Genomic DNA, 44,234 nt, shown 5'->3' with positions numbered 1-44,234 from the left:
CGATCGCCGCGTTGCCAGAGATCTATTCGATCGAAACTCCGGTGCGTCGACCGAAGATCACACTGCCGATCGCGGCAATCCCCGAAACGTATTGGATCGAGCCACCAATAGAGCAAGCGGTGCTGCCGCTTCCGATCGTTGCATCGCCTGAGTTCTATTCAATCGAGTTGCCTGCTCGTCGATCTGTCGTCGCACTACCGATCGTTGCTTTCCCAGCGGTCTACCAAATTGATTTGCCATCGGGTGATCAACACGCAGAAGAACAAGAGGCGGTGGATCTGGTCGCTGAGGATTCAGATCAATTCACCGTAGCTTGCCCTGGATGTAAAAACGAGTACACGGTTCCGCGAGACGCGATCGGCGAATCAGCGGAATGTGAATGTGGCTTTGTGTTCCAAATCAAAGACAACGTCGATGCGATCGACACGGCATTGTCATTCGATTTGGTTCCCTTCCCGCCGATCGTCAAAGATCGGACGGGGGAACGGGCCAATCAGCCTTCGCCAAACGCCAAAGAATCCACTCCGGTCGAGCTTGCTGAGACGGTTCGAAATCGGGACCAAGGCAGCGATTCGGAAGAACCATCGTGGTTGTGGGTGCGATACATGGCATCGACACTGGCCGTGATCCCGATTGCCGTTTTGATTTTCTGGGGTGTACTTCAGCCTCGGGCCTATCGGGTCGCATGGGAGGCGGCGCTCGAGCGATTTGCGGCACAGGAATCGACAGAGGTGATACCGACGGTCGCTCCAGTTGTGCCAAGTAGCTCGGCTAATGTAGTGCCTGCGGAGGAAATCGAATTGGCAAGTGCCGAATCAAGGGAGCAAACCCAGCGTGAACTCTCCGAGTTTTTATTGCCAGTCGCCAAGATCGCGATCGAACTTCGCGACCAGCCGCGGCTTGATCGGCCAGCATTGAAACGGTTCTCTGGTGTGATTGAATCGTTGCGAGATCGGCACCAAGACCTAACCGAGCGAGACTTGTTGTGGCTTGGTGAACAGTGGTCGTCTTTGGGCGAGCGAGCAATGAATGCAGATCTTGCATCACGTTGCTATTACCAAGCGTCGAGCGCCTATTCGTTGTTGCTGACCGTTGATCAAACAGACGTCTCGAAAGCGTTTGCCGAAGAGCAGCACCAGCTATTGTTCGAACGCTCACGTGAGCAGCAGCGGATCGCGTTAATCGAGTCAGGACGCCAGATCCGGTAGCCGACATCATCTGAAAGCCGTCTGTGCGGATCTCGTTTACGCGGCAGTGGTGTGTAAGACTTTGCTAGACTGTCATGCTCTTTCAATCGAGATGACAGAGGTGAATGATGCGACGTCGAAAAGCCCATTGGTATTCCAGTTTTGCTTTGGCTCTCTGTTGGCTTCACGCTTTGCAAGGCGTTGCCAACGGCGGAGAACAACTGCAGCAGCTTTCCAGGCAAGTCGCGGCAGCACAGCAAGTCTTCTGGGCACGTTTCTATCAGGAGCGGACGGGGACTTTTGCGGACTACCTGAGCAGCTATGCGCCGGGGAAAGAGTTGGCTCATTTGCCTACTGCCGAAGAGGTTTCGCGGCAATATCCCAATCCTTGCGGATACGGCACGGGGATGGAGGACGGTCTGATTCTCGGTGGCGCAATGTTAAGTCTGTTGGTCGATCAGTACGCGGTCACGCAAGACAGGAGTCTTCACGACCAAGCGAAGTCAGTCTTTGAAGGGATTCAAAAATGTGCCACGGTCCATGGAGTGCCGGGCTTTCTGGCTCGCAATGTTTGCGCCGAAGATCAGCGAAGCGTGTATATCAATTCGTCTCGTGACCAGTACACACATGCGGTGCATGGTTTATGGCGGTATTATCGCAGCCCACTTGCCGACGAATCGACGAAGCAATCAATCGCAAATCAGTTGGCAGCTGTGGCCGATCGCATGATCGAATTCGTGAGACCGGAAAACGGATACGATTTCTGCCGGGCTGACGGTGAACGTTGTCCGCTTGGCATCTGTCGAATGTGGAATGTTCAGCCACATGAGGCGGCGCGATTGCCGATGATTTATGCTGCGGCATGGGATGCGACGGGCGATGAAACCTATCGGGCCCTATGGCGAAAGTACCTGCCCGATGCGGTGGTGCAGTCCGCGAATCCGGATCGCAATATGCCTGCTTATGCGATGTTGCAAATGCAATGTTCGTTGGAGCTATTGTACGAACTCGAACCCGATGAAAACCAAAAGCAAAAGCTGTTGCAGATCATGCAGTCTGTCGCGGAACTAGCTGATCGGCGCGCCATTCGGATCAGTGGTCAACTTGCGAGTAAGTCTGACGAAGAGATGTCAATGTTGGGACCTGACTGGAGAGCCGCGAAAGTTTGGATCAACCAAGGCGGCTATCTCAATCCGCAGTGGGGGCCTTATCGAGAGATCTGGAGTTTGACTCGCGAAGTTGGGGAAGCGGCCTTGGTCCCTTTGATGGTCAAAGGATCGGATCTGACTGATGCTCAGCGCGACCGACTGCAAACACTGATCGCCGAAACCAACTATTTGCATCGTTCCAGTTGCGGGATTGTCTATCACCTTGCTGCCTACTGGAAAGCGCTGTTTCGTGCGCAAGTCAGTGAATAGTCCATCGCAATCAGTTTCTTGGCAGAGAACGGCAAGTACATCGCTGCCGATCGGTGCGTTCTCAGCAGACTGGTTGGCCGCAAGCCGGTGACGGCTTGCGATTGGATTCTCGCGCGGATCAATTCGAACAAACCGCAGTTTCGATCGATCTCCCACCCATCCGTGCGGTGGTAAATGCCAATTCTCGCTTGGTTTCGATCGGGAATTCAATCAGAGTGCTAAGTATTGAGCCCTGTCGCACATCAACTGATTGACACCGCATGTCGAACTCGCTGGACCTGACTAGATTTTATCGCGATTGGCTTGAGATTCCGGCTGATCGTTTGCCACCGAACCATTACGCGTTGCTCGGGGTAAAGGATTTCGAAGCCGATATCGAGGTGATTGAAGCGGCCGCGAAGGCTCGCGGCGCTTATCTTCATCAGCTAGCTTCCGGCCCAGAACGGAAAACCGTACAGGAATTGCTCAATCAAGTAGCCGTTGCCAAACGCACGCTGCTGTCACCCGAGCAACGTGCGTCGTACGATCGATCCATCGTTTCACCAACCATCGTCCAAACAAGTGACGCCCAACCCGCGAACGGTGAAACGGAACCCGAGGCGTTAAACGGCCCAGCGTCTCGTCGCTCGGAGTCGAAAACTTCTTCCAAGCCGAAATCGTCTGGCGCTCGGAACTTGCAAGTTATCGGGATCTCGGCGCTTTCTTTGATTTTGGTTGGGGGGTATTGGTTGACCCGCGATCGCGGCGTAAGACGTGCCGCAGAAGCACGAAAATTGAGCGATGATTCGGTGGGCTCATCAAGCGAATCGATTCCACGAAAGTCAGCTTCGGCGGCAAAGTCTGGGGCTGTTTCGGCGCCACGCGAAAGTCCGGTCGTCGCCAGGAAACGCACCGGAAGTGGACTGGGATCGGGAATGGATTCGAAGTTTGGCGACATGTTTAGTGACATCGAATCGCAATCATCGAAGGTTGCCAGTGAGCTGAAATCTAAGCAGCAAGGTTTTCGACCGCTCGCGGGAATTTCGATCGGGCCCGTCGAAACTGAAGGCGGTCCGGGTGATTGGCCGGATCGTTTAGACGTCATCGAGGCCTTTCCTAATTCGCTCGAAGACCGCTTTCGCATCGACGGCGAAGCGGAGCGATACGCTGTGGAGCTGACTGGAATTCGAATCGAACCAGACGAATCGGGCGACTCTTTCCAGCTAATTGATCAGAAACGAGGCGTGCTAGCCGGCGACGCGGTCGCGATTACAGCAACGATGCCGGTCCAAGAGGGCGTTTCACCAGCAATCGCGATTTCGATTGCCGGAATCCAAATCGGATTGAAATCCTTCGGAGAAGGCGTCGAAGTGTTTGCCAAGGACCATATCGAAGGTGCAAAGCCCAACGGCATTTTGAAGCTGGTCTATGAAGGTGGCGAGATATCGCTCTTGGTTGGTCGAGATCCTTCGGTGCAAGACCGTCTGTTTTGGAAGACGAGAGTTGGGGATCAGGTTCACTTCGGGACGGTTGATGGTACCATCCTGGACGAAGAGGCCAGCGTCGCGGTGGTGATCACGGCCCCCGAGAAATCGGTGGATCCGCCCCTGTCGCTTCATTCCATCGCCAGGACCGCCCTGCTGTCGGAGTGATTGGGCCAGTCCCCTACTTCGGCGCTATGGATCGATGGGAAACGATTTTGGAGAACACGGAATGCATGGGTTGATCATGATCGCTTCGGCGGCGGCGATCATTTTGTTGGTCAAGTATGGTTTGCTTCGTGGCATCGACCACGTTGCCGGCGCGATGAACTGGAGCGTTAAGGCTCGTGGCAAATTGACCGGATTTGCGACCTCGGTTCCCGAGTTGGTTTGTCTCGTCGCGGCGGGGTTGTCTGGCGTTTGGGAAGCCGGGCTGTGGAACATCGCCAGTTCGAACATTATCAACTGCGTGTTGATGCTGTCGGCGGTGCTCGTCTATCGACAGTTCGGTGATCTGATGAACCGGCGGTTCATCGACGAGATTGCGTTCGCAGGCTTAGCGATCATGGTGCCAATCACCCTGATGTACTGGGGGATGGACACAGAGTGGTACTTAGTACCGTCACTGCTGTGCTTCTTTGGTTTCTATCAATTCGTCGACCAAAAGGTAAATCCGCCAAGCGAGACTGAGTCGACTAGTGAAGAAGCTGTCGGGAATCTTCCGTTTGGAATCATCGTGGCAAGCACGGCATTGATTGCCATCGCGATCGCAGGAATGTTTCTCGGCGACTCGACCGCGAAAGTGGTCCTGCAGCTTGGCATCCATCCGATCGTTGCCGGTTGGATTTTAGGATTCGTCACCAGCATTCCCGAGATGGTGACGTTCTTTGCCGTTTACGCGACCGCCAAGAGAGAAGGTAAACTGCATCACCTGGATGACACACAGGAGGCGCTCGATAATCTGACTGGATCAAACATGTCCAATGTCGGGATCATCTATCCCATCGGGCTCGCGGCGTACCTGCTGGGTGCGCTATTGATCGGCGGTTAACGCATTTGACGCATGCGAAAAAAAGCCTGACGTGACGGATGATACCGGCACGCCAGGCAAAATAACAACGCCGCGGCCGGTATCTACTCGGCAGCCTTCTCGAATTCGCCGGCGACCGAACGAACGAGTCGATCCCAGTGAATGTATTTCACGATCGCCGCGTTTACCGAATCGACCGTTGCGGCCTTGATTTGCTCGGCATGCTTCGCGGCATGTTCCATCGTGCGTTCCATGAACATGGTTTCGAGCAGTTCGCCCACAAGATTGGCATCATCGGTGCGGCGGACCACTTGGCTTTGAAGATACGCTTGTTGTGCCTTTTCAAGCTCCTCTGCGGTGACGCCGTCTTTGCGAAGACGTTCGACTTCTTCACGAATGACTTCGATCAGTCGGTCTTTGTTCTCTGGGTTCGTGATCGCGTAGATGGTGAAATCAACACGGTTATCTTTTGGCCGAGAAGTCAGCCCACTGCGAACGCCATACGACAGGCCTTCTTGCTGTCGAACGCGATCTGCCAAGCGGCTGCTAAGGCCGCCACCACCTAGGATATAGTTGCCCAAGACGAGTGCCGCGTACTCGTCGCTGCTGTCTTCGAGTTGCATTTGCGACTGCGAAAAATAAAACGCGTTCGCTTTATCAGGCGTATTGAACTCCGTCAGGCCGCCTTCGATGTTATCGTTGGCGGGGCGATCAATGCGGACGTATTCAATGTCGCTGGACCAGTCGCCCAGAATCGTCGTGATCTGTTCGCGGATTTCGCTGCTATCGAAATCACCGACAACAGCCAATTCGCCACGGTTGCCGCCGACCAGGTCTTGGTACGCTTTATTGATCTCGTCAATTGAAACGTTTTCATACATCGCGATCTCTTCCTGGACCGTTTGCACGTAACGAATGTCGTCGGTGCCGTAAGGCGACAAGCGACGGCGAACGTCTCGAGGTGCGATCGATTCAGGCATCGTACTGCCCTGACGCAAGTTGGTGACGATCTGGCGGCGTAGCACTTCCAGTTCGCTTCCATCGAGTCGCGGCGAGCGGAGCACTTGTCCGAGCAGTTCGATGACTTCGGGAAGGTACTCGCGTTTGGTTTTCAAGCTGACTTTCAACAAACCAGGAACGGTGTTGATCGACAGTTCGGCACGCAATCGCGTGAGTTCGTCTTGAAACGCTTGGTAATCGAGTTTTTCAGTACCGCGGGTCATCATGATGCCCATCAGTTCGATCGCACCCAAGCGGTTGATCATCGCGTCCGCGGTGCCAAAGCGTAGGGTGAGCGATAGATTGACTGAACCGCCACGAGTTTGCTTGGGAAGCAATGCGAATTCGATTCCGTTGTCCAGCTTGCCGCGTTCGGTTCGGCTTTCAATATTGGCGGGCGAAGGGTCAAACTGCTCGCCTTGTTGGATCGCTTCGCGGCCTTTGTAGTCTTCTAGACGCGCGATCAAGTTGGGCGATTCTGGGATGGTGATTCGCTCTGACGTTTCCGTCGGAATGAACAGGCCCACGGTACGGTTGTTGCGCACCAGGTAGCGTTTCGCGAATTGTTGAACCTGTTCCGCGGTCAAGCTTTCGACGACATCGCGGAACAAGAAATACAAACGCCAGTCGCCTTGCGCGGCCCACTCACTCAGCGAGATGGCAAGGCGATCGGTTTCGCCGGCTTCAAGTTCTCGTTGCTTTAGGATTTGTTGTTTCGCCCGCTCGACTTCTTGTTCGGTGATCGGGGTTTGTGTCAGTTCGTCTTCGAGGATCGAAATCAGTTTCGCTCGTGCATCTTCGATCGATTTATCTTCGGGAACCTCGGTCAGAGTCATCAGCACGCCCGGATCGGCAAACGCATAGGCAAGTGCAAAAACATTGCTGGCCATTTCGCTTTCAACCAAGCCCTGGTACAGGCGACCGCTGGGTTCATCACCCAAGACGATTGAGAGAGCTTTCGCGGCGGCAAATTCTGGGTGGCTGCCGGACGGAATGTGGTAGGTCGTGCCGACCAATTGGACATCGCCGACGCGTCGCAAAACCACGGTGCGTTCACCATCTTGCGCCGGTTCCGTGGTGTAGGTGGGATCGATCGGCGTATCGGGGCTTTCCAAACTGCCGAAGATCTCGCCGATCATCGTCGTCGCGGTCTCGGGGTTAAACTTGCCGGCGACGATCACCATGATGTTATCGGGGCGGTAATACTTGCGATAAAACTGACGCAAGTTGACCACTGGCACACGCTCGATGTCGCTTCGGTTACCGATGGTCGATTTACCGTAGTTGTGCCAATCGAATGCGACCGACTGCATACGCTGCATCAGGATTCGGAACGGCGAGTTTTCACCGCGTTCGAATTCGTTGCGAACGACGGTCATTTCGCTTTCCAGGTCTTCGCCGCGGATGAAGCTGTTAAGCAAGCGATCTGCTTCCAATTTCAACGCGAACTCGAGGTTTTCGTCCGAAGCTGGCAGCGTTTCGTAATAGTTCGTGCGGTCAACCCACGTCGTGCCGTTGAAGCGTGCGCCGCGGTCTTGCAGTACCTTGGGGACGTTCGGATTGTCTGGCGTTCCCTTGAACAGCATGTGTTCGAGAAGGTGTGCCATCCCGGCTTCGCCATAGCCTTCGTGTCGCGAGCCGACGAAGACAGTCATGTTGACGGTGACGACTTCTTTGCTGTCGTCGGGGAACAGCAGCACGCGGACACCATTGTCCAGTTTGTATTCCGAAATACCTTCGATTTCAGTGATTTTCATTAGTGCGGGGGTCGCCGCGTCGCTTTTGGCAACCGGCTTTGCGGGGGTGGTGTCCTCGGACTGGCCCCAGACCGGATGGGCAATCATGCATCCGAGGAGTACCAAGGGGGATATCGAATTGCGGAGGCGACGCTTCACTTTCAAACTCCATCTAGTCGTCACTGGCACGCCGGCGGCATCGCTTAGCCGACCGGCGTATTGGGAAACGCGGTATTGTCTGGCGTCACATTGTATCGAAGGTCACAACCGCGACACAGGCAGGTATCTATCCGGTGTTTCCTTAGCGGGATAACTTGACGGCAACCGAGCCTCGGCGTTCTGGGCTTCGGTGATGTCCGGATGACTTTTTAAGAACACTTGCGACGATGGAAGAAAATAACGGAACACAGTGGATTGACGTCGCGTCCGTCGAAGATCTTGCGGAGGGGCAAGCGATGGAGGTAGTCGCTCAAGGCGAGGTCATCGCGATTTTTCGGAATGGCGACCAGTACTATGCGCTCGATGGTCTGTGTGCCCATCAAGGGGGACCGATCGCGAAGGGAAGCTGCTCGACCACCGACAAAGGCGAGCCCTGTGTGACTTGTCCGTGGCACGGATGGCAGTACGAATTGGCCACCGGGATCCAAACGATCAATCGTCAGCCGTTGCAGCGTACGTTTCCTGTTCGTGAAAACGGCGGACGGATCGAAGTGTCTCTGGGCTAACCGTCGTGCGCAGTCGTGGTGTTGATTGGTGATGGCTTGATAAATAGCAAGCTAATCCATGCGGCGATCCAGGCCAGTCCACCCAGCGGCGTGATCGCACCAAGCCAACTGGTATCGGTAAGGACCAGCACGTACAGGCTGCCGCTAAATAGCAGGATCCCAATGACGAACAGTGCGACGGCGATTCGCGTGCACTTTCCGCACGGAAGCATGGTCATCGCCAGGATCGCGACAGCGTGCACGAGGTGGTAACGTGCGCCGACATCAAATTGGTCGAGGCGTTTTTGGAGATGGTCCGGGTCATCGGTGTAGCCCGCGATTAGATCGGGTAGTCCGTGTGCCCCGAACGCGCCGATGATCACACCGAGCGCGCCTGCGATTGCCGCTGTCGATAGAACGCTGCGGTTCATGCGGAAGCAAGCTGCGTATCGACGGCACGAATCAGCTTGTCCATTTGGAATGGTTTGCGGATGTAATCGCTGACGCCCAGCAGTTCAGCATAGGCTTTGTGTCGGCTACCTTCGTTGCCCGTGATCATGATCACAGGGACCATTGTTTCATTCATCCGGCGAAGTTTTTCGAGCACCAGGAACCCGCTCCGTTTCGGCATCATCATGTCGAGGATGATCAGGTTGGGTGACTCCTTTTCGGCGAGTGCCAAGCCTTGATTGCCGTCTCGGGCGATGATGACTTGGTAGCCTTCATTTTCGAGTGCGTAGCGGACGCTCTCGATGATTTCGATGTCGTCATCAACGATCAGGATTTTGGCCGTCTTGCTGGCGTCGTTTACGGGGGGCAAAGCTTCTTCTTCGGCCATCAGAGTTTCTGGAATCAGGGGGCGCTAGCGGTGGGATGAAACGCAGCTGCGGGGAGTTTACCCGGCCGTTGTTGGTTGGGCCGTTGCTTGTCGCGTCGAATCGTTTCGAGTGGACTTGCGGTGGGTAGGTTCGCTGCGTGGGGAGGGGGTTAGTTGTCCGAGAACCGTACAGGGCTCGAATCCCAGTCCGACATTTTACCGATCGGCGCCGAGCAAACCACATGTTCCATGACCCAGCGATCCAAATCGGACAAAACAACTGTGTCCATTTCGTCATCGTTGACGTACTGACGCACTTCCAGTTGTGCGTCGATGCTAGCCGCGTTGTTGATTTGCTTCGCAATCACGTCGTAGCAGTAGCCGTCGCGCTGAACGGCATGTTGCCAGAGCATCGCGACGCGTTGCTGTTTCAGTTGTTGCAGTTCTGCGTTGCTGAATTCGGGCATGCAGAATTCGCCACCAAGTGAGATCGCGGCGGCAAATAGGCTTGGGTAGCTGAGGGCCATTTTGAGGGCCATCGATCCACCTTCGCGGTATCCGGCAAGCACAATGCGTCCTGCGTGCACGTTGTATCGTTCACGGGCTTGGCTGACAGCCGCGATGACCGAATGACGAACCTGCTCGACAGTCGCTTCGCTGTTTCCCCATGCGTAACGATGGCCAGAGGCGTCGGCGGCGCGTGGGGCTCGGATCCCGGTCGCGAGGTAGTTCCGCGTGCTGATGTGTGGCATCACGTGGTTGACTTGGTTTTCATTGAAACCGTCACTGTGCAACCAGACAATCAGCGGGTACTGGTAGTTCGCTTCGTAATGCAGTGGGACGAAATAGGATTGTGGTTTGGGGACGCTGACCCACGCCCCAGTGTCCTCGCCCGAAAGATGCTTGTCGCTCTCGGAAAGCAGTTCGCTGAGCTCGTCAAACGACTGGCCCGCTGCCAGTTCCTCCGCGAATTCCTGTGTGTTGGCGCTCCCAAGGACGGATGCATCAAAACGGTTCATCGCAGACCGGAATCTAGCTAGAGAAGGAAGTTCCAACCACCGAAGTGGTTCGCCTACAAACGTAGGGTGAGCAACATTCGCATGTCAACGCTGAAGCGAAGTTCCAGATCGCGAAACCGCCTTTTTGATCAGAACTGCTCAAGTCGTTGGCGCAATCCTAGGACAAACTTTGCAATTCCAGCAAGAAGAGTTTCTCAACGTCTTGGGCTATGGGTGAAACCAGCCCCTTAGGAAACGTCGGCCCGTCATTGCCCTGGTGATGCAGCGTTTGGGCGTCGTATCGGGTGCTTCAAAGTCGCACGTCGCTAGCATTTGAAAATGCGCCCGCCATCGGATTACACTTCCGCCCGCAAAGTAAGTCAGCAGCGCATTCCGAAGGGGCTTAACGCTTCAGCATCGATGCAAGTTCGACCAAGTGGCGGAGGCTATCGCAGTACGCGGTGTAGCGAAGTTTCGGACGCAGCACATCGTCCAAAGCACGGCCGCCAACAATCATCGACATGTTGTCGTCCAATGCATTTGCCAAGCGATTTTCCTCGCGGATAAATTCCTGCGGATCGGCAACCGAAGTGACGCTCAGCCAGACCAGTGTTGGGCTGTATTCTTGCACCGCTTCGATACACGAATCCAGCGGAACATTGTTTCCTAAGTTGATCGCGTTCCAGCCGTTCTCGCGGAGCGCCAGTTCGACCATTGCCGTCGGCAGTTGGTAAGGATCGGTCGCAGGGGCCGCGCCAATCGCTATCGGCGCATTAGCCGGAAGCGTGGGCAATCCATCGCGTAGTTTTTCGATCAGTCGCTGGCAGATCAGGCAGCTGCGACGCTCTTGGTAGACCTTTAGCTCACCGCAATCCCATGCCTGGCCTATGCCACGCATGGCGTCGGTGATCAAGTCCTCAGCTGCTTCGGCACGCCCCCAGCCCTGGGACACGCGTTCCAGCAAAAGTTTCATGCAGTGTCCTTCATCGCCAGCCGCCAAAGCAGACCGAAAATCGTGTTGCGTCGGTTCGTGGCCCTCCCCGGGTATCGAAGGGCGGCGCGCAATCGGTGGGCAGGCGAGGGTTAGTTCCACTTCATCGATCCCAAGCACATCGGGATCGACGAGCGACCTCCGGGTGGAACGCAGGAATTCGCGGAGTGCGGTCAGAGTGATGCGGCGGTGTCCGCCGACCGTCCGCATCGTCGGAATCGCACCCTTGTCACACCATCGTTTGACCGACGATTCGCTGACACGTAGCGACTGGGCGACTTCCTTCGGCGAGAATTGGACTCGTTTGGACACCACGGCAAAGGCAGACTTCGTTGTGGAGGACGGGGCGGGAAGAAACGATCAGGCGGCGAATCAGGATCTGCACAACTGTTTCCAGTGTACGGATTCCAGTGTACAGGCCATCGGACAGCTTCTGGGGCACGAGCCCCACTTGGGATGGCGGATATCCGCCGGTGTTGGTTGTCGTGGAGTCTGATGAACGAATTCATGTCAAAAACGTTCATTGCTCCGTCAGATCGTAGCGAAAACGTTCAATCCGCCAAGTTGCAAACCGTCAGATTCTTGGTGTGCACCCGCGTCGTGGCAAGTCTTTTCGGTGTAGTTGTGCCAATACCGCTCGTGACAATCCGCACAGAAAAACCAAGTGGCCGTTTCAGTCTGGCCGGAGAGCATCTTTTTCCTGCCTCCGAACTAACGTGAAATGCCGTATTTTTCGGCTTTTTTTAAAGTAAAGCGGCGGAGCCTGTTCGGAAACGGGAATTTCTAAGTAATTACGGTTGTCGCCCATTGTCCATGAACGGTCACAGGAATATACCGTAATGAACGTTTTGAACGAATTGATCGCCTACCGGATTGTGTTCAAGGATCTCTAATGTCTGCCAAAGCCATGCTCGACCGCCAAGACTCGAATACGACCGGAACTGTGGAAGCTCGAACCCCAGCAGTTGCTGAAGGCAGCAAAGTTGCCAAAAAACAGAAGGCGTCGAAGAAGATTCGTGCACGCGAGCCTTCGTGGGTGCGATGTTCCGAACTCGAAGCTGCCAATTCAGAGATCGAGGACTTTTTGACGTCTTACGATTCGATGGAGCCGGCTGAATTGAAGGTGGCGATCAAGCGACGGCTACGTGAGGAATTGGCGTTCATTTCGAATCCGGAATTCAGCGATCCGCAACTCGGCAAACAAGTCTTCGATCAGTCGCTTGAGTTGGCCCCACGGAAAGCGGAGCTTGGAATTGCGGCCGTTCGTCGGAGCGGAATCGATATGCCGATTCACCTGGGCAGGCTTTGTGAAGCTCCTTTGCTGAACCCGGAACAGGAGCGACTGCTATTTCAGCGAATGAACTATCTGCTCCAGCAGGCAGAGGTGCATCGCAGCCAACTCAATCCACAGCGACCGTCACGAGTAAGAATGGAGTTGATCGACCGACTGATCGCTCTTGCCGAATGGCATCGTGACCGAATTGTCGAGGCCAACTTGCGTTTGGTCTTCTCGATCGTCAAGAAATTCGTCAATCCAAACAACAACTTCGATGACTTGTTAAGCGATGGTATTGTTGCCTTGATCCGGGCGGTTGAAAAGTTTGACTTCGACCGTGGGTTCCGCTTCAGCACTTACGCAACACAAGTGATCCGCCGCAACTCTTACCGAACGGTTGTCGTAAAACAGCAGGAACGCCAAAAGACGGTCGGCGGTTTGCAGGATCTTGACCTCGACATCACCGACGAGGGTCGCGAGTCGGCGATCAGTGAAAAACGTTGGCATGAACTGCGTAGCCGATTGTCCGTGATGCTGGACGATCTCGATCGTCGCGAGAAGCTGATCATTCGTGCCCGGTTCTCGCTTGGGTCGCATCGCAAGGTCCATACGCTTCAGTCGCTAGCGAACCGTTTGGGCGTTTCCAAAGAGCGTGTCCGACAACTCGAACGTCGCGCAATGGAAAAGTTGCGTGCGATGGCGGGAAAAGCTAACTTGGCCGAGTTGGAACCACAGTGATTTTGGCTCCGGGATACTCCAAGTAAGGCAGTCCACCTAAGATTCTCGTGCAACAGTTCGTCGCCTCTACAACGCTGCCGGTAAGTGCGGAAACCGCATTCGCGTACCATGAACGCCAAGGCGCTCTTGAGCGTTTGATTCCGCCCTGGCAAAGCGTCGAAGTTGTCAGCAGTGACAAGAGTCTTAAGCCCGGTAGCGTCGTTGTTTTGAAAGTTTCGATTGGCCCGGCGTCAAAGACCTGGGTCGCCGAGCATGTCGACTACCAGCGTCCCGATTTTTTTGCGGACACGCAACGCTCGGGGCCGTTCGCAGCTTGGAACCACCGTCACGAGTTCCTCAGCAGTTCGGATCAACGTTGCGTACTTCGCGACCGTGTCGAATATGAGTTGCCAATGGGCACGATCGGTCGGCTTTTCGGAAGCGATCTCGCGCGGCGACAGCTGGAGTCGATGTTTGCCTATCGCCACCGCGTCACTCTTGACGATCTGCGATTGGCATCGAAGTACAACCGTGACCCAATGACGATTGCGGTGTCGGGCGCGACTGGTTTAGTGGGCAGCAGGTTGGTGTCGCTATTGAGGCTGCTTGGCCACCGCGTTTTGCGATTGGAACGCACCGCAGAGAAAGCTGACGGTGAAGATTCGCTTGCTCCTTGGAGTCGAGAGGAAGACGCCCAAAGGCTGAACGGAATCGACGCTGTCATTCACTTGGCTGGAAAGTCGATCGCTTCGGCGCGGTGGACTGAAAAGATAAAGCAAGAGATCCGCGACAGTCGAGTGGACCTGACCACCGAGCTTGCAAACAAACTTGCAACGCTTGAGACGCCGCCAAAGGTATTCGTGTGCGCTTCGGCGACAGGCCTCTATGGGGATCGCGGCAATGAAGAATTGACCGAAGCGAGTAAACCAGGAAACGATTTTTTAGCGTCAGTCGCTCAGCAATGGGAAGCCGCTTGTCAGCCTGCGGCCTCGTCCGGCATTCGCGTTTGTAACGCAAGGTTTGGAATCGTGTTGGACCCCCGCGGAGGCGCACTACAAAAGATGTTGCTTCCCGCGAAGCTGTGCGGCGGTCACTTGGGAGATGGGCATCAGTGGTGGAGTTGGATTGCGCTCGATGATGTTGTCGGGGCGATTTATCATCTGATTTGTGACGAACGCGTCACTGGCCCCGTCAACTTTGTCGCGCCAGAACCGATGACCAATCGGGACTTTGCCAAGACATTAGGGCATGTGATCTCGCGGCCTGCACTCGTTCCCGCACCCGCCTTTGGGTTGAAGCTCGCGATGGGCGAAATGGCCGACGCGCTGTTGCTGGCCAGTACAAAAGCTGTCCCCAAGAAGCTCCAGGCGACCGGCTATCACTTCCGATTCGAACGAGCCGAAGAAGCTCTTCGATATTGTCTTGGGATTGATCGGCTGGAATCAAACGATTAGGCCGCAGTCGACGTACTGTTGAGGACGCTGTTTTTCCGCGAACGCCAAGAGTGATACGGACAACCTGGATCGGCGGTTAAGTTCCAAGAAGCGAAATTCGACTAATCCCTTGCGGAACATCGACGCAGATCAGTGACTTTGGCTCCAGGTTCACGAAACCATTTGGCCGCAGTTGTCTCTGTCGGCTAAATCGTTCCAGCGGGATTCTCTGGCTGCCGTGACGAATCGAATCGGGGATCACGTAGGGAGTGGAGGAGATCTCCAGTGTCAGGCCGGGACACGCGATCGGCGCCACAATCTCCAATGTTCGGTCGTCGTTCCATTCGATTGACGTCAATTGTTTTGCAGCGTAGTAGCGACCGATCTCACTGCATTTCATCCAAATTGTCTGGTCCTCAAAATGTTCTTTGAGTGAGCGGACGACTTGCTGAAAGGCGGTGAATCCAGACAGGTCGCCGTTGCAGTACATTCCGGGCCAGTGACAGAGCATGACGGCGGGTTCGCCGCGACGGATCAAGTCAACGAGGCGACCCGAGGTGCCGTCGCGGTTGCAATATCGATCGGGGTCGCTGCGTTGGGTACCCTCCCAACTGCCAAACCAATCGCCGGTGCCGGCTGGTACGTTCACGGTCAGGCGTTCGACGCTTTTTGACGAGTCAGTGTATTCGAGCGTCGGGACCGTTGACTCGCCATCGTCTCGCACATATTTGAAATAGTGTGGCAGGTCCGCTCGAAAAACGTCACGAACCGCTTGATGAACGGCGATTGGCAGCTTTTCTTTGACTCGATTTCCGAAGCCTCCTGGTGTCGTGATGCCTTCGCAGGAAAGACCACAGTTCTTTAAGATCTTGAGCGCGTATGCGAGGTAGGATGCCAGGTGATCGACACTGATATCAGATTGCGGGTAGCTGTTTTCCATGGTCGCGGGCGTTGCGGTTTCCATGGGGCGTCCGGTGCTGAGATCGATCACGCGTGTGTGCGAGATCATCTCCGGATGGATATCCCAGTTGGGCATCATCAAGTCACGAACTAGCGCCAAGGAGTCGTCGAGTTCGCGTTTGGACCATCCAGGCAGAAAGCGGTCGAGCCATCCGACACAAGCGGGATAAGGCACGATGCTGTATTTACCTTTGACACCGTATTCGCCACACCATTGGCCAAACTCACGAACGAAGGAATCCGGAATCTCGCGTGGCCATTGTTTCCACGGTTGGCGATAGATTTCTCGATCAGGCCACGCCTGGGCGAACTGCGGCATGCAGTAATGCCCCATATTCACCAGGCATGTCGAATCATCAATGATGAATGCGAGTGGAATGCGACCACGTGGGTGAACGACTTTGGCCGTTCGGCGGTGCGTGATCGACGATTCCTGCGCATCCGCTCGATGGAACGGCAGTTGTGAGCTCGCAAGTGATCCGCCGAGCACTCCAAGCGTTGTTCGGCGATTAAGAATTGCACGCCGTGGAGAAACTTCCGAGAGTCGGTTTGGAGTGTCCATACAATGCCAAATTCTGTCGAGGCCAAGTTCAGTCGAAGGGGATCGTCGGTTAAGCGATAACGGCACACGCAGGTGACCGACCTATCATACACAAAACCGACAGCCTCATTTGAACCGCGACGAGTTGGCTAACGCAGGAATTCCAACAGTCCGAGCGAAGAGACGTTGGCGGTCACTGCGTAGGTGTACTGCAGCAGCGTTTGCGAATTCTGCATGCGGATCACGGCATCGGGGAAGTCTGTGCCTTGGACTTCGGAGATCGACGTTTCGGCGGAAAGCATCATGTCGTCGACGCGGGCTTCCATGGTTTGCATCGTTTTCAGCGAAGTGCTTTGTTGGCCCATCGCGGCAAAAATTTGGCTGCCTGCCCGATCAAGTTCTGTCCAGCGTCGGTTCAACGCATCTGAAGCACCGGCCGAGTCTAGTCCTCGCACGTTTCGCAAGTCGTCAGCAGTTGCTTTAAGAATTTGGAAAAGATCAGATGTCCCCGGGAACTCCAGTTGGTCATCACCACTTCGCGTGATGTTGGTCGAGTCGATGGTGACGTAGCGTCCGGTTGCCGAATCGGTCACGGTTTCTTGAGCTGCGAAGCCGATCGGAATCGTCGATGCTCCGTCGTCGATGCTGAGTGTGCCGGTGCCTTGAAGGTTGACTGTTCCGGAGAAGCCCGCCGTAACTGCCGTCGTGTCGACGTAGACAACGCCTCCGTCCTGGCCTTTGACTTCAAGGTTTGTATCGGAATTGGTAAACGAAACGGCGGGACCGTTGTTGAGCGAAATCGTACCGAACGCACCAGTGCCACTTGTGTCGTCGATGGTGATGGTGTGGACGCCGATGTTGCCGATCACCGTATCGCCAGAGACGGAGTCGGTTCCTGTGGCAATACCCGATCCTCCGAAATAGGTTGTCGCGGTATGTTTGACCTGCAGCGTGGCGCGTCCGAGGACCGTGTCGGTGCCGCCACCAAGCTTGGCACCCGAAAGTCCGGCAAGTACTGTCGGTTGGCGTCCCGAAGCACCGAAGACTTCTTTTCCAGAGTAATACGTGTCGATCGAAATCGATTCACCGATGTGTGTTTGGCTACGCTGTGCTGAGCCTTGGTAGTTCGAGATGGGCAGCCCGTTTTCATAGGGCGAATTTGAAAAATCGAACGGCGGGCGATCCGATTGAGTTCCGCTGAACAGGTAGTTGCCGTTGAACTTCGTCAAGCCGATTGACTTGGCTTGCTCAAGCAAGGCGTCTATCTCGGTCGCCAGCGATTCTCGCTCGTCCGAATCGAGTGCTTGGATCCCTTGTTGGATAAGCGTTTTTGAATAGCTGACCAAGTCACTCGCGTCTTGCAGATACGCGACGCTGGTATTCAGCGTCGACGTGGCGAGATTGATTGAACTCTTGTCGGCTTGGAGGTTGACGAATTGGGTACGCAACGAGCGAACACGCCGATAATCAATCGGTGCTTCGGAGGCGTTTTCGAATCGCATACCCGACGAAATTTCCTTCTGTGCAGAGAGAAGTTTCGTATTGTGCAGCGACGTGAAGTGAATCGCGTTGCGTGTAAAGCTTGCGTTGGTGACACGACTATTCATCGACTTACCTTAAGATCGAAAAGAGCTCGTTGAGAATATTGTCAGTCGCTTGAATTACCCGCACCGCAGCCTCGTATTGCTTTTGGTATTGCTGCATATAAACAAGCTCCTCATTCAAATCGACAGCCGATTTGGAGTCGCGTTCATCCTGCAGACGCAACTTATACGCACCCAAACTATCGGAGAGTTGTTCGTTCGCTTTGATTTCGAATCCGATCCCCGTCGCGATTTCGTCCGTGTAGCTTGAGAAAGAACGATTACCCGGCATTAACGGCGCTTCGTAAACGTCGATGAAACGGGGCAAGTTGGATGTGTCAGACGGTGCTCCTGTTCGCCCACTCGCGAGCTTGGTCGGGTCCTGCAGCAACTGGTCAGCGACATGAATCGTCCGTGCATTGGTACCTGTGAAAAATGAATTCAGCTGCAAGGCTGACGTCAGATTCACCTGGTCAGGATCACCCACAAACGTTGAGGAGAACTGGTCCGCATTGTTCAACGTCCCGGCATCAAACGCAAACGTGACCCCGTTCGGCAATTCGATGTCAGTGCCCGGTTCATAGCCTTCACCGAGGTTAATCTTTTCGACTAGCCCGCCGCCAGAATCCAAGACGTTAACAAACAGGTTCGATGACTGGCCGACTGTACCTGTTCCTTCGATTTGAAACGTGTACGTTTCGTTGGTGCTATCGTTGTAGGTTCCGCCTAGCGTCGCGACACTCGTGCCCGTGACCAGCGAAAGATCCGGCTGCGTATCGATCCCGCCGGCGAAATCGAATTTCGTTCCTGCTACGCTGGTAATTTGCAGTTTTCCGGTGGCGGAGTTGACTGCCGCGTTCAGCCCGGGGAGCGACGAGATCGTAGCAGCGATGTCGTCAAGGCTATCGACGTCTGGGTTGATCGTAAGGGTATACAGCTGGCGGTTGCCATTTGCATCAGTCAATCCGATCGTCAAGTCACCGGGTTCTAAAGCGGCGTCGGTGATTGCCGTCGAAAGCGGGTCGCTTGATGAACTGACCGCCTTATTCGAAATCAGGTTTTGGAATCCGCCCGCGGCGCCAATGCCCGTTCCTTGGATCTGATTGATCGTGTTGATAAATTCATTGGCGAGTCTGTCGAGCTTCTCTTCGATCTCTGGGATGGTTTCGTTGTACGCTTTGACCAAAGCACCCATGCGACCGTTGTCGACAGTCAGCGGTGACTCGCGTTCATCCATGAAGATTTCGATCTTGTCGGGGCTGCCACCGACTGAGACGACATTCTCATGATTCCCTTGTTGCATCGAATGGCGGCCGATCGTCAAATTCAACGTGCCATCGAACTGCTCGCTACGATGCAGACCGATCGCCTCGGCCAACCGATTCAATAGCGCGTCTCGGTCATCCAGTTCGTTATTGTGCTCGACGCCTTGCGCTTTGAACTGCGCGATCACAACACTTAAATCGCTTAGCTCAACGAATTCGCGGTTCACATTTTCGACTTCATGGTCGACTTGCAAACGCACGGTCTGTTTGAGACTGTTGAGCTGTTCCGACGCATTTCGCAACGCTTCTGCGAATTGTTGCGCGGACTGCAAAACGGCTTCGCGCTGCGCCGGTTCGTTCGGGTTCGCAGACAGGCTTTTGAACTCTGCCAAGAACTCGTCCAGGGTTCCACCAAGTGGGTTGTCGCCGGCTAGCAACGCGGACTCGATTTTCCGCTGAATGCCCAGTGACTCTTCGACAAAGCTGACGTCCGAGGTAACGCCGGTGAGCGTCGCTTCGGTGATCTTGTCTTCGATGCGGCGGATGTTGGAGATGTCCACGCCATTGCCGATACGGTGACCGGCAACCAAGTTGGGAGGCACAGTCTTCATATCGACTTGCCGGCGGTGGTAGCCTTCGGTGTTCGCGTTGGCAATGTTGTTGGAAACGACCTGAAGCGCGAACTGGCTGCTGCGCAGTGCCGATAAGCCGATGTTGAAGTTGGGCATCTTTAGCAATTCCTCCCGAAGATTTTTTCGGTTGGCAGTTTCACCGATTGTCCAGTCGCTTGGTAACTGGATTGGTCGTCAGTACATTCCAAGATGCCCATCAGGTACCGCCGATGAAAGTCCATGGAGTAATAAATGACAGCTTGGGTTGCGGTTAAACTATGGCGTGCATGTTCGAGGCGATCGCTGACGGCCTTCCGCCTTTTGTCGAACTGTTCGGTTTTATCCTCAGAGGCGCGCTGGATTAACTGGCGCATCCCGACGTTTTGAGGGCTTGCATCGCTCAGCTCGTCGGACACACTTTTCAACAGTTGTTGGCGTGACAGACGGCTTTGCTCGGAGCGATCTTTGAGTTGCTCAAGCAGCGGTGCGACACGCTCCAGTCCGTCACTGGTCGGGCCGTGGATGCCTTTGCCCTCCAACATCGAAGCCATGGTCGCGTTCAACGCTTCCAATGTTTCGGCCAGTCGTTCTTCGAGTTCGAGGTGCGATTCCAGCATCGCGTCATAACTGTCCGTGTGCAGCCTCATTGCTGATCCATAGGTAGGTAGGCTGGGCCTGCGAAGGACCCGTGACTGTCGTTTAGTAAACGGTTGAAACCTAAGAAACCTTTGACAGGCTTTCCCCAACTGAGGGTTTGCCGTCCTGTTGGCTTGCGTATTGTTCGGCCAACATCTGGCCAATGCCGATGGCGTTGGACTCTGCAAGGTGTTTTCCGATGAACATGTCGAACATCCCACCGAAGGAGTCACTTGATTCACCACCGAAGAATCCTTCGTCCAGCGAATTTCGCATCTCCTTGAGCAGCATCGATACAAAAACGCTTTCAAACTCGTTGCCGACTTGCTCCATGTTTTGAGCGGACGCGGCAAATCCATTCCCGATTGATCCACTGCTGATCGCAGATGCTCCCGCGGGCATCGGCGTGGGCATGCTTGACGAAATTCCATCCATCGCAATTCTCCCTTTGTTTACTCGATTACCAATTCGGCCTTTAGTGCACCATGATTCCGCAACGATGTCATGATGTTGATTAACGTCGTGGGTGACACCGCAAGCGTATTCAACGCGGTGGCAAGGTCGCCCACGGTCATGCCTGCGGGGAGCACGTTGTAACGTCCACCGCTTTCGAATAGGTCGATTCCCGTGCGTGGCAGCACAGCGGTATCGCCACCGGCCAAGGCATTCGGTTGTGACGCGACAGCCGTTTCGTTCGTTGCGATCACGATGTTTTCGCTCGCAAAGAGGACCGGGGCGATCTTGACATGGTGGCCAATGACGACTGAGCCCGTTTTCTGGTTGATCACCACTCGTGCCGGTGTGTCTGGTGTGACACGGAGGCTGCCGATGATCGAGATGAACTGTGTGACCGAGTCGCTAAACGCTGGCGGAATAAAGACGTCGACAGTGCCACTGTCGGTCGCGCGAGCGTATCCGGGAAAGACGCGGTTGAGCGCGTTGGTGATCTCGGTTGCTGTGGTATAGGATTTGTTACGCAGCACAATTCGGATCTGGCCATTGTTGACGATGTTCGTGCAAGGGATCTCGCGTTCGACGATCGCTTCACAGACGCCAACGGTCGGGTGATTGACTTGAACCGATGCCGCAGCCCCTTGGGCACTGATGCCGCCGCCGATGATTGGCCCTTGGGCGATGGCATAGATTTCGTCATCAATCCCACGGAGGGCGGTTTGGTTGAGCGTCCCGCCACGCAAGCTGGACGCATCATCGGCCACCGACACCGTGACCAGAATCGTTTCCCCTTTGCGAGCGAACGCCGGAATTTTTCCGGAGACCAAAACGGCGGACATGTTCTTGGTGTCAACCGTCCCGACGCGAAGTCCGCGATGCAAGTAAAAGTTGGTTGCCATCTGGCGTGTTTGAAGAGACTTTCCGCCGGTACCGCTAAGCCCAAATACAAGTCCTTCGCCTGAAAGATGGTTGACTCGATCACCCTCGATAAAGGTGATGTCTTTGATGCGAACACTGGGGTCAAAGCGTGTCGCCGCGTCCGCAAGATTTGGCAGCACATTTCCTGGGTTGGTTTGTGGTGCCAATTGCGGGTTGATCGGATTGGCCACCGCCGGTGCTGGCAGGGCCGCCGCAGGAGGCCCTCCGCCAGGATTTACCGCGGGCGGCTGCGCGCCGCCGGGAGGGAGCGCGGGCAAGCCTTGGGCAACGACAACGTTCGTGCCGCACCAGCCGATCCATAGGACAGCGATGACGCAATCAGTGATCGCCAGAGTTAGTCGGAACAACGTTGGTCGGAACAACTTGAAGCTCATCCGTTTTGAGTTGGGAGGGGACATCATCGTTCGCTCGCTCCTCTAGAAAGGCCACCAACGATTAAATCGTGTGCTCAGCCAGCCTTGGCTTGTGAATGCTTGCTCCGCCCCGTCCGCATCCAACGTCAAACGTAGATCAGCGACCAGATAAGACGGCACGGTATTGCCGGGCAGAATGTCATATTGACGGACCACACCGGTCAAACGAAATCGGCGGACGTCTCCTTGAACGCTGACCGAACGATAACCTTCGATCACCAGGTTGCCGTTCGGCAAGACGTCAACCACCGTGACTGAGAAGCGATCGTTGATCGCGCGGGCGCTGCGGAATTCCGCGTCACCGGTAAAGCCACGTTGGTTGGCGCTGTTGGTGTTTAAGAGCGCGTCGCCGACGCTGGTTCCGACATCACCGCCGAAACCATAGTCGAATCCCTGCGAGGAACTGGATTGGCCCTGCTTGTCCATGATCCGTTCATCTCTGTTTTCAACATCGGTGCTTTCGGCGATCATGACCGATAGCGTGTCGCCCCTTTGTCGAGCGACGAAGTCACGGTATTGATCGACTTGGTTCACACTGCGTCGTTCAAACAGACTTTGCGCGCTTGCATGTTGGCACCACAGTGCAGCGGCTACCAACCAGGTGAACATCCAGACGAAGATCGTGAAGCGAATTTGGGTCATCGAACAATACTCCTTTGCCAGGCTGGCGCAACAGTAGCCAAGTTGGCGCTAACCACTTCGGCGTTAAACCGTTTGCCAGATTTTGGGTTTAGCACTTCGATGGTGTCACCGGCCCGGCCGGGTTCCATCGCACGCGCATTTTTAAGACGAATCTCACCCGCACCGGCACGAATTACGACATCGATCAAGTCGTTTCGCCGGACGATCGGTTGAGTCGCGGTTTGGGTCGTGATCAGGTGGTTGGCCAACAGAATCGTCCCCGGGGCGATGTATCGGCTGGCGGCGCGACCGGCAACCGAGTTGGCGTCAACAAAGTCAGCACGCGAGGTCATCGTTCGATCGACAATCTGAAACATCGAATCGGTGATGTTGACGCCGCGACTGATCGGCTCTTTCGCGACGGCGACGCGCATCGAAAGCCCAACGGTCGCGTCCAGCCAGACTTGGTGTGGAATCGAAGTTTGCGTGGTGCCTTTGGCGATACATTGCAACTGAAGTCGCGTACGTCCGATGGGAAAGTCGTTGCGTGGGGCCAGAGAAATCGTTCGCGTTGATATTTCGAATTGATTGACGAAGCTTTCCAGTTGCGTCTGGTTTTCGAGACGGATGTCAATTCGTTTCGCGTCGATTCCAAACTGTTGACCGAGTTGGCTTTCGATAATGCTTGAGATTTGCTTGGATTGATGACCGGGTGATGCGGACACAACGGAAGTCGCCGAAGCGCCAATCACTTGGAATTCGTCTCGCGAAAACCCGGCAAGCAGCAATCGTGTATTCACCTGGCGCTGTGACACTAGGCAAGGCTCGCCGTCATGGATTGCGTCCAAGTCCAGTCTCGCAATCAGCCGACGGTCGGTTGTTGATCCGCCCTCGATTTTGGCGACATCTCCGACCCGAACGGTTCCATCGGTCACCGTTGAACGATCCGTATTCATGGTCAACACAAGGTTGCCGGCAACGGCCACGTGACAAAGCAGCCCGTTTGTCGCGAATAGCATCACGATCATGCCAGCCCATGCATGGGCTAACGTCAGTTGATGACGCGGACGGAGGCTTTGTTGGTGTTCAAGCTCGTTCATGTTCGAGATCCATTCAAACATTAGGGCGATTGCTTACCGAACCAGGTCGCTAGCCGACGACAGCATCTCGTCGCCCGCACGGATGGCACGCGAGTTGATTTCGTAGGCTCGCTGTGCGGTGATCAGCGAAACCAATTCAGAAACGACTTCAACATTGGAACCTTCGACATAGTTCTGTCGGATCAGTCCGTTGCCGTTTACGCCAGGCAACCCCAGTACCTCGGCGCCACTTGCAGGCGTTTCGATGTAGAGGTTGTTGCCGACGTTCTGCAGACCGGCAGGGTTGGGGAACCGTGAAATCTGGATGGTTGGGCCGGTGGCCGAGATGCCGTTCTGTTGATAGCTGACCACGCCGCCAGCCGAGATTGACAAGTTGGTCGCATCGGGAGGAATCGTAACAGGAGGATCGAGAAGGTAACCGTCCGCCGTTGTCAGCCGTCCTTGGTCGTCGCGTACGAAGGATCCATCACGCGTGTACGAGATGTTGCCATTTTGCGTGACCTTAAAGAAACCTTCGCCTTCGATCGCCATGTGCGTATCGATCTTGGTTTCCATCGGTGTTCCTTGTGAGAACAATGTGGTGGTTCCAACTGTGCGGACACCACTACCGATTTGCAGGCCGATCGGTTTGATGATCCCGTTGGCGCCCGCAGCCCCTGGAGGGCTATGGGTGTCGTAGATCAAATCGGCGAAGTTGACGTGCTTGCGTTTAAAACCAGTCGTATTGACGTTCGCCAAGTTGTTGGCGGTGTTGTCAATCATGAGCTCTTGGGCACGCATGCCGGTCGCGCTGGAATAAAATGCTTTTAACATCGGCTTGGGTCGCTACAAGGAAACGGACAATCGAGACGAAGGCGAAAATGTTTGACGCGGGAGGGCAATCGGCAAACAGATTCGACTCGCCTAAGAACGGATGTACTCGCGGAGTGAATCGGAAATCGAACTGGTCGCCTTTTGCACCGCCTCGTGTTGACGCGTGTTAACGATCAGCGAGATCAATTCGAACACCGGCTGCACATTGGACAACTCGTGTTGGTTTTGAATGACTTTTGCCGGCGTATCGCTTTCAACCGTATCTGGCCCACGCGTGAATGCGATCGCTCCAAAGGGGATCAGCGTTTCGTTGTTTTGAAACAGGTGCGTTTGAATTTTGCCAAGCTGGTTTCCGTTTGCGGAAACGGTTCCGTCGCTGGCGATGGCAATGTGCTGTTCCGGAATTTCAGGACCGATGACAATCGGACCGTTTTCGCCTTGGATCGGATAGCCGTCTTCGTTGACGAGTTCGCCGCTGTTGGGTTCGCGGAACAATCGGCCGTTGCGAGTTAGGATCTCTTGCGTACCGTTCTGGAATGCAAAGAACCCGTCGCCAGAGATGGCAACGTCGAGAGGCCGGCCGGTATCGACCAAGCGACCGGGCCGGAAGTCGGTTGAGACCTTGGCGACCTCGGGACCCAGGCCGGCGGTAACCTCGGGAACGGTTTCATTGAATCGCTGGCGAACAGCCGGTTGCACCCGACGATGTCCGCTGCTGTTGACGTGCATCAGGTTGCTGCTGATCAGCTCTTGTTGCTGCGCCAGCATTTGCATGGCGGACGCGCCGCTGTAGAGACCGTTGATCATTGAACCTTCCGTGGTAGACGTTGCGACTGACTTGATCCGGCAGGTATCAAGTTCTTCGACCGTATAAACTGTGTCGAATATTCCGCTTCTTGCGGTGAGCTTATCGGGTCCGGTTGAGCAAGAACGGCGGAGGGTTAACGGACATTTGTTCGTCGGCCGCGGGCCGCCACGCGTGAATCTGTACCGGTTTCGTCGTGTTTCGTGGCGTGTTGGGTTCCAAATCCCCCACCACCGGGGCGCTGTGTGTGTTTAACGCATTGATGTTCGTTGCTCCCGTCTGATAACTGATCCCCATGCCAGTAAGGGTTGACCCTCAATGGCACACGTTTGATCGCACACGGTTGGATTGAACGTTGTATGGCGTCGATAACCTTTAACGATCTGGAAAGATAAGTCGGTCGCGTCGACCTGCACGCGGCCCCTCCGCGACCAATACTTTCTAGGCACAATGCCGATCGACCTCCCAATCCAACGAATGATCCATGGCAGACGAAAGCGAATCAGGCAAAGACGAGAAAAAGAAAGGCGGACTAGGAAAGATTATTGTGTGGGGACTGGTCTTTGTGATGGGCGCCGGGACAGGTGTGGCTGTGCCCCTGTTTGTGCTGCCTTCCGGAAACACGACCGCCAGCCCACCGGCGAAGAACGAAAAGCGGATGGACATTCCCGAGCCTGACGACAAGCTCGGGTTCGTTGACTTTGATGAAGTCGTTGTCAACCTGAACGATACCCGCTACTCCCGATACCTCACTTGCACGTTCTCGCTGCAGGTCGCGGCGTCGCAAAAAGACGCGATCCAGAAATTGGTCGACGACAACAATGTCGTGTTGAAGAACTGGCTGATTGCGCATCTATGCGACAAGAAGCTGGAAGACGTTCGTGGCAAGTTGGGGCACAACCTGCTTCGCCGCGAGATTCATGACAAGTTCAATGAGCTGTTGTTCACCGACGGTATTGAACGGATTCAAGACGTGCTGTTTAAGGATTTCAAGGTTCAATGACGCTCCGCGCTTTCGACTTTCGCGAAATCGCGGGCCTGGATGACACAGCAACCGCGATCCGAACTTGGCTATCCAAGTCGACATCGTTCTTTTCGGACGAGTGGGTTCAGGCTACGGGCTTTGGGGCAAAGCTCGGGCTCGGACCCGTCTCGACCGATACGTTCGAGTCGATCTTGGATGCCACGCCGAGGACCGACTTGTGTTGTGTCACGCATTTGCGCGGTGATCTGCCGACCCTGTGGTACTCAACCGGGACTCAGTTCAGACGGCTGGTCGGCGATTTGATCGGAGTCGAGCCGCCGGCAGAGTCAGAGAGTGTTGCCGCAGACGACGAGGAAATCGAGCTAGGTGCAATCGAAGCTGACTTGGTTCAGTGGGCTCTCGACACGATGGCCGCATGTCTTAGCCAGGGTTGGATGGGAACCGAGGATCTTTCGGTACAGACCAGCCCTGTCGAAAAAGACCCTCGCAAATTGCGTTTGTATCGCGCGAAAGATTTGATGACGCGGGTCACTTTGAAAATCGAGTGCAAGTCAGGCACCACGGATTTGAACTGGCTGTTGCCTAAGCAGCGTATTTCCAAACTCTTTGATGAGACGGTAGACAACCGACACAAGGCAGCGCCCGCATCGCCTTCGGAAGAGATGATCGTCAAGATGCCAGTCGATATCGTGACGGTTTTGGGGTCGGCCAAGGTTTCGATGAAGGACTTACAGGATCTCAAGCCGGGGCAGTTGATCGTGTTGGATCAGCGAATTGATGCACCGATGACGGCAACGGTTGATGGTACGCCGTCTTTCGAATGCTGGCCGGGACGGCTTGGCAATATGCAAGCCGTGCAGGTTTCTCGCACGCGACAGGGTTAACGTTTTTAACGAGTAAGGGAGGACATCATGAGCGAAGAAGAAAAGCCAGCGGAAGGCGAAGCCGACGACACGGCGGCAGTCGACGAATCGGGGGCCGCAACCGCGACGGCAACTGAAGACACCATTCCTGAGTTCGAGCAATTGAGTCCGAATCCGCCAAAGGCAGGCGGTGCACTCGACCTTGCACGCTTCGGAAGTGTGCATGTCACGCTCACGGCTGAACTCGGACGGACTCAATTGACAATTGAAGAGCTAATCGGGCTGGCGGAAGGTTCCGTGATTGAATTAAACCGGGCCATCAGCGCGCCGGTCGAAATTGTTGCTCAGGGAGTGCCAATGGGAAACGGCGAGGTCGTCGTGATCGATGACCAATTTGCAATACGGATTAAGCAGATCTACTCGACCTGATTATGGCAACTTGTGGCACAAACATGGATGTAATGATGCCTTCAACATGGACCCAACATCGGAAGTGCGTGAAAAACGCATTGCTGCTGTGCGGCGTTGCCGTGCTTGGTATCGCGTCCTCTGGCGATGCTTCCGCACAGTACTCAGGGCAGCAGCAATCGGCGCAGCAGCAATCGGCGCAGCAGCGATTCGGAACTTCGGGTCCGTCGACGCGCCGCTTTGACGGAATCATCGACCAGCTTTCCGGAGACTCCGCATCGTCAAATCGCAATGGATTGCGAGCCGACAGTGGACGCAGTTTTTCGGCAAGTGGCAGTGCACTTCAGCGATATGGTGGTGACTCGTATTCCGATCGCCAGCCGGCACTCGCTAGTGAGCGTGAGCCAGCGGTGACGTTGCGTCCGCAGCCGATGACGGTTCGCCGAGCAAGCTACGAGGATGTGTCAGCCGAGCCACTGCGCCAGCAACCCCTGGCCGCACGCCAAGAGTTCAATGAGCGTAACAGTCGAGATCACGTGCAGTCGTTTATCGATCGCGAGAAAGAAGCCGGCGTGGAATCGAAGTCCGCGGCAAATGCCAGCGACGCCATTAAGAAGATTGCCGTCAACCTCTGTTTCGTCTTGGCGATCGCTGTTGCAGGCTTGCTGCTCTACCGAGTGATGCAAAAAGGCAAGCTTGGTGGCGTTGACGGAAAAACACGTGGGCAAGGAAAGCTCAAAATCCATCAGGTTCTGGAGGTCTCCCGCGGCGTCAATCTGTTTCTGGTTGACGGGATGAACAGCCGGGTGCTGGTTGCGGTCGACCCGACCGGGATCAAATCGGTGAACGTTCTTCCGGGACGCTTCGAAGAGGCACTCGATGACCCAAAAACTTATTCATTTGCCGATTCGTTAGCCGCATCGGACTTGGAAGACGCGGTCGACGCTGCAGAGGCTCCGGCCCGGCCGTCGGTCAGGATCAGCCGAGCCGAACGCAGACGCCAGGCTGAACAGCCGGTGGTTGATCAGACATCGAGTACCGAGATTGATGAGAACCTGATCAAGATGTTGTTGGCAAAAGGAAGTCGAGCTGCCTGATCGCACCGAGGATGGAAATGGACTTCCTGTTTATCGCTCAAGCCGCTTCCGAAGCAGTGCCCGGCACGCCGGACATGTTTTCGGACCTCGCGCCACCGTTACAAGTGGCGGTGTTGCTCGGCGCGCTCAGCTTTGCCGTGGCGATGCTGGTAAGCGTGACCGCGTTCACTCGCATCATCATTGTGCTTTCGTTTGTACGGCGAGCTCTGTCGACGCAGGAAATTCCTCCCAACCAAGTGATGATGGGATTGAGCTTGTTTCTGACGCTGTTCGTGATGGCACCGACGTTCGATACGATCCACAAGGATGCCATCATCCCGTTGATGGATGCTCAGGCGAATCAGGTCGAAGGTGAACCGCCAACGTTTGGATATATGGATGCGTGGAATGTTGCGTCCGAATCGTTGAAGCAATTCATGATGGCAAACACGCGGACGAGCGACTTGGCGTTGTTTTTCGAGTTGTCGGAAACGCCGCCCCCGTCGGAACGTCTGCAGACCCCAATGAAAGTCGCGGTGCCGGCGTTCATCATTAGCGAATTGAAAACGGCATTCATTATGGGGTTTTGTATCTATATCCCTTTCCTGCTGATTGACTTGGTGATCTCAACAATCTTGATGGCTTTGGGGATGATGATGATGCCCCCGGTCGTGGTGTCGACGCCATGCAAGTTGTTGCTGTTCGTCTTGGTTGACGGCTGGCAACTGATTTCGAAGGCACTGGTTGCCAGTTTTGCTCAGTAGGATCCGCACTTGCGGGGACCGGCGATTTCATTGAATCATCCCGTTCACCCGCGACGCGGTGGAGACAGCGGATCAACAACGAATAAGTCAACGGATTGATGAAAGACTCGGACTCCAATTTCGGATTTTTGCAACGCAGCGAGTTGTGGCTCTCGGCCTCATTCTTGCTGATGCTTGTCGTGTTGATCATCCCGTTGCCGACATTCCTTTTGGACATGTTTCTGGCTTGCAATATCGCTGCTGCGGTATTGTTGCTCTTGGTGACGCTGGGTGCAAAGAAGCCGCTTGACCTGGCGTCGTTCCCATCGCTCTTGTTGTTGTTGACGCTGCTGCGTTTGTCGTTGAACGTCGCGACGACTCGATTGATTTTGCTGGATGGGAACGCTGGAAAGATTGTCTTGACGTTCGGCGACTTCGTTGTCGGCGGGAACTTGGTTGTCGGGATCGTGATCTTCTTGATCCTGGTGACAATTCAGTTCATTGTGATCACCAAAGGTGCGACGCGGATCTCCGAGGTCAACGCGCGTTTTACCTTGGACGCGATGCCCGGTAAGCAAATGGCGATTGACGCCGAGTTGAACAGCGGCGCGATCGACGAGACCGAAGCGCGTGCCCGGCGAAAAGGGCTGACGCAAGAAGCCGAATTCTACGGGGCGATGGACGGTGCCAGTAAATACGTCCGTGGGGATGCGATCGCCGGTTTGATCATTATGGTGGTCAACATTCTCGGAGGCGTTGTCTTGGGTGTCAGCGACGGCCAGGCGATCGGCGATGCGTTGCAGGTGTACTCGATCCTGACGATCGGGGACGGATTGGTGTCACAGATTCCTGCTCTGATCATTGCGACTAGTGCTGGTATCTTGGTTACCAAAAGCGCGTCTGAGTCCAGCTTGGGTGACGAAATCAATCAACAGGTTGCGGGCGCCTATCGGTCATTGTATTTGGGACCGGTGATTCTGTTGTGTATTGCCGTCACGCCCGGCTTCCCGAAGCTGCCGTTTATCTTCTTGTCCGCAGTGATCTTCGCGTTCGTGTATTACGCTCGGCAAAAAGCTGAGCGAGAAGAGGCGGAAGCGAAACAGCCAACCGGTCCAAAGGAACCGCCACCGCCACCAGAAGAACGGGGCCTGCAAAAGTTCATTCAGCCAGAGCGAGTGATCATCGAAATCGGTGCGGGCTTGATTTCACTGGCCGAGCCCAAGCATGGTAAGGGAATTGCCGAACGCATCTCAACGTTGCGTGAAGACGTGGCGATGGAGCATGGCTTCTGGGTCCCCGCGGCGCGCATTAGGGACAACCTTCAGATCGGTGTTAACGAATATCGTTTCCTTATCTGTGGCCGAGAAATTGCCCGTGGCCATTTGCAGGTTAATGATTTCCTCGCGATCAATCCGGGAAACATTAATGCGGAATTAGAAGGTGAACCGATCCGAGACCCTGCGTTCGATCTGCCAGCGAAGTGGATCTCGGAGACGTCGCGGCGTCGAGCAGAGGTTCTAGGGTTCACCGTCGTTGATGCCCCGACGGTCCTGATCACACACTTGAGCGAGTGCTTGCGTAAGCATGCTCACGAGCTTTTGAGTCGCCAAGACCTGCAATCCATGCTAGAGAAGCTTAAGGAAATCGCGCCCACGACGGTCGATGAGATTAAGCCTGACACGGTGCGCCCGGCGACACTCCATCAGGTGCTTGTCAACTTGCTCCGCGAACGTATTTCGATCACCGCGCTAGAGCGGATTGTCGAATCAGCGGTCCAGTTTGGACACCAAATCAAGGATCCTGTTCAGTTGACCGAAAAAATTCGCGGCAACATTGGCCATATCATCTGTGATCGCTTCCGCGATGCGAATGGCAACGTCAGGGTGATCATCTTGGAACCGCGACTGGAACACTACTTCCGTGAAAACACCAGTGGCGAATCAATCCTGTTACGTCCTGATCAGCTAGAGCGTCTGATCATGGACATTCAATCAAAGTGGGAAGCCTCGCGTCTAAAGAACCAGACCGCAGCTGTCTTGGTCGATTCGTCAATTCGCTTCCCACTCCATCGCACGATCTTTCGGTCGTTGTCCGAAGTCAGCATCATCGCCTATAGCGAAATCCCTCAGGACTTGAGAATCGAATCTGGAGGGATGATTCGGTACGAAGACATCATCGGCGGCCGTGGGGCCGCCGAACCGCAAATACTGGGCATGCACTCGGCCGATAACGGCAAGGAAGGTGATTGATGAGCAATCGTCGTATGACGAGACGTGAGGAAATGCGACGTCAACAAGCATTTCCATTTGGCATGCTTGCAGGCCTGTTGACGGCAATCGCCGTCACCTTGATTGGTGTCTTCTTGCGATTGGAGGCGTTTACCATCCTGACACGTGCTACCGTTTCATCATTGATCCTTGGAACGGTCGTATCGCTCGGCGTCGGAATCATCCGACTGGCCGATTCCGACTACAAAGTTGATCGTGGATAGAGATGAAAGCAACCCTTGAATCGACCTATAAACGCTCGTCAGAGTCGGCACGCGATCAACTGGTACTGGAGAACATCGACTATGTCGGTCGGATCCTCAGTACCATGACGTTCTTCGTGAACGATCGAGATCTGCGTGAAAACCTGCACTCAGCGGGCGTACTCGGTTTGGTTCAAGCGGCAAACGCTTTTGATTCGGCTCAAGGCGTTCCCTTCCGTACCTTTGCTTATCCACGGATCCGAGGCGCCATCGTCGACGAGATGCGAAAGGCATCTCCGTTGTCACCACGCGTCATGCGAATGGTCGGTGTCGTCAAGCGAATCTGCGAAACGCTTGAGCCACCGATCAGCCCTGAAGCCATTTCGAAACGATCAGGGTTAACGGTCAACGAGGTGGTGGAATGCTTAGAAGCGATGCGTTTCGTTAAGCCAGATAACTGGGAGGATCTCTCAGATGTTGTTCACAAAACTTGGCGTACGAAAATCGATTCTGCGGAAGATCTGGCCGAAAGAGAAGAACTAGCAGAATTGTTGGGTGAAATGATTGAACAACTTCCCGACAAGGAACGCTTAGTACTGACGCTTTATTTCCAAGAGGAATTGAACTTGGCCGAGATCGGTGCAGCGATGGGGTTGTCCGAATCACGAGTCTCGCGATTGCTCGCTTCGGCAAAGTTCCGACTACGGGAGGCAATACGATGGAAGACAAGCTAACCGTTGGAACGCAAGCACGACGAGTCCGTGCCGTTGGACCAAGGGCAAGACTTGGTGGGACTGCCCAATTGCACAGCCCCAATGCAAACGGCAATGGGTGTCGCAGCGAACCCGAAGTTCGGGTGATGAAACAAGGTAACCGTATCGAATCGATCATCATTTCATGTGCCTGCGGTGAAGAGATCACCGTGATCTGTGGCTACGACCAACCAGAATGAACGTGAATACATTTGACCAACAAGAACGCCTTGATTCCAACTCGCCATCGGCGACGTTAGAAGTCAATCGCGCACGCACACTTCGTTGGATGTGTGTCTCGCTGATGTGCGTTTCATTTGTCGCGGCCGATTCACAGTTCTCACATGCTCAAGAGTATGCTGCACCGCAGCGGGGACGCGTCTCCGCGCTCGCCAAGCTTGATCGTTTCCAGCGGACTGTTAAAGAGAAAATCAAGTCAGCATTGATCGGCGATGACAGCGAAGACTCAAAAGGGCTGCCACTTGATCAACAAGGTCCACACGATTCGATCGCACAGACACCCGGTGGTTATGACCCCGATCCCTCCGAATCACAAAGCGTGATGCAGAGTGCCGATTCGGTTTACGCCGATGGCACTTTCGTTGGGCAGAACTCTATCGCAAACCATCCACCAGCGTATGGCCATCATGTCAAGCCAGAGCCAGGTGGACTGAGTCGTCAAGTAAGTAACCGACGGGCCGAGTCGAACGAAAGCTTTCCAAGGGTTGCGACCATCGCTTCTGCCGAGCAAGACGTGTCGATGGAAGATCTGTTGCGTGGCAATGAAACACGTCCGGTCCAATATGAACAGGATGCAGCCAATGGGTACGGCATCGGTCCCTACGGAACGGGCGAAGGTGATAACGAAGGCGTCGCCAATTTTCCGCCGCCAATTCGTACACAGCCGTTGATCAATAATGCGGCCGGCAATCCAACTGTTCCCTCGGCGCGTGGCACGATTCTTGGTTCGACGCCAATGACAGCGACTCAACACGCGCTGCGATTGATCGAAGAGAACGGCGACCTGAAAGCTAATCTGGCATCCAGCAATGCAGAGGTCGAACGTCTGCGAGAAAAGCTCGCGTCAACAAACGCACTGCTTCAAAGCTCGACGGACGCGGTCGCCAAGGCGCAAGAAGAAATGGATCGATTGACCTACGAAAACCGGCAACTGGAACGCAAACTGGCAGAATCAGAATCCAAGTACAATCGGTATCTTCGCGAGACGGACCGTATGCTTGAGTCGATCCGTGAAGAGCTTGACGAAGTGTTGGTTCGCGAGCTGTCAGCCGGTACGGAGTAGCGAGGCAAACAGGGAAAGTCATGGATCGACTTCGAAACACATTTTCGAGCTTATTGATTTGGTTGGCGATCGCAAGCGGCGTTTGGGCCTGTGAGCGTTGTGGCACACCGACACCCTGTCCCAGCGGGGCGTGCCTCGCAAGCCATGCTGCCAAGAAACCGGTCGCCAAGCCGGCACCGCTGCGGCGGTCGTCCTTGCTGCCACAAATGCGCCCCAATCGTGTTTTGCTGGTTACCTGTCTGGATCGGCAAGATCGATTGCATGAGCAAACTGAGTTGATGCATCGATTGGCTGCGCACCTGCGAGCGATGTCTTCCGTTGAAGTCGTCGAGTCGGATCATCGCGTGTGTTTGGAGCATTTTCCGATCCAAACGGGACGCTTTGATGAACGCAAGTTGGTGAATTTGGGAACTCGCTATTCCGCCGACACTGTCATCTATTGCGAAGTAGCCAACATCGACTCTTATCGTCCGATGAAGATGGAGGTACGATTCTTGATGATCAGCGCTGAACAGTCAGTCGCGCTGGCATCGGCATCACGCCATCATGACCTGGGCACGCCGGCGACCCGCAAGAAGTTCCTGCAATCGTTTGACGAATATGAGCACTCGTCGGAATCACTTTTGCGATCGCCCAACCGTCTAATCGATTTTTCGGCGAATCAGCTCGCCGCCGAGATTCTGCGTCTTTAGTTTCTCAGAACTCGCATCTATCCCGTTCGTGAGTTCGCTCGTGTTTCCAAATTCGTTTCGGATGCTATCCTAGCTGGCGAATCGGAAGATTGGTTTGCACTGGCGCGATATACCGAGTGAACGGGAGTCTGGCTTGGACGAAAATGAATCGCCGCACGGTAATGCACCTGTGCGACATGGCGAGGAGTGGGCGAATGCGTTGACGCACGGTTTGGCCACAATTGCTGCGGCTATCCTGGGTGGGCTTTTGATCTACAAGGCGAGTGGGATCGGCAAAGGCATGGCAATCGCATGTCTAGCCTATACGGTGTCCGTCGTCGCGACATTTACCAGTTCGACGTTGTCACACGCGATTTTCCGCCAACCGTTGCTTGATCGTTTGCGAGCCTGGGATCAAGCGATGATTTACGCAATGATCGCGGGAACCTATACGCCGATCATTTGGCGTCATGCGCCAACGGCGATATCAATCCCATTGCTTTCCGCCGTCTGGATCGCGGCCTTCGCAGGAATCGCGATGAAGCTGTTTGCGCAGCATCGGATCAACAACGTGGCGACGGTTGGTTACCTGTTGCTCGGTTGGTTGCCCTCAATTCCACTGTATCCGTACGTTCCAGCAGCAGTCGGCCAAGGGATGCTGTTAGGCGGGACGCTGTACAGCATCGGTGTTGCGGTGTTAATGCAAGATCACCGAGGGCACTATTTGCATTCGGTGTGGCACTTGATTGTGATGAGTGCAGCGTTGGCTCACTTCCTGACGATTCAGTGGTATGTCGTCGGTGTCTGATAGGCAGGACAATCGCACTGCCCAGGACAAATTGCCCAGAAAGATCGGCTTAGAAGTCTGCCAACGCACGCGGTCTGGTCTTCACCAGGTTAGTAGACCGCCTGAACCTTCGTTGTCTTCTTCCCAGTAACGTCTAACTTCGCGAAGTCCGTAAGCGCACATTTCGAAGTGTTCGCTCATTCGGTGGATTACTTCGCACGGCGGCCTGTCGCTGCCACCTTCGATTTGAGCGGCAATCGCATACGCTCGCTTTCCCTGGCGGCAGTAGTCAAAGTACCGGTCGCGAACATCCGAGCCATTCTTGGCGGACTGCAGGCTCTCAGGATACATCCCTGACCAAAAGAGCGTGAAATCACCCACATGGCGATAGACTTCACGTTTTGCCAAACCGATGCGACGCTCCGCTTCGGTAATCATTTGCAGAAGGTGTTTGGTTCGCATCCCGTCGACTTGACGTAACGAGTACATCGTGTCGGTACGAACGAAGCGAAGCAGCAGATCGCTGACGTAATCGACGAGTTGCACATCGACTACACCAAGCTTGGTATGAAAGATGAATTCGCTTACACCGCGAAAAAATCTTTCAATCGTTGACGAACAATGTTGGGAATCATCTTCCCGTTCGTCGTTGTTGGAGTACGCATCCCCAGTTGACGTCATCGGCAAAGCCTCCCGAAGAACAATGGTTCTGCTGAGGATGCACCATCGCCAACACGAGTTTTTTCGCGTGGGCATCAGTCAGCATGCACTTTGTTATCCACTGACAGCTATTGGATTGCTCCACGAGCTGTCAAGCCCAACTGCATGATAATTGAAGATCAATCTGCCGTCTGAAAACTACCCCACCAATCATCGTTGGGTTGCCAATCAGCCTCCAAAAACCGTTGGTGGGATTCCTCCAACCGTTGCAAATTGTTGGTTTGTATGCGGCGGTAGAATTCTTGCGTTTTTGACGGCTCATAACGGGGATCTGGTTTTGGGCGTTTGGCGCCAACTTCGGTCAACCAAGCATCGAGTTGGTTCCACATTGCCTGCGCTTTAGCCGGATGCGTGAGAGCGAGATCGCTCGTTTCGCTCGGATCTGCGGACAGATCGTATAGTTCGTGCCGACCGTCCTCGAAGTAGTGGATCAGTTTCCAACGATCTTTTTGGATGATTGCGTTGGGTTCACCACCTTGATTTCCGTAGTGTGGGTAGTGCCAATAAAGTGCTCGCTCTGCAATCGAATGGCCTTGGACAAGCGGCTTCAAGCTGACCCCATCGAGGTGCTGTTCTGGTTTTAGTGGCAACCCGCACAAGTCCAAAAGTGTCGGATACAAATCGGCTCCGGTGACCGGCGTATCGTCATGCGTGCCTGGTTTGATCATTGCCGGATATCGGATGTAAAGCGGTTCGCGAATTCCGCCTTCCCATTGACGCCCCTTTCCACCCCGCAGCGGCAGGTTCGACGTCGCGTATGCATCGCCCGATGATACGCCTCCGTTGTCGCTGGTGAAAACGATGATGGTGTCGTCGGCGAGCGACAATTCATCGATCGTTTTTAGTACGACGCCGACGGCATCGTCTACGGTTTCGATCATACCGGCATAGACGGGGTGGTCTTGAACCTGGCGGACCGGCAACGTCCGGTCGACTTTGAAACGCGATTGGCCATCTGGAAGCGCCGGCGCGAGTTGTTGGTATTTTTGCCAGAGCTCTTTGCGTGTTTGGACGGGTGCATGAACGCTGTAGAACGACAGCATTGCGAAGAACGGTTGATCGCGATGGTTGCGAATGTAGTCGACCGTTTCTTTTGCGAGTCGCATCGGAAGTGATTCGCCATTGGGGCCGTCAGCAAGCACCGGATTCTTGTAGGGCGAGAAGAATCCACCGGGAGGGCTGCCACGATCATGGCCGCCTTTGTTCTCTTGATAGCCATGATCGTCCGGCCACGAACCTTTGTCACCGAGATGCCACTTGCCGGCAAAGAACGTTCCGTAACCCGCCTCTTGAAATGCTTCGGCGATCGTCGTTTGTTCGGCCGGAAGGCGGTGTTCGTATTCGGCGGGGAGAACTCGGTTGGGGCGAGTCCATTCGAGGCCACTCTTCGCGCCGATCCAATCTGTTATCCCGTGCCGCGCCGGAAACGTGCCGAGCTGGATACTGGCTCGCGAAGGGCTGCACACACAGCAAGTTGCGTAGCCGTTGGTGAATCGGATGCCGCCTGTTGCGATTCGATCGATGTTTGGCGATTGGTAAAACGAACTGCCTTCGCCAGATAGATCATGGGCACCCATGTCGTCCATCAAGATCAAAACGACGTTGGGTTTGGCCGCGACCGCAAATGATGAAGTGATCGTTGTCGCGAGAATCGCGGCACAAATTGCTGCGATTGAAAACGGATGGCGGGATGTCATGGAAGGGAAACGCTAGATCGAGTGCATGTTGTCGGGTCAGCAACATGCATCTTAGTCGATCAAGCGTTGTGGATGTGCGAGAGCAACACAGGGGCGTTTCTTCAGTCGCCTAGTTGCTTTTCGTTGGGCGGAATGCATTGACCCAAGACAAGAATGACGTGACCTGTCGGGATTGGATCCATACGCGTCCGGACCCGCTGAATTTGGCAACCAAGCCTTCACCACCAAAGAAAAACGATTTCAACTTTCCACCTTTGCGCAACCCGGGCAGAACCGTGACTTGGTAGTCCAAGGTTTCTTCAAATGCAACGATATAACCGGTGTCGACAATGTACGTGTCCGTCACATCGACTTCCAAGATGGCGCCGTAGGAGTTGAAAAACAAGTCGCCTGTTCCGCTGGCTTTTAGCAGTACCAAACCTTCACCGCTAAAAAAACCTTTCGCGCCTTGCCATTTTCCGGTTACTTCGACGCCAGGCCCGTTAAGCATGTAAGCGCCCCGCTGCAACATGATGGAGTTGCCTTCGAGACGATAGTACGCGACGTCGCCAGCCATGCCTCCTGCGAACAGGATTTCTCCACTGCCCTGCTGAGCCGTGAAGGTGTTGATGATCAGGCTTTCGCCGCCAAACATACGGCCGAGCGTTTTCCCAAACCCGCCTTTGAAACCAGCTTCCAAATGGATCGTTGGTGACATCGAAACCATTGCCGATGGCTCGGCAAAGATTTTGCTGCCCTGCTCAAGATCGACTTTAACGATCGAAAAATCGGGGCGCTGTGTGATTTCGTAGGATAGCTCAGGCGTCGTTCCTGAAAGCGGACCGTCGCTGGTGTTTCGCGTTGTGTAGACGGGGACGTCCTCGGGCGGAAAGGCTGTTCCGCCAGGCAGTTCGGCGCCACCCAAGTAAGCCTGCGCGTTATCCGCCTCGGCTGCCACAGCGTTGACGTCGAACGGATCAGGTTGTGACGTCTGCGCGAATGGATCTTCGATCGGTGCCGGAGGTTCGGCTACCACCGGATTTGGGATCATCATCAATTGGCCGCATTCTTTGCATTTCCCTTTCTTGCCGGCCATTTCGTCGGCGACCTTGTAATGCTTTTGGCAAGAAGGGCAAGCGAATTGAATCATAGTGTCACGGTGTGTTTGGGGGCACGAAAGGCCGAATCAGTTTTGGTGCGAATTCGATGAGGTCGATACGTTGGGTTATCGCGGTTTCAATTTCGGCCCCAGAAGCTGTCCAAAGCTTGGCGGGTTGTGGGTTTGGAAGTACAGCTTGCCTTGGCCACTGAATTTGCAGACCAAGCCTTCGCCACCAAGAAAACTGCCAACGAGGCTTTTCCCTGCTTTACCAATTTTGAATTGCAAGGTGTCTTCGAACGCGACGATGTGCCCCGTGTCGACGACGTACTCGCCGCTGACCTCAACGCAGTGAATCGCGCCAAAGCTGTTGAGCAGCAAATCACCAACGCCTGAGCATTTGACCCAGAACATCCGCTCGCCGCTAAAGAGTGCCTTGCCAAGTCCTTGCCATGTGGCGTCAATGTCGACGCTGGTCGATGAGGCAAGCCAACTGGACCCTTGAACGATCAGCGTTCCGCCAGTCATCTGGTAATACATGATATCGCCCAACATTGCTGGGCCGATGATCAGTGACTGGTCAGGATGCGTGGCGGTGAAATGGTTTAAGAAGAAATTCTCACCGGCGAACATTCGCTTCAGGCCTTTCGCGATCCCGCCGCCTCCGCCACCACGTTTGCGACTTGTCGTTTCCACGTTGAAACCACCATTCATCGCGATCATCGCGCCGACTTCACAGGTGACGGATTCGCCAGCCGCAAGCGTCAGCTTGGCCACCGTCATCGCCGGGCGTGACAGGAGTTCGTAGTGCATGTTGCTAACTCAAAAGTTCAAAATGTTGGTGCGATCGATAAGCAAGACGAACGGAATCGCTCGCTACCACAAATGCGAATTGGTCCAAGCTGCCAAGCCGTCGAAGGACCGCGATTGCATGTAGATCTTGCCAGGGCCGTTGACTCGCGTGATCAGGCCTTCGCCGCTGAAGAAGCTGGAGAAAATCCCGCCGGCCATACCGACTTGGATTCCAACGGTTGGTTCATAAGCGACCAAATGCCCGGTGTCGACGATGTACTCGTCGCTGACTTCGCGTTCAAAGATACCGCCATAGGCCCCGAACCAAACCTTGCCGACGCCGCTGACCTTGAGCCGGAACAAGCCCTCGCGGGCAATCATCATTCTGATCCCAGCCCAACCCAGCCCTAATTTGACGCTCGGTTCACAAGCGATGAATGCGCCCGGTTGCAAGAACATCGTGTTGCCGTTGAGCTCGATGCAATGCATGTCTCCCGGAAACGGTTGCGTCAGGACTAATTCGCCGCCAGTCGAACTCGTGAACGTGTTGACGAACATCGATTCACCGCCGAAGGCACGTTTCAGAACGCCCTGTGCGACACCGCCGCTCCACTTCGTGGACATTTCGATCGAGCCATCCATGCTGGCCATCGCGTCGGCTTCGGCGATGATTTGTTCGCCCGGTTCCAGCCGGACATACAGGTTTGCAAACGCTGGCTTGTCGCGTATCTCGGTGTGCATCAACCGTCTCCCGGGGGATTTTTTTTCATGGTCGCTCGATCTTGAACTTCTTTCCAATCGACATCGATCGGGGTGTATTCTTTTTTCGGCAAAGACTTGATGATCGCATTAACGCTATCGATTCGATCAGCGTGCTGCGGGTGGGTGCTGATCCAAGCCAAAGCGTCGGGCACGTCGCCATGCTCTTCTTCCAGAATCTGAAAAAACTGAGCCATGCCGCTGGGATCGATACCCGCCTCGTAAAGCATTTTGACACCTTCGGCATCGGCGGCGTCTTCTTGGCCGCGTGAGTAGCTGTTGACCGCGGCATAGTGAAACAGTTCGGTGCCGGCAGCCATCAATCCGGTTAAATCGCCGATCAAGAATGTCGCCGCGGCCCAAAATCCGAGCGATTGACCGACGCGTTCCATCCCATGACGAAGCGTCGCGTGAGACATCTCGTGGGCCAACACCGCAGCAACTTGTTCCGGTGATTTCGCCTCTTCAATCAATCCCGTGTAAACCACGATGATCCCGCCGGGCAAACAGAACGCATTGAGCACGGGCGAATCGACCACGTGGACTTCAAATTCCAGTCCGTCGATCGCGGCGTGCGGCTTTAATCGCTCGACCATCTGCTCGACCGCACCGACTACAACGGCATCGTTGATTTCCGGACCGCCAACATCCATTGTGCCGAATGCGGATTGCCCGATCGCTCGGTCGACGCTGACAGGCATCACCTGAATCGCGGCAGAAACCCCGTACCGAACGCCGAAATATCCGCCAATACAAAGCAGAATAATTCCGACCAAACAGGCGAAGCCAAAGGCCGTCGCACGGCGGGAACGGCTCTTCATCTGACGTTTGGACGCCCCGAGTTGGTTGTCGAGGACGCCTGAGGCTGCCGCAGAAAGCGACTTGGCAAATTTTTTGTGATCGCAGAACACGGTCACAGATCGATCTTGCGTCCGGCAGAAAACCATCCGGTTATTGAAGCCGCCGATTTCAATCTGACATTCGCGATACGGGATCACGAAGACGCTACCATCGGTCGTGACCGCCTCGAGTGCCCCTGGGGCCAGCGTGATTTCGGCGCCGGCACGCCCTGTGGGGAGCTCGTCATTGAACACGCCACCTGAGAATTGCTCGTCAATCATCTTCTAACCAACACTGCTTTGCGAACATGCGTTGAGTATAGCAATGCCCCAAAGCAGCATGTCATGGCACCACGCAGATTTGATAGAAAGATCGCCGTAAGTTTTCCAGATCGACAATCCACCACACAATCATGAAATTTCAAATCGATTTTCGCCCCGATCAAGTCGACCAAACTGTCTTTCGCGCTGAGGGGGCTGTCGTTTTAGGGGACGTCACGATCGGTCGTGAAAGTTCAATTTGGTTCCATGCGGTGGTCCGAGGCGATACCGAAGCCGTTCGTATCGGCTGTCAAACGAATATCCAAGATCACTGTGTTTTGCACGCGGACCCGGGATTTCCCTGCACCATTGGCGACCGGGTGACCGCCGGGCATGGTGCGATTATCCACGGTGCGACGATTGAAGATGATGTTTTGGTCGGCATGCGTGCCGTCATTCTCAATGGTGCGGTCGTCGGTCGCGGATCGCTTGTCGCCGCCGGGGCAATCGTTACCGAAGGGCTGCAGATTCCTCCAGGTTCAATCGTTGCCGGGACTCCGGCGAAGATCCGTGGGCAAGTCAGCCCGCGCCATGAAGAGATGATTCGGCACGGTGCCGAACATTACGTCCTGGCGGGGCAAGCCTATCGAAATGCAAATTCTTGAACCGCGACGTCAATTCGCAATCGTTTCGAACAGGTTCTCCGGTAATTGCTCCGGCCAGTCACCGGTCAATTTCACATTTCGAATGCGAGTCTTGGTTTGTTCCGCATTGTGGAAGAACCCAAAGACCATCGTTCCATCTCTGGTTAGCGGCTCGCCTTCGAAAATAACTTCGCCATTGACGCTAATCACGGCATCTACGCCGTTGCGTGTGATTTCGACGCGGTTCCAGTCGCCTGGCTTCAGTGAAATCGGTCGTGCGGAGGCGTTGGAACCCGGGGCGTCAGAAGCGAAGGCGTCAGAAGCGAAGGCGTCAGAAGCGAAGGCGTCGGAAGCTGCGACTTCATAGTCCGGCGGAATACTCCACGAGGTGCTTCCAGTGCTCATCCAATGCAGTTTGCAGCCGTCTTCGCGAAGCATGTAAGCGACGCGTCCGATTGTCGGATGGGCTTCAAACTTACCGGGCTGGTAATAGAACTCATAGCTCAGCGTTTCGCCGTTGCAAAGAGGTCGCTGGTATTGCAGGCACTGCTGGTTTTGGTAGCCATGTCGACCGCTTCCACCACTGACCAGTTCTTTCTCTTTAATCGTCCAGGCCAACGAATTGAAGTCGTCCATACTTGGGCGTTGCCGCACAGCCCGAGGATCGCCAGCGTCGTTGTCGCGTTTCTCCATGTTGATGTCCGACGATGGTAAGTCGGCATCAAAATAGGATCCCGACCAACCACGCAGGTCGCCACCGGCAATCAAGTCCACTTCGCGTGGAATCGTTGGCTGGCCGCTAATCTTGATGTTGTGCACGATCAGCCGTTTGTCACCATTGCAACCAAACCCGACGAATGGCGTGCTGTTGTGACGAGCTTCTTGATAGAACAACTGCCCATTGGCAAGGAAGCTCGTGTGCTGGTCGTCTCGAACGACTTGGCACTCATTCAGCGTGTTCTTTTTTAGCTTTTGAGTGAAGTGACGCACCCATTCTCGCTCTCCGTCGGCGCAGACATACAATGCGCCTGAGCTTGCGTTGGGAAACAGATTCAGCCCGTCAACGATCACCGATGACTCGGACCAGCCTCCGTCATCACTCGCATACTCAATCGTAAAGTTGCCTTGAAGCGGATACTTCAGCCACAGGTAATCCATTCCATATCCGGCGACATGTGCGAGCTCTCCTTTTTCATCAGCCACCCAGATCGCCGGCGTTTTTCCTTCGTAGCGGTCATGTGCGTTCGCGAGCGTGGCTTTCGACCAGTGCCGTAGCGATTCAGATTCCGTCCAGCTAGACGTCGTTGCCCAGCCATGTTTCCATTGATACCGGGAGATCCACGGCATCAGGAAACCTCGGCTTTGCGCCTGCGTGTGTGCGAGCATGTGCTCGGTCGTCCGCTCCACAAAGGCTTCGAATTCTGGACGGTTGGCCAACTGCGATGCCAATTGGAACTCCGCCAATGGGACGCGAAATTTGGGACCGTTAAACACCGGCGTGCTCGCTTTGAGTCGGTCTTCGATTTCCTGAATCAGATTGGCTTCGATCGGCATTTCAAACTCTGCCAAAGCCGATGCGAGAGCGACATCCGCACCGGCACGGCCTTTCGAATAGGCTTCGTACAAGCGGTCGAGCAGGTCTTGCCGCATTCCTGTTTCCTGTGCCAATCGGGCCAGGAAGTAGTAGTTGGTCGCGATCGGAAGATAGGGATCAGCCACCGGCGGAAACGGCGGGTAATGGCCACCGACACTCGGCGGAATCCAATCGGGCAGCGGTTGCCGACGGGCGAGGGTTTGGATCCTGTTCAATCCGCCATCACCGTTGAACGTCCAGTCGGCGAGGACATGGTAAGCGACCGCACGATCCTGCATGCCCTGAA

Annotated in this window: 43 protein-coding genes (1 of these 43 only partly in view); 20 read left to right on the top strand and 23 right to left on the bottom strand. The window is 54.9% G+C overall.

Annotated elements, in window-relative coordinates; translation table 11 throughout:
- From CGZ80_RS12665 to CGZ80_RS12645, 4 genes are all read left to right on the top strand, one after another.
- On the top strand, positions 1–1,208 hold a 1,208-nt coding region (locus tag CGZ80_RS12665; protein ID WP_233148391.1), incomplete at its 5' end, for a hypothetical protein.
- Between the two features lie 104 nt (positions 1,209–1,312).
- Positions 1,313–2,605 (top strand): hypothetical protein, encoded by a 1,293-nt coding sequence (locus CGZ80_RS12660; protein WP_233148390.1) that lies wholly within the window; start codon positions 1,313–1,315, stop codon positions 2,603–2,605.
- 260 nt (positions 2,606–2,865) lie between these two features.
- The gene (locus CGZ80_RS12650; protein WP_094414887.1) at positions 2,866–4,236 is read left to right on the top strand and encodes a J domain-containing protein; all 1,371 of its coding nucleotides are present in this window, start codon (positions 2,866–2,868) and stop codon (positions 4,234–4,236) included.
- A gap of 61 nt (positions 4,237–4,297) precedes the next feature.
- Positions 4,298–5,116 (top strand): hypothetical protein, encoded by an 819-nt coding sequence (locus CGZ80_RS12645; protein WP_158222678.1) that lies wholly within the window; start codon positions 4,298–4,300, stop codon positions 5,114–5,116.
- A gap of 83 nt (positions 5,117–5,199) precedes the next feature.
- On the opposite strand, the gene CGZ80_RS12640 is transcribed toward CGZ80_RS12645, so the two are convergent.
- A complete protein-coding gene (locus tag CGZ80_RS12640) occupies positions 5,200–7,938 on the bottom strand; it encodes a M16 family metallopeptidase (protein ID WP_094414883.1) in 2,739 nt (912 codons plus the stop codon).
- A gap of 278 nt (positions 7,939–8,216) precedes the next feature.
- Between CGZ80_RS12640 and CGZ80_RS12635 the strand changes: the two genes are divergently transcribed.
- Entirely contained in the window at positions 8,217–8,555 is a 339-nt protein-coding gene (locus tag CGZ80_RS12635) for a Rieske (2Fe-2S) protein (RefSeq protein WP_094414881.1), read from the top strand.
- Here the strand turns inward: CGZ80_RS12635 and CGZ80_RS12630 are convergent.
- The 5 genes from CGZ80_RS12630 to CGZ80_RS27955 all read right to left on the bottom strand — a co-directional run bounded on the left by CGZ80_RS12630 (position 8,552) and on the right by CGZ80_RS27955 (position 12,033).
- Positions 8,552–8,965: a DUF423 domain-containing protein gene (locus CGZ80_RS12630; RefSeq protein WP_094414879.1), complete on the bottom strand. Its 414-nt coding sequence runs from the start codon at positions 8,963–8,965 to the stop codon at positions 8,552–8,554. The two genes, CGZ80_RS12635 and CGZ80_RS12630, sit on opposite strands and share 4 nt — an antisense overlap.
- A complete protein-coding gene (locus CGZ80_RS12625) occupies positions 8,962–9,372 on the bottom strand; it encodes a response regulator transcription factor (RefSeq protein ID WP_094414877.1) in 411 nt (136 codons plus the stop codon). Before CGZ80_RS12625 ends, CGZ80_RS12630 begins: the two co-directional genes overlap by 4 nt.
- A 149-nt stretch (positions 9,373–9,521) precedes the next feature.
- On the bottom strand, positions 9,522–10,370 hold the full coding sequence (locus CGZ80_RS12620) for an alpha/beta hydrolase (RefSeq protein WP_094414875.1): 849 nt from the start codon (positions 10,368–10,370) through the stop codon (positions 9,522–9,524).
- A gap of 382 nt (positions 10,371–10,752) precedes the next feature.
- Positions 10,753–11,652 (bottom strand): MerR family transcriptional regulator, encoded by a 900-nt coding sequence (locus tag CGZ80_RS12615; RefSeq protein ID WP_233148389.1) that lies wholly within the window; start codon positions 11,650–11,652, stop codon positions 10,753–10,755.
- Positions 11,653–11,871: 219 nt separating this feature from the next.
- Positions 11,872–12,033 (bottom strand): hypothetical protein, encoded by a 162-nt coding sequence (locus CGZ80_RS27955; protein ID WP_158222677.1) that lies wholly within the window; start codon positions 12,031–12,033, stop codon positions 11,872–11,874.
- A gap of 409 nt (positions 12,034–12,442) precedes the next feature.
- On the opposite strand from CGZ80_RS27955, the gene CGZ80_RS12610 reads away from it, so the two are divergent.
- Together CGZ80_RS12610 and CGZ80_RS12605 are read left to right on the top strand one after the other, a co-directional pair.
- A complete protein-coding gene (locus tag CGZ80_RS12610) occupies positions 12,443–13,354 on the top strand; it encodes a sigma-70 family RNA polymerase sigma factor (RefSeq protein WP_409994544.1) in 912 nt (303 codons plus the stop codon).
- 47 nt (positions 13,355–13,401) lie between these two features.
- The gene (locus tag CGZ80_RS12605; protein WP_233148387.1) at positions 13,402–14,787 is read left to right on the top strand and encodes a TIGR01777 family oxidoreductase; all 1,386 of its coding nucleotides are present in this window, start codon (positions 13,402–13,404) and stop codon (positions 14,785–14,787) included.
- A gap of 76 nt (positions 14,788–14,863) precedes the next feature.
- On the opposite strand, the gene CGZ80_RS12600 is transcribed toward CGZ80_RS12605, so the two are convergent.
- From CGZ80_RS12600 to CGZ80_RS12555, 10 genes are all read right to left on the bottom strand, one after another.
- Positions 14,864–16,288 (bottom strand): hypothetical protein, encoded by a 1,425-nt coding sequence (locus CGZ80_RS12600; RefSeq protein WP_094414869.1) that lies wholly within the window; start codon positions 16,286–16,288, stop codon positions 14,864–14,866.
- 128 nt (positions 16,289–16,416) lie between these two features.
- Entirely contained in the window at positions 16,417–17,874 is a 1,458-nt protein-coding gene (gene flgL / locus CGZ80_RS12595) for a flagellar hook-associated protein FlgL (RefSeq protein ID WP_094414867.1), read from the bottom strand.
- A gap of 4 nt (positions 17,875–17,878) precedes the next feature.
- Positions 17,879–19,843 carry a flagellar hook-associated protein FlgK gene (gene flgK, locus CGZ80_RS12590; protein ID WP_094414865.1) on the bottom strand — a complete coding sequence of 655 codons (1,965 nt, stop codon included), beginning with the start codon at positions 19,841–19,843 and terminating at the stop codon, positions 17,879–17,881.
- Between the two features lie 2 nt (positions 19,844–19,845).
- Complete coding sequence (locus CGZ80_RS12585) at positions 19,846–20,373, bottom strand: hypothetical protein (protein ID WP_094414862.1); 528 nt, start codon at positions 20,371–20,373, stop codon at positions 19,846–19,848.
- Between the two features lie 70 nt (positions 20,374–20,443).
- Positions 20,444–20,797, bottom strand: a complete 354-nt coding sequence (locus CGZ80_RS12580; protein ID WP_094414860.1) for a rod-binding protein — start codon at positions 20,795–20,797, stop codon at positions 20,444–20,446.
- Positions 20,798–20,814: 17 nt separating this feature from the next.
- A complete protein-coding gene (locus CGZ80_RS12575) occupies positions 20,815–22,155 on the bottom strand; it encodes a flagellar basal body P-ring protein FlgI (protein WP_094414858.1) in 1,341 nt (446 codons plus the stop codon).
- A gap of 15 nt (positions 22,156–22,170) precedes the next feature.
- On the bottom strand, positions 22,171–22,809 hold the full coding sequence (locus CGZ80_RS12570) for a flagellar basal body L-ring protein FlgH (RefSeq protein ID WP_094414856.1): 639 nt from the start codon (positions 22,807–22,809) through the stop codon (positions 22,171–22,173).
- A complete protein-coding gene (gene flgA, locus CGZ80_RS12565; RefSeq protein ID WP_158222676.1) occupies positions 22,806–23,888 on the bottom strand; it encodes a flagellar basal body P-ring formation chaperone FlgA in 1,083 nt (360 codons plus the stop codon). The genes CGZ80_RS12570 and flgA overlap by 4 nt, the downstream gene beginning before the upstream one ends.
- A 33-nt stretch (positions 23,889–23,921) precedes the next feature.
- A complete protein-coding gene (gene flgG / locus CGZ80_RS12560; protein ID WP_094414852.1) occupies positions 23,922–24,701 on the bottom strand; it encodes a flagellar basal-body rod protein FlgG in 780 nt (259 codons plus the stop codon).
- A gap of 90 nt (positions 24,702–24,791) precedes the next feature.
- Positions 24,792–25,508 (bottom strand): flagellar hook-basal body protein, encoded by a 717-nt coding sequence (locus CGZ80_RS12555; RefSeq protein ID WP_094414850.1) that lies wholly within the window; start codon positions 25,506–25,508, stop codon positions 24,792–24,794.
- A 482-nt stretch (positions 25,509–25,990) separates the two neighbouring features.
- On the opposite strand from CGZ80_RS12555, the gene fliL reads away from it, so the two are divergent.
- The 12 genes from fliL to trhA all read left to right on the top strand — a co-directional run bounded on the left by fliL (position 25,991) and on the right by trhA (position 35,585).
- Positions 25,991–26,509, top strand: coding sequence for a flagellar basal body-associated protein FliL (fliL, locus tag CGZ80_RS12545; RefSeq protein ID WP_094414846.1), 519 nt, complete (start codon positions 25,991–25,993; stop codon positions 26,507–26,509).
- Positions 26,506–27,375: a FliM/FliN family flagellar motor switch protein gene (locus CGZ80_RS12540; RefSeq protein ID WP_094414844.1), complete on the top strand. Its 870-nt coding sequence runs from the start codon at positions 26,506–26,508 to the stop codon at positions 27,373–27,375. Before fliL ends, CGZ80_RS12540 begins: the two co-directional genes overlap by 4 nt.
- A gap of 27 nt (positions 27,376–27,402) precedes the next feature.
- Positions 27,403–27,783 carry a FliM/FliN family flagellar motor switch protein gene (locus CGZ80_RS12535; RefSeq protein WP_094414842.1) on the top strand — a complete coding sequence of 127 codons (381 nt, stop codon included), beginning with the start codon at positions 27,403–27,405 and terminating at the stop codon, positions 27,781–27,783.
- A 68-nt stretch (positions 27,784–27,851) separates the two neighbouring features.
- Entirely contained in the window at positions 27,852–28,859 is a 1,008-nt protein-coding gene (locus tag CGZ80_RS12530; protein WP_143543900.1) for a hypothetical protein, read from the top strand.
- Positions 28,860–28,876: 17 nt separating this feature from the next.
- On the top strand, positions 28,877–29,602 hold the full coding sequence (fliP, locus tag CGZ80_RS12525; protein WP_198953676.1) for a flagellar type III secretion system pore protein FliP: 726 nt from the start codon (positions 28,877–28,879) through the stop codon (positions 29,600–29,602).
- A 98-nt stretch (positions 29,603–29,700) separates the two neighbouring features.
- Entirely contained in the window at positions 29,701–31,830 is a 2,130-nt protein-coding gene (gene flhA, locus CGZ80_RS12520; protein WP_094414838.1) for a flagellar biosynthesis protein FlhA, read from the top strand.
- Entirely contained in the window at positions 31,830–32,072 is a 243-nt protein-coding gene (locus tag CGZ80_RS12515; RefSeq protein WP_094414836.1) for a hypothetical protein, read from the top strand. Before flhA ends, CGZ80_RS12515 begins: the two co-directional genes overlap by 1 nt.
- A gap of 2 nt (positions 32,073–32,074) precedes the next feature.
- Positions 32,075–32,785 (top strand): sigma-70 family RNA polymerase sigma factor, encoded by a 711-nt coding sequence (locus CGZ80_RS12510; protein WP_094414834.1) that lies wholly within the window; start codon positions 32,075–32,077, stop codon positions 32,783–32,785.
- Positions 32,770–33,003: a hypothetical protein gene (locus CGZ80_RS12505; RefSeq protein ID WP_094414832.1), complete on the top strand. Its 234-nt coding sequence runs from the start codon at positions 32,770–32,772 to the stop codon at positions 33,001–33,003. The genes CGZ80_RS12510 and CGZ80_RS12505 overlap by 16 nt, the downstream gene beginning before the upstream one ends.
- 2 nt (positions 33,004–33,005) lie before the next feature.
- Complete coding sequence (locus CGZ80_RS12500) at positions 33,006–34,106, top strand: hypothetical protein (RefSeq protein WP_143543899.1); 1,101 nt, start codon at positions 33,006–33,008, stop codon at positions 34,104–34,106.
- Positions 34,107–34,126: 20 nt separating this feature from the next.
- Complete coding sequence (locus CGZ80_RS12495; RefSeq protein WP_094414828.1) at positions 34,127–34,798, top strand: hypothetical protein; 672 nt, start codon at positions 34,127–34,129, stop codon at positions 34,796–34,798.
- A 133-nt stretch (positions 34,799–34,931) separates the two neighbouring features.
- On the top strand, positions 34,932–35,585 hold the full coding sequence (trhA, locus tag CGZ80_RS12490; protein ID WP_094414908.1) for a PAQR family membrane homeostasis protein TrhA: 654 nt from the start codon (positions 34,932–34,934) through the stop codon (positions 35,583–35,585).
- Between the two features lie 81 nt (positions 35,586–35,666).
- On the opposite strand, the gene CGZ80_RS12485 is transcribed toward trhA, so the two are convergent.
- The 6 genes from CGZ80_RS12485 to CGZ80_RS12460 form a co-directional block, all read right to left on the bottom strand.
- Positions 35,667–36,245 carry a hypothetical protein gene (locus CGZ80_RS12485; RefSeq protein WP_233148386.1) on the bottom strand — a complete coding sequence of 193 codons (579 nt, stop codon included), beginning with the start codon at positions 36,243–36,245 and terminating at the stop codon, positions 35,667–35,669.
- A 158-nt stretch (positions 36,246–36,403) separates the two neighbouring features.
- Positions 36,404–37,981, bottom strand: a complete 1,578-nt coding sequence (locus CGZ80_RS12480; RefSeq protein WP_094414825.1) for a sulfatase — start codon at positions 37,979–37,981, stop codon at positions 36,404–36,406.
- A gap of 109 nt (positions 37,982–38,090) precedes the next feature.
- Entirely contained in the window at positions 38,091–39,110 is a 1,020-nt protein-coding gene (locus CGZ80_RS12475) for a TIGR00266 family protein (RefSeq protein ID WP_094414823.1), read from the bottom strand.
- Between the two features lie 75 nt (positions 39,111–39,185).
- Complete coding sequence (locus CGZ80_RS12470; protein ID WP_094414821.1) at positions 39,186–39,872, bottom strand: TIGR00266 family protein; 687 nt, start codon at positions 39,870–39,872, stop codon at positions 39,186–39,188.
- 63 nt (positions 39,873–39,935) lie between these two features.
- Entirely contained in the window at positions 39,936–40,592 is a 657-nt protein-coding gene (locus tag CGZ80_RS12465; RefSeq protein WP_094414819.1) for a TIGR00266 family protein, read from the bottom strand.
- On the bottom strand, positions 40,592–41,731 hold the full coding sequence (locus CGZ80_RS12460) for a M48 family metallopeptidase (RefSeq protein WP_233148385.1): 1,140 nt from the start codon (positions 41,729–41,731) through the stop codon (positions 40,592–40,594). The genes CGZ80_RS12465 and CGZ80_RS12460 overlap by 1 nt, the downstream gene beginning before the upstream one ends.
- Before the next feature lie 131 nt (positions 41,732–41,862).
- Between CGZ80_RS12460 and CGZ80_RS12455 the strand changes: the two genes are divergently transcribed.
- Positions 41,863–42,375 (top strand): gamma carbonic anhydrase family protein, encoded by a 513-nt coding sequence (locus CGZ80_RS12455; protein ID WP_094414817.1) that lies wholly within the window; start codon positions 41,863–41,865, stop codon positions 42,373–42,375.
- Between the two features lie 9 nt (positions 42,376–42,384).
- Here CGZ80_RS12455 and CGZ80_RS12450 read toward each other — a convergent pair whose 3' ends face one another.
- Positions 42,385–44,234: the end of a DUF1583 domain-containing protein gene (locus CGZ80_RS12450; RefSeq protein WP_094414815.1), read on the bottom strand. It continues 5,662 nt past the right edge of the window; only the last 1,850 of its 7,512 coding nucleotides appear in the window; the start codon falls outside the window, past its right edge; it ends in the stop codon at positions 42,385–42,387.

This window comes from Rhodopirellula sp. MGV, assembly GCF_002251265.1.
GTDB classification, from domain to species: Bacteria; Planctomycetota; Planctomycetia; order Pirellulales; family Pirellulaceae; genus Stieleria; species Stieleria baltica_A.
The sequence above is the reverse complement of the archived record's forward strand: the minus strand, read 5'-3'. Positions and strand labels throughout refer to the sequence as shown.

Bases quoted from the DNA above. Each gene is read 5' to 3' on its own strand.
- CGZ80_RS12625 (WP_094414877.1), bottom strand. From the start codon at position 9,372: ATGGCCGAAGAAGAAGCTTTGCCCCCCGTAAACGACGCCAGCAAGACG.
- CGZ80_RS12640 (WP_094414883.1), bottom strand. From the start codon at position 7,938: ATGATTGCCCATCCGGTCTGGGGCCAGTCCGAGGACACCACCCCCGCA.
- CGZ80_RS12455 (WP_094414817.1), top strand. From the start codon at position 41,863: ATGAAATTTCAAATCGATTTTCGCCCCGATCAAGTCGACCAAACTGTC.
- CGZ80_RS12575 (WP_094414858.1), bottom strand. From the start codon at position 22,155: ATGATGTCCCCTCCCAACTCAAAACGGATGAGCTTCAAGTTGTTCCGA.
- fliL (WP_094414846.1), top strand. From the start codon at position 25,991: ATGGCAGACGAAAGCGAATCAGGCAAAGACGAGAAAAAGAAAGGCGGA.
- CGZ80_RS12540 (WP_094414844.1), top strand. From the start codon at position 26,506: ATGACGCTCCGCGCTTTCGACTTTCGCGAAATCGCGGGCCTGGATGAC.
- flhA (WP_094414838.1), top strand. From the start codon at position 29,701: ATGAAAGACTCGGACTCCAATTTCGGATTTTTGCAACGCAGCGAGTTG.
- CGZ80_RS12510 (WP_094414834.1), top strand. From the start codon at position 32,075: ATGAAAGCAACCCTTGAATCGACCTATAAACGCTCGTCAGAGTCGGCA.
- CGZ80_RS12470 (WP_094414821.1), bottom strand. From the start codon at position 39,872: ATGCACTACGAACTCCTGTCACGCCCGGCGATGACGGTGGCCAAGCTG.
- CGZ80_RS12475 (WP_094414823.1), bottom strand. From the start codon at position 39,110: ATGATTCAATTCGCTTGCCCTTCTTGCCAAAAGCATTACAAGGTCGCC.
- CGZ80_RS12645 (WP_158222678.1), top strand. From the start codon at position 4,298: ATGCATGGGTTGATCATGATCGCTTCGGCGGCGGCGATCATTTTGTTG.
- CGZ80_RS12620 (WP_094414875.1), bottom strand. From the start codon at position 10,370: ATGAACCGTTTTGATGCATCCGTCCTTGGGAGCGCCAACACACAGGAA.
- CGZ80_RS12610 (WP_409994544.1), top strand. From the start codon at position 12,443: ATGGAGCCGGCTGAATTGAAGGTGGCGATCAAGCGACGGCTACGTGAG.
- CGZ80_RS12630 (WP_094414879.1), bottom strand. From the start codon at position 8,965: ATGAACCGCAGCGTTCTATCGACAGCGGCAATCGCAGGCGCGCTCGGT.
- CGZ80_RS12535 (WP_094414842.1), top strand. From the start codon at position 27,403: ATGAGCGAAGAAGAAAAGCCAGCGGAAGGCGAAGCCGACGACACGGCG.
- CGZ80_RS12485 (WP_233148386.1), bottom strand. From the start codon at position 36,245: ATGACGTCAACTGGGGATGCGTACTCCAACAACGACGAACGGGAAGAT.
- CGZ80_RS12480 (WP_094414825.1), bottom strand. From the start codon at position 37,981: ATGACATCCCGCCATCCGTTTTCAATCGCAGCAATTTGTGCCGCGATT.
- CGZ80_RS12585 (WP_094414862.1), bottom strand. From the start codon at position 20,373: ATGAGGCTGCACACGGACAGTTATGACGCGATGCTGGAATCGCACCTC.
- CGZ80_RS12515 (WP_094414836.1), top strand. From the start codon at position 31,830: ATGAGCAATCGTCGTATGACGAGACGTGAGGAAATGCGACGTCAACAA.
- CGZ80_RS12660 (WP_233148390.1), top strand. From the start codon at position 1,313: ATGATGCGACGTCGAAAAGCCCATTGGTATTCCAGTTTTGCTTTGGCT.
- CGZ80_RS12635 (WP_094414881.1), top strand. From the start codon at position 8,217: ATGGAAGAAAATAACGGAACACAGTGGATTGACGTCGCGTCCGTCGAA.
- CGZ80_RS12600 (WP_094414869.1), bottom strand. From the start codon at position 16,288: ATGGACACTCCAAACCGACTCTCGGAAGTTTCTCCACGGCGTGCAATT.
- flgK (WP_094414865.1), bottom strand. From the start codon at position 19,843: ATGCCCAACTTCAACATCGGCTTATCGGCACTGCGCAGCAGCCAGTTC.
- flgG (WP_094414852.1), bottom strand. From the start codon at position 24,701: ATGTTAAAAGCATTTTATTCCAGCGCGACCGGCATGCGTGCCCAAGAG.
- flgL (WP_094414867.1), bottom strand. From the start codon at position 17,874: ATGAATAGTCGTGTCACCAACGCAAGCTTTACACGCAACGCGATTCAC.
- CGZ80_RS12460 (WP_233148385.1), bottom strand. From the start codon at position 41,731: ATGATTGACGAGCAATTCTCAGGTGGCGTGTTCAATGACGAGCTCCCC.
- flgA (WP_158222676.1), bottom strand. From the start codon at position 23,888: ATGAACGAGCTTGAACACCAACAAAGCCTCCGTCCGCGTCATCAACTG.
- CGZ80_RS12505 (WP_094414832.1), top strand. From the start codon at position 32,770: ATGGAAGACAAGCTAACCGTTGGAACGCAAGCACGACGAGTCCGTGCC.
- CGZ80_RS12580 (WP_094414860.1), bottom strand. From the start codon at position 20,797: ATGGATGGAATTTCGTCAAGCATGCCCACGCCGATGCCCGCGGGAGCA.
- fliP (WP_198953676.1), top strand. From the start codon at position 28,877: ATGGACTTCCTGTTTATCGCTCAAGCCGCTTCCGAAGCAGTGCCCGGC.
- CGZ80_RS12495 (WP_094414828.1), top strand. From the start codon at position 34,127: ATGGATCGACTTCGAAACACATTTTCGAGCTTATTGATTTGGTTGGCG.
- CGZ80_RS27955 (WP_158222677.1), bottom strand. From the start codon at position 12,033: ATGCTCTCCGGCCAGACTGAAACGGCCACTTGGTTTTTCTGTGCGGAT.
- CGZ80_RS12570 (WP_094414856.1), bottom strand. From the start codon at position 22,809: ATGACCCAAATTCGCTTCACGATCTTCGTCTGGATGTTCACCTGGTTG.
- CGZ80_RS12650 (WP_094414887.1), top strand. From the start codon at position 2,866: ATGTCGAACTCGCTGGACCTGACTAGATTTTATCGCGATTGGCTTGAG.
- CGZ80_RS12555 (WP_094414850.1), bottom strand. From the start codon at position 25,508: ATGATCAACGGTCTCTACAGCGGCGCGTCCGCCATGCAAATGCTGGCG.
- CGZ80_RS12465 (WP_094414819.1), bottom strand. From the start codon at position 40,592: ATGCACACCGAGATACGCGACAAGCCAGCGTTTGCAAACCTGTATGTC.